This window comes from Pseudonocardia acidicola (assembly GCF_012911935.1).
Lineage (GTDB): Bacteria > Actinomycetota > Actinomycetes > Mycobacteriales > Pseudonocardiaceae > Pseudonocardia > Pseudonocardia acidicola.
This window is the reverse complement of sequence record NZ_JAAXLA010000002.1, coordinates 112786-170012: the sequence shown is the minus strand read 5'-3', so window position 1 is coordinate 170012 and position 57227 is coordinate 112786. Positions and strand designations below refer to the sequence as shown.

The 57227-nt window shown below is 73.6% G+C and carries 54 protein-coding genes and 1 pseudogene (1 of these 55 running past the window's edge); 39 read left to right on the top strand and 16 right to left on the bottom strand.

The features are described from left to right. Positions 1-478, top strand: partial view of a lysophospholipid acyltransferase family protein gene (locus tag HF526_RS01895; protein WP_239028164.1) — the 3' portion only. Its footprint begins 377 nt before the window's first position; 478 of the gene's 855 nt are visible here — the last part of the coding sequence; the start codon falls outside the window, past its left edge; its stop codon occupies positions 476-478. Positions 479-588: 110 nt separating this feature from the next. Here the strand turns inward: HF526_RS01895 and HF526_RS01890 are convergent, their stop codons facing one another. Both HF526_RS01890 and HF526_RS01885 read right to left on the bottom strand, forming a co-directional pair. After that, positions 589-1545 carry an acyl-CoA desaturase gene (locus HF526_RS01890; RefSeq protein WP_169379442.1) on the bottom strand — a complete coding sequence of 319 codons (957 nt, stop codon included), beginning with the start codon at positions 1543-1545 and terminating at the stop codon, positions 589-591. Positions 1546-1681: 136 nt separating this feature from the next. Continuing rightward, positions 1682-3058, bottom strand: coding sequence for a mycothione reductase (locus HF526_RS01885; RefSeq protein ID WP_169379441.1), 1377 nt, complete (start codon positions 3056-3058; stop codon positions 1682-1684). 82 nt (positions 3059-3140) lie between these two features. On the opposite strand from HF526_RS01885, the gene HF526_RS01880 reads away from it, so the two are divergent. From HF526_RS01880 to HF526_RS01870, 3 genes are all read left to right on the top strand, one after another. Next, a complete protein-coding gene (locus HF526_RS01880) occupies positions 3141-3611 on the top strand; it encodes a GNAT family N-acetyltransferase (RefSeq protein ID WP_420821573.1) in 471 nt (156 codons plus the stop codon). Between the two features lie 379 nt (positions 3612-3990). Next, entirely contained in the window at positions 3991-4470 is a 480-nt protein-coding gene (locus HF526_RS01875) for a lipopolysaccharide assembly protein LapA domain-containing protein (protein ID WP_169379440.1), read from the top strand. A gap of 2 nt (positions 4471-4472) precedes the next feature. Continuing rightward, positions 4473-5576: a cysteine--tRNA ligase gene (locus HF526_RS01870; protein WP_169379439.1), complete on the top strand. Its 1104-nt coding sequence runs from the start codon at positions 4473-4475 to the stop codon at positions 5574-5576. Positions 5577-5671: 95 nt separating this feature from the next. Here the strand turns inward: HF526_RS01870 and HF526_RS01865 are convergent, their stop codons facing one another. Next, positions 5672-7168, bottom strand: a complete 1497-nt coding sequence (locus HF526_RS01865; RefSeq protein ID WP_169379438.1) for a DEAD/DEAH box helicase — start codon at positions 7166-7168, stop codon at positions 5672-5674. 255 nt (positions 7169-7423) lie between these two features. Next, the gene (gene yaaA / locus HF526_RS01860) at positions 7424-8173 is read right to left on the bottom strand and encodes a peroxide stress protein YaaA (RefSeq protein ID WP_169379437.1); all 750 of its coding nucleotides are present in this window, start codon (positions 8171-8173) and stop codon (positions 7424-7426) included. A gap of 146 nt (positions 8174-8319) precedes the next feature. On the opposite strand from yaaA, the gene HF526_RS01855 reads away from it, so the two are divergent. From HF526_RS01855 to HF526_RS01835, 5 genes are all read left to right on the top strand, one after another. Beyond that, positions 8320-8889 (top strand): HdeD family acid-resistance protein, encoded by a 570-nt coding sequence (locus tag HF526_RS01855; RefSeq protein ID WP_169379436.1) that lies wholly within the window; start codon positions 8320-8322, stop codon positions 8887-8889. Positions 8890-8893: 4 nt separating this feature from the next. Further along, positions 8894-9481: a hypothetical protein gene (locus HF526_RS01850; RefSeq protein ID WP_169379435.1), complete on the top strand. Its 588-nt coding sequence runs from the start codon at positions 8894-8896 to the stop codon at positions 9479-9481. Between the two features lie 295 nt (positions 9482-9776). Further along, positions 9777-11090 (top strand): bifunctional o-acetylhomoserine/o-acetylserine sulfhydrylase, encoded by a 1314-nt coding sequence (locus HF526_RS01845; RefSeq protein ID WP_338051227.1) that lies wholly within the window; start codon positions 9777-9779, stop codon positions 11088-11090. A gap of 43 nt (positions 11091-11133) precedes the next feature. Continuing rightward, complete coding sequence (metX, locus tag HF526_RS01840) at positions 11134-12273, top strand: homoserine O-acetyltransferase MetX (protein WP_169379433.1); 1140 nt, start codon at positions 11134-11136, stop codon at positions 12271-12273. Positions 12274-12408: 135 nt separating this feature from the next. Further along, positions 12409-14160 carry a proline--tRNA ligase gene (locus HF526_RS01835; protein WP_169379432.1) on the top strand — a complete coding sequence of 584 codons (1752 nt, stop codon included), beginning with the start codon at positions 12409-12411 and terminating at the stop codon, positions 14158-14160. Between the two features lie 5 nt (positions 14161-14165). Here HF526_RS01835 and HF526_RS34970 read toward each other — a convergent pair whose 3' ends face one another. Continuing rightward, positions 14166-15896, bottom strand: a complete 1731-nt coding sequence (locus tag HF526_RS34970) for a serine/threonine-protein kinase (RefSeq protein ID WP_239028162.1) — start codon at positions 15894-15896, stop codon at positions 14166-14168. Positions 15897-16116: 220 nt separating this feature from the next. Beyond that, entirely contained in the window at positions 16117-16527 is a 411-nt protein-coding gene (locus tag HF526_RS01825) for a secondary thiamine-phosphate synthase enzyme YjbQ (RefSeq protein WP_169379431.1), read from the bottom strand. 54 nt (positions 16528-16581) lie between these two features. On the opposite strand from HF526_RS01825, the gene HF526_RS01820 reads away from it, so the two are divergent. After that, complete coding sequence (locus HF526_RS01820) at positions 16582-17604, top strand: aminotransferase class V-fold PLP-dependent enzyme (protein WP_169379430.1); 1023 nt, start codon at positions 16582-16584, stop codon at positions 17602-17604. 69 nt (positions 17605-17673) lie between these two features. On the opposite strand, the gene HF526_RS01815 is transcribed toward HF526_RS01820, so the two are convergent. Together HF526_RS01815 and HF526_RS01810 are read right to left on the bottom strand one after the other, a co-directional pair. Beyond that, positions 17674-18147: a ferritin-like domain-containing protein gene (locus HF526_RS01815; protein ID WP_169379429.1), complete on the bottom strand. Its 474-nt coding sequence runs from the start codon at positions 18145-18147 to the stop codon at positions 17674-17676. Then, positions 18144-18677: a hypothetical protein gene (locus HF526_RS01810; protein WP_169379428.1), complete on the bottom strand. Its 534-nt coding sequence runs from the start codon at positions 18675-18677 to the stop codon at positions 18144-18146. The genes HF526_RS01815 and HF526_RS01810 overlap by 4 nt, the downstream gene beginning before the upstream one ends. A 147-nt stretch (positions 18678-18824) precedes the next feature. On the opposite strand from HF526_RS01810, the gene rimP reads away from it, so the two are divergent. The 9 genes from rimP (at position 18825) to HF526_RS01765 (ending at position 27973) form a co-directional block, all read left to right on the top strand. Next, positions 18825-19397, top strand: a complete 573-nt coding sequence (gene rimP, locus HF526_RS01805; RefSeq protein WP_169379427.1) for a ribosome maturation factor RimP — start codon at positions 18825-18827, stop codon at positions 19395-19397. Then, positions 19394-20449 carry a transcription termination factor NusA gene (gene nusA, locus HF526_RS01800; RefSeq protein WP_169379426.1) on the top strand — a complete coding sequence of 352 codons (1056 nt, stop codon included), beginning with the start codon at positions 19394-19396 and terminating at the stop codon, positions 20447-20449. Before rimP ends, nusA begins: the two co-directional genes overlap by 4 nt. A gap of 107 nt (positions 20450-20556) precedes the next feature. Continuing rightward, positions 20557-20862, top strand: coding sequence for a YlxR family protein (locus HF526_RS36740; protein ID WP_338051226.1), 306 nt, complete (start codon positions 20557-20559; stop codon positions 20860-20862). 94 nt (positions 20863-20956) lie between these two features. After that, positions 20957-24010 (top strand): translation initiation factor IF-2, encoded by a 3054-nt coding sequence (infB, locus tag HF526_RS01790; protein ID WP_169379425.1) that lies wholly within the window; start codon positions 20957-20959, stop codon positions 24008-24010. Between the two features lie 74 nt (positions 24011-24084). Then, positions 24085-24381, top strand: coding sequence for a DUF503 domain-containing protein (locus HF526_RS01785; protein WP_169379424.1), 297 nt, complete (start codon positions 24085-24087; stop codon positions 24379-24381). A 64-nt stretch (positions 24382-24445) separates the two neighbouring features. Continuing rightward, positions 24446-24904: a 30S ribosome-binding factor RbfA gene (gene rbfA, locus HF526_RS01780; protein WP_169379423.1), complete on the top strand. Its 459-nt coding sequence runs from the start codon at positions 24446-24448 to the stop codon at positions 24902-24904. Continuing rightward, a complete protein-coding gene (locus HF526_RS01775; protein WP_169379422.1) occupies positions 24901-25926 on the top strand; it encodes a DHH family phosphoesterase in 1026 nt (341 codons plus the stop codon). The genes rbfA and HF526_RS01775 overlap by 4 nt, the downstream gene beginning before the upstream one ends. A 119-nt stretch (positions 25927-26045) precedes the next feature. Next, positions 26046-26615: a class I SAM-dependent methyltransferase gene (locus tag HF526_RS01770; protein WP_169379492.1), complete on the top strand. Its 570-nt coding sequence runs from the start codon at positions 26046-26048 to the stop codon at positions 26613-26615. Beyond that, complete coding sequence (locus HF526_RS01765; protein ID WP_169379421.1) at positions 26612-27973, top strand: MATE family efflux transporter; 1362 nt, start codon at positions 26612-26614, stop codon at positions 27971-27973. The genes HF526_RS01770 and HF526_RS01765 overlap by 4 nt, the downstream gene beginning before the upstream one ends. A 42-nt stretch (positions 27974-28015) precedes the next feature. Here HF526_RS01765 and HF526_RS01760 read toward each other — a convergent pair whose 3' ends face one another. Further along, complete coding sequence (locus HF526_RS01760) at positions 28016-29644, bottom strand: ATP-binding protein (protein ID WP_169379420.1); 1629 nt, start codon at positions 29642-29644, stop codon at positions 28016-28018. A 12-nt stretch (positions 29645-29656) separates the two neighbouring features. Further along, a complete protein-coding gene (locus tag HF526_RS01755) occupies positions 29657-31135 on the bottom strand; it encodes a cation:dicarboxylate symporter family transporter (RefSeq protein WP_169379419.1) in 1479 nt (492 codons plus the stop codon). A 127-nt stretch (positions 31136-31262) separates the two neighbouring features. Between HF526_RS01755 and HF526_RS01750 the strand changes: the two genes are divergently transcribed. The 9 genes from HF526_RS01750 (at position 31263) to HF526_RS01710 (ending at position 40037) form a co-directional block, all read left to right on the top strand. After that, entirely contained in the window at positions 31263-31922 is a 660-nt protein-coding gene (locus HF526_RS01750) for a response regulator transcription factor (protein ID WP_169379418.1), read from the top strand. A 140-nt stretch (positions 31923-32062) separates the two neighbouring features. After that, positions 32063-32944 carry a tRNA pseudouridine(55) synthase TruB gene (gene truB / locus HF526_RS01745; RefSeq protein ID WP_338051225.1) on the top strand — a complete coding sequence of 294 codons (882 nt, stop codon included), beginning with the start codon at positions 32063-32065 and terminating at the stop codon, positions 32942-32944. A gap of 70 nt (positions 32945-33014) precedes the next feature. Continuing rightward, a complete protein-coding gene (locus tag HF526_RS01740; RefSeq protein WP_169379417.1) occupies positions 33015-33938 on the top strand; it encodes a bifunctional riboflavin kinase/FAD synthetase in 924 nt (307 codons plus the stop codon). Positions 33939-34000: 62 nt separating this feature from the next. After that, positions 34001-34618, top strand: a complete 618-nt coding sequence (locus tag HF526_RS01735) for a helix-turn-helix transcriptional regulator (protein ID WP_169379416.1) — start codon at positions 34001-34003, stop codon at positions 34616-34618. A 19-nt stretch (positions 34619-34637) separates the two neighbouring features. Beyond that, positions 34638-35195 carry a 2'-5' RNA ligase family protein gene (locus HF526_RS01730; protein WP_169379415.1) on the top strand — a complete coding sequence of 186 codons (558 nt, stop codon included), beginning with the start codon at positions 34638-34640 and terminating at the stop codon, positions 35193-35195. A gap of 175 nt (positions 35196-35370) precedes the next feature. Next, positions 35371-35640, top strand: a complete 270-nt coding sequence (gene rpsO, locus HF526_RS01725) for a 30S ribosomal protein S15 (protein ID WP_169379414.1) — start codon at positions 35371-35373, stop codon at positions 35638-35640. Between the two features lie 283 nt (positions 35641-35923). Next, on the top strand, positions 35924-38200 hold the full coding sequence (locus HF526_RS01720) for a polyribonucleotide nucleotidyltransferase (protein ID WP_169379413.1): 2277 nt from the start codon (positions 35924-35926) through the stop codon (positions 38198-38200). Positions 38201-38205: 5 nt separating this feature from the next. Beyond that, positions 38206-39546, top strand: coding sequence for a M16 family metallopeptidase (locus tag HF526_RS01715; protein WP_239028184.1), 1341 nt, complete (start codon positions 38206-38208; stop codon positions 39544-39546). A 20-nt stretch (positions 39547-39566) separates the two neighbouring features. Next, the gene (locus HF526_RS01710; RefSeq protein WP_169379411.1) at positions 39567-40037 is read left to right on the top strand and encodes a DUF456 domain-containing protein; all 471 of its coding nucleotides are present in this window, start codon (positions 39567-39569) and stop codon (positions 40035-40037) included. A gap of 123 nt (positions 40038-40160) precedes the next feature. Here HF526_RS01710 and HF526_RS36095 read toward each other — a convergent pair. Further along, positions 40161-40406, bottom strand: a pseudogene (locus HF526_RS36095) (ArsR/SmtB family transcription factor); the annotation flags it as partial. A gap of 191 nt (positions 40407-40597) precedes the next feature. Between HF526_RS36095 and dapB the strand changes: the two are divergent. Next, entirely contained in the window at positions 40598-41308 is a 711-nt protein-coding gene (dapB, locus tag HF526_RS01700) for a 4-hydroxy-tetrahydrodipicolinate reductase (RefSeq protein ID WP_211176647.1), read from the top strand. Here dapB and HF526_RS01695 read toward each other — a convergent pair. Then, positions 41305-41844 carry a GNAT family N-acetyltransferase gene (locus HF526_RS01695; protein ID WP_169379409.1) on the bottom strand — a complete coding sequence of 180 codons (540 nt, stop codon included), beginning with the start codon at positions 41842-41844 and terminating at the stop codon, positions 41305-41307. The genes dapB and HF526_RS01695 overlap by 4 nt on opposite strands. Positions 41845-41988: 144 nt before the next feature. Between HF526_RS01695 and HF526_RS01690 the strand changes: the two genes are divergently transcribed. Further along, complete coding sequence (locus HF526_RS01690) at positions 41989-42951, top strand: EamA family transporter (protein WP_338051223.1); 963 nt, start codon at positions 41989-41991, stop codon at positions 42949-42951. A 32-nt stretch (positions 42952-42983) separates the two neighbouring features. Next, entirely contained in the window at positions 42984-44216 is a 1233-nt protein-coding gene (locus HF526_RS01685; RefSeq protein WP_169379408.1) for a DNA glycosylase AlkZ-like family protein, read from the top strand. 13 nt (positions 44217-44229) lie between these two features. Here HF526_RS01685 and HF526_RS01680 read toward each other — a convergent pair whose 3' ends face one another. Both HF526_RS01680 and HF526_RS01675 read right to left on the bottom strand, forming a co-directional pair. Beyond that, a complete protein-coding gene (locus HF526_RS01680; protein ID WP_169379407.1) occupies positions 44230-45189 on the bottom strand; it encodes a DUF4097 family beta strand repeat-containing protein in 960 nt (319 codons plus the stop codon). Positions 45190-45194: 5 nt separating this feature from the next. Beyond that, positions 45195-45710, bottom strand: a complete 516-nt coding sequence (locus HF526_RS01675) for a toxin-antitoxin system HicB family antitoxin (RefSeq protein ID WP_169379406.1) — start codon at positions 45708-45710, stop codon at positions 45195-45197. An 88-nt stretch (positions 45711-45798) separates the two neighbouring features. On the opposite strand from HF526_RS01675, the gene thyX reads away from it, so the two are divergent. The 6 genes from thyX to HF526_RS01645 all read left to right on the top strand — a co-directional run bounded on the left by thyX (position 45799) and on the right by HF526_RS01645 (position 53956). Then, a complete protein-coding gene (thyX, locus tag HF526_RS01670) occupies positions 45799-46551 on the top strand; it encodes an FAD-dependent thymidylate synthase (RefSeq protein WP_169379405.1) in 753 nt (250 codons plus the stop codon). Between the two features lie 62 nt (positions 46552-46613). After that, a complete protein-coding gene (locus HF526_RS01665) occupies positions 46614-47240 on the top strand; it encodes a TIGR03085 family metal-binding protein (protein WP_169379404.1) in 627 nt (208 codons plus the stop codon). A 145-nt stretch (positions 47241-47385) separates the two neighbouring features. Continuing rightward, entirely contained in the window at positions 47386-48387 is a 1002-nt protein-coding gene (dapA, locus tag HF526_RS01660) for a 4-hydroxy-tetrahydrodipicolinate synthase (protein ID WP_169379403.1), read from the top strand. 116 nt (positions 48388-48503) lie between these two features. Beyond that, complete coding sequence (locus HF526_RS01655; protein ID WP_169379489.1) at positions 48504-50177, top strand: ribonuclease J; 1674 nt, start codon at positions 48504-48506, stop codon at positions 50175-50177. A gap of 112 nt (positions 50178-50289) precedes the next feature. Continuing rightward, complete coding sequence (locus HF526_RS01650) at positions 50290-52866, top strand: DNA translocase FtsK (protein ID WP_169379402.1); 2577 nt, start codon at positions 50290-50292, stop codon at positions 52864-52866. A gap of 190 nt (positions 52867-53056) precedes the next feature. Continuing rightward, on the top strand, positions 53057-53956 hold the full coding sequence (locus HF526_RS01645) for a YceI family protein (RefSeq protein ID WP_239028160.1): 900 nt from the start codon (positions 53057-53059) through the stop codon (positions 53954-53956). A gap of 68 nt (positions 53957-54024) precedes the next feature. Here HF526_RS01645 and HF526_RS01640 read toward each other — a convergent pair whose 3' ends face one another. Continuing rightward, positions 54025-54495: a TrmH family RNA methyltransferase gene (locus tag HF526_RS01640; RefSeq protein ID WP_169379487.1), complete on the bottom strand. Its 471-nt coding sequence runs from the start codon at positions 54493-54495 to the stop codon at positions 54025-54027. Positions 54496-54559: 64 nt separating this feature from the next. Beyond that, entirely contained in the window at positions 54560-55057 is a 498-nt protein-coding gene (locus HF526_RS01635) for an amino-acid N-acetyltransferase (protein ID WP_338051222.1), read from the bottom strand. A gap of 44 nt (positions 55058-55101) precedes the next feature. On the opposite strand from HF526_RS01635, the gene rimO reads away from it, so the two are divergent. Together rimO and pgsA are read left to right on the top strand one after the other, a co-directional pair. Beyond that, complete coding sequence (gene rimO, locus HF526_RS01630) at positions 55102-56589, top strand: 30S ribosomal protein S12 methylthiotransferase RimO (RefSeq protein WP_338051221.1); 1488 nt, start codon at positions 55102-55104, stop codon at positions 56587-56589. Then, positions 56586-57218, top strand: coding sequence for a CDP-diacylglycerol--glycerol-3-phosphate 3-phosphatidyltransferase (gene pgsA, locus HF526_RS01625; RefSeq protein ID WP_169379401.1), 633 nt, complete (start codon positions 56586-56588; stop codon positions 57216-57218). Before rimO ends, pgsA begins: the two co-directional genes overlap by 4 nt. The last annotated feature ends 9 nt before the right edge of the window (positions 57219-57227 follow it).

Here is a 57227-nt window from a genome sequence, read left to right as displayed (position 1 = left end):
GTCCGCGCGGGCCGGTGACGCCTACCGCGAGGCGATCGCCGCTCTCGAACGCGGCGAGGTGGTGGCCTTCTACCCGGAGGCGACCTACACCAGCGACCCCGACGGATGGCCGATGAAGGCCAAGAACGGGATCGGCCGGATCGCGATGGTCACCGGGGTGCCGGTGATCCCGGTCGCGAACTGGGGCACCCAGGACGTGCTGCCACCGCACGGCAAGCCGCGGTTGTGGCCGCGGCGCCGGGTCACGCTGGTCGCCGGGCCGCCGGTGGACCTCTCGGAGTTCGCCGGCAAGCCGCGCACCCGGACCAACCTCGACGGTGCCACCGCGAAGATCATGGACGAGGTCACCGCCCTGGTCGCCGGGATCCGGGGGCAGCAGCCGCCGGCGCAGCCGTACGACCCGGCCGCCGCGCGGCCCACGCCGTCCGGCCCGCCCGCGCCGGCGGCCGATCAGGTCCAGGAGCGCCCGGCCGGCTGAGCCCGTGATGCGTGCCCGCCGCCGCGGCATGATCGACGCGTGCGGGACCCTCCGGCCACCGATGGCCGCATGGTCCCGATTCCGCTGATCATGCACAGACGACGGCGCGCCTACTTCTCCTTGGCCAGCCGGTCCAGCCGGCGCTGCGTGGGCCAGCGCACCGAGGTCGCCCAGCCGAGCTTCTCGAAGGCCCAGATGACCCGGGCGGAGATGTCGATCTGGCCGCGCTTGACACCGTGCCGCGCGCAGGTCGGGTCGGCGTGATGCAGGTTGTGCCACGACTCGCCGAACGAGGCAATCGCCAGCGGCCACACGTTGGCCGAGCGGTCGCGCGCCGCGAACGGGCGGTCGCCCCACATGTGGCAGATCGAGTTGATCGACCAGGTCACGTGGTGCAGCAGCGCGACCCGGACCAGCCCGGCCCAGAACAACGCCGTCAGCGCACCCCACCACGACCAGCTCAGCAGCCCGCCCAGCAGCGCCGGGACCAGCAGCGTCAGCACGCTCCACAGGCCGAACAGGTTGTCGACCCGGCGGATGTCGGGGTCGGCGAGCAGATCGGGGGTGAACCGCTTCTCGTTGGTCTGGTCGCGGTCGAACAGCCAGCCCATGTGTGAGTGCCAGAAGCCCTTGACCAGCGCGCCCGGGCCGGTGCCGAACAGCCACGGCGAGTGCGGGTCGCCCTCCTTGTCCGAGAACGCGTGATGGCGCCGGTGGTCGGCCACCCAGTCGATCACCGGCCCCTGCATGGCGAGGCTGCCCGCGAGTGCCAGCGCGATGCGCAGCGGCCGGTTGGCCTTGAACGAGCCGTGCGTGAAATAGCGGTGGTATCCGACCGTGATGCCGAGTCCACTGACCACATAGAACACCGCGGCGATCGCGACATCGGTCCAGGTCAGACCCCAGCCCCAGGCGAACGGGACGGCCGCGATCAGGGCCAGCAGCGGGACGACGACGAAGACGTAGACGCCGATCTGCTGCGGCAGCGCGCGCGTCCCGTCCAGGATCGGCTTGGCCGGCGAGGGCGCTGCGGGAGCGTTCCGCGTTGGACTGTCGGCAACGGTCATGGGCGAGCACCTCACGGGTCGGGCGGGCAGGGATCCTCTGTCACGACGACGCGGCACCGCGGCGTTCGGTGCCCGAGCCTGCCCGGATCGGTCACCCAAGGGTAAGGGCAACCTTGGTCACACGGGAGCCGGCGTATCAGATCTCGAGCCCGAGCAGCGCGTTCTCCACGACCTCCGGCAGCGCCGGGTGGATCCAGTACTGCCCGGTCGCCATCTCGTGGGCGCCCAGCCCGAACGACATGGCCTGGATCAGCGGCTGGATGATCGACGACGCCTGCGGGCCCATCAGGTGCGCGCCGAGCAGCCGCCCGGTGCCGCGCTCGGCGATCACCTTGCAGATCCCCGTCGTGTCCTCCATCGCCCAGCCGAAGGCGACGTCGCCGTAGTTCTGCACCGTGACCGTGTAGTCGAGGCCGTCGGCGCGGCACTGCGCCTCGGTGCGCCCGACGGAGGCGATCTGCGGGTCGGTGAACACCGCGGACGGGACGAACCGGTGGTCGGTCTCCTGCGGGGCGTCGGGGTGCAGCAGGTTGTGCGTGACGACCCTTCTTTCGTGGTTGGCCACGTGCTTGAGCTGGTGCGGCGAGCTGACGTCGCCGAGCGCGTAGATGCCGTCGACCGGGGTGCGCTGCTGGGCGTCGACCACGATCCGGCCGTCGGGGTGGGTCGGGATGCCGGCGTTGTCGAGGTCCATCCGGTCGCCGTTGGGGATCCGTCCCGCCGCCACCAGCAGGGTGTCGCCGGAGACGGTGCCGCCGCCGGCCAGGTGCAGCGTGATGTCCCCGGCGGCGCCGGTGACCCGCTCGACGGTCTTGCCCAGGTGCAGATCCCAGCGGTCGCGGGCGAGCGCGGTGAACCTGTGGGAGATCGTCTCGTCCTGCGAGCGGAGCATCAGGTCGCTGCGGCCGACCAGCGAGACCCGGCTGCCCAGCGCCGAGAACACGTGTGCGAACTCCGCGGCGATATAGCCGGCGCCCAGGACGACCAGCCGCTCGGGCAGCGAGTCCAGGCGCATCACGGTGTCGGAGGTCTCGTACGGCACCCCGGACGCCGCGACGGGCTCCGGGATCACCGGGCGGCCGCCCGCGGCGATCACGATGCGGTCGGCGGTGATCTCGTCGACGCCGCTGCCGTCGGTGCGCTCGATGCGCAGTGCCTTGGGGCCGCTGAACCGTGCGTGCCCGAGGTACACGGTGACGTTGGGGCAGCGCTCGACGCGGTACTCCCGGCCGCCGTCCGAGATCGGGTCGATCCGGGCGAACACGCGGTCGCGGATGTCGGCCCAGCGGACCTTGTCGATGCTCGCGTCGATTCCGTAGCGGCTCGCATGCCGGACGATCTCGGCGACATCGGCGGCGTAGACGTACATCTTCGTCGGGATGCAGCCGACATTGAGACAGGTACCACCGAAGACACCGTGCTCGACGATCGCGACGTCCAGGTCGTCGAAGCGGCTGTCGATGATCGAGTTGCCGGAACCGGTGCCGATGACGACGAGATCGTGGTGGCGCACCCGCTGAGGCTAACCGCAGGTCGCATTCGCCGCCGCCGAACCAGCGCCTGCGCTCCGCCGCCCGATCTGGTAGGCAGAGCCCGTGACCAGCGAGACGATGACCGCGACCGTCCGCCGGTCCTGGGCCCTGGATCTGGACGCGCCGATGCTCTACGAGCTGCTGCGGCTCCGCGTCGACGTCTTCGTCGTGGAACAGGCGTGTGCCTACGGCGAGCTCGACGGCCGCGACCTCGAGCCGCGTGCCCGGCACTACTGGCTGGCCGGCGCCGGGCAGCCGGAGCCGATCCTGGGCTGTGTGCGGCTGCTCAAGGAGCCCGACGGGGACTACCGGATCGGGCGGCTGTGCACCGCGCGATCGGTCCGGGGCCGCGGGCTCGGCAAACGGCTGATGGAGGCGGCGCTGGCCGAGGTCGGGGACGGCGCCTGCGTGCTCGACGCCCAGGAGCACCTGGCCGACTTCTACCGCGGCTTCGGCTTCGAGGCCACCGGCCCGGCCTACGACTGGGACGGCGTCGCGCACCTGCCGATGCGCCGTCGCGGCCGCGCGGGCTGACCCGCACCGCCACGATCGTGCGCCGCGGTCGGCCCGCGGCGCGCTTGCGGACGTCCGGCGGGAACGTGCGGGCCTCGACGCAGCGCTGCGACCAGGCGCCGAGCTGCGTGGCCGGCGGGTCGAGCTCGGCGCCCAGCGCCGCCACGACCCCGGCCGCCGGCGGCGGGGATGGTGCCGCCGGCGAGCAGCCCGTCTCCCGGTCCCGGATCTCGATCAGCTCGGTGAGACCCCGGACGCCGCCCGGGGTCTCACCGGAGAAGGTGTCCGGCACGGCCTGGTAGTCCAGGCCGGGACGCCAGTCCACCGTGCTCTCGGTCACGCCTGGTGTTGCGGGATACTCCGCGCCGACGGGGATGTCTTTGCGAGAGGGGGCGCACCGATGAGCGATGACCGGAGCCGACCGGTGGACACCGGGCCGGCCGGAGGCCGGCCCGGTAACCTCGGCCCGGCGGATCCGCGCGCCGACCCGGCGACAGATCCGGCGCTGCGGCCCGCGATCGTCACCGACGGCGGCCCGACCAGGCCGTTGCCTTCCGACGGGACCGGCTCCGCCGGAGGTGGCACCGCTCCCGACGAGGCCGTGACGCGGCCGGTGCCCGTGGTCGAGCGGACCCGGATCAGCGGGCTGTGGGTGGGGCTGATCCTCTCCGCGCTGGTGCTGCTCCTCCTGCTGATCTTCATCCTGCAGAACCTCGGCCCGGTACAGATCAACTTCCTGGGCGCGTCCGGGACCCTGCCGACGGGTGTCGCGCTGCTGCTGGCCGCGATCGCGGGCGTGCTGCTGGTGGCCATCCCGGGGACCGGACGGATCATCCAGTTGCGCCGGGCGGCCCGGCGTCGAGCCGAGAGGACGCGCTGACGATGCTGCGGATCGGCGGGCGGCCGCTGCCGGTGGTGGGCCGGGCGCGGATGTACGTCTGCGGGATCACCCCGTACGACACCACCCACCTCGGGCACGCGGCCACGTTCGTGTGGGCCGACGTCGCCGCGCGGGTGCTGCGCCACCTCGGCGTCGAGGTCGACGTGTGCCGCAACGTGACCGACGTCGACGACGTGCTCGACGCCGCCGCGGCACGGGCCGGGGCGCGCTTCGACAGCTTCGCCGCCGTGCAGCAGTTCCGGTTCGACCGGGACATGGCCGCGCTGGGGGTGCGCCGGCCGACGTACGAGCCGCGGGCCCACGTGCACGTCCCGCAGGTGGTGACGCTGGCCGCGGCACTGCTCGAGACCGGCGCGGCCTACCGGCGCGGTCGCACCGTCTTCTTCCGCGGAGCGGGGGTGGCCGAGCGGGCCGGGCTCGACCCGGCCACGGCCCGGGCGCTCGCCGCCGAGTTCGGTGACGGGCCCGGCCCCGCCGTCGCCGAGCGCGAGGACCCGGCCGACGTCGTGCTGTGGCGGGCCGCGACGCCCGGCGAACCGGCCTGGCCCAGTCCGTGGGGGGAGGGCCGGCCGGGTTGGCACGCGGAGTGTGCGGCGATGTCGCTGACCACGCTGGGGCCGGCGCTCGACCTGCACGCCGGCGGCGCCGACCTGCGCTTCCCGCACCACGCCTACGAGGCCGCGATGGCCGAGGCGGTGACCGGGGTGACCCCGTTCGCCCGGTCCTGGCTGCATGTCGGGACCGTGCTGGTGGACGGCGAGAAGATGGCGAAGTCGGCGGGAAACCTCGTGCTGGTCTCCGAGGTACTGGAGCACCGGCCGGCCGCGGCGCTGCGGCTGCTGCTCATCGACCGGGTGTGGAGCCGGCCGTGGGACTTCCGGCTGGCCGCGCTGGACGCCGCCGCCGCCCGCCTGGAGCGGCTCTACGCCGCCGCGGCGCGCGGCGGCGAGGGCGGCTCCGCCGCCGCAGCGGCCGTGACCGCCGCGCTGCTCGACGACCTCGACGTCCCCACGGCGCTCGCGGTGGCGGAGGAGTCCGGCGGCCCGGCCGCGCGGCTCGCGCTGTCGGTGCTCGGGCTGGCCTGAGTCCCGCACCGCGCCCGCGCTCGGCACGGTCGGGGCCCGGGAACGCGAACGGCGCGGCACCCCGGACCCGGGGTGCCGCGCCGTTCGATCCCGGTTCAGGCCGCGGTGTCGCGCTGCCGCGGGCGGGCGCCGGAACGTCCGCCCCCGCGCTGACCGCCGGCGCCGCGCTGGCCACGCCCGCCCTGCTGCCCGCGGGAGCGGCGGCCGCTGCCACGCGGGTTCTGGACGGGCCGCTCCGGCTCCGGGACCGGCACACCGCTCGGCGTGCGCGCCCCGGTGATCCGGGTCAGGTCGGCGTCGCCGGGGGCCACCTCGGTCAGCGTCGGGCGGACGCCGGCCTGCCGGGTCAGCCGGTCGACGTCGCGCCGCTCGGGCGGGGTGACCAGGGTGACCACGGTGCCGGAGTCGCCACCGCGCGCGGTGCGCCCGGCCCGGTGCAGGTAGTCCTTCGGGTCGGCCGGCGGGTCGACGTGCACGACCAGGCTCACGTCGTCGACGTGGATGCCGCGCGCGGCCACGTCCGTGGCCACCAGGACGGGCGTGCTCCCGTCCTTGAACTCCGCGATCGCCCGGTTGCGCGCGTTCTGGGCCTTGCCGCCGTGCAGCGCGCCGGCCGCGACGCCCTCCCGGCGCAGGTTCTTCACCAGCCGGTCGACGCCGTGCTTGGTCCGCACGAACAGGATGGTCCGGCCCTCACGGGCGGCCACCTCCGTGATCACCCGCGGCTTGTGGGCGTTCTCGACCAGCAGCACGTGGTGGTCCATCGTCTCCACCGGAGCCGCGGCCGAGGCGACCGCGCGGGTCACCGGGTCGTGCAGGTACCGGGCGACCAGCCCGGCGACGTCACCGTCGAGGGTCGCGGAGAACAGCAGCCGCTGCCCGTCGGTGGGGGTGAGGTCGAGGATCGCGCGAACCTGGGGCAGGAAGCCCATGTCGGCCATCCGGTCGGCCTCGTCGATCGCGGTGATGCTCACCTCGGACAGGTCGCAGGTGCCCTGGTTGGTGTGGTCGGTCAACCGGCCGGGCGTCGCGACCAGCAGGTCCACCCCGCGCTGCAGCGCGTCGACCTGGCGGTTGAACGACATCCCGCCGACGACCGCGGCGGTCCGCAGGTTCAGCGCGCGGGCGAACGGGGTCAGCGCGTCGACGACCTGCTGGGCCAGCTCCCGGGTGGGCACCAGCACCAGCCCGCGCGGGCGGCGGGCCTGCGCCCGGCCCCCGGCGAGCCGGGACAACAGCGCCAGGCCGAAGGCCAGCGTCTTGCCGGAGCCGGTCTGGCCGCGGCCGAGCAGGTCACGCCCGGTGAGCGTCTCGGGCAGCGTCGCGGCCTGGATGGGGAACGGTTCGGTGAAGCCCTCGGCGTCCAGGGCCCGCACCACCGGCTCGGGCAGCTTGAGCTCGGCGAACGACGGCATGCCCGTCTCCGGGACGGTCCACAACACCTCCGGCGGCATCGCGGTGGCGGCGGAGACGGGGCGGGGGGAGCGGTTCGTGCGCGGGCGACCGCGGCCGGAGCGGCCGTCGCCGGATCGGCCGCCGGATCGGCGGGAGTCGGACGGGTTCGCCGCACGCTGGGCACGACGAGGGGACATGGATGTCAAAGAGACCTCCGGGACGTGGCACGTCTCGCGGAGTGCCCGCGCCGGCACGAGAGAAGACCGGCGGGATCACGGGGGACGGGCCCGGGCGCAGGGTGCGCCCTGGTGGGTGGAGCTTCGGGTGTGCGCCTGCAGCATGCGACGACGTGGTCGGACCGGGCGCTCGTGATCTAGTCTACCCGATTACCCCGCCCGGTCCCGGCGCGCCCGATCCACGGTGACTGTGACGTTGCCGGCCCCACCACAGGATCAGGCGGGCAGCACGATCTCCAGCTCGTTCGGCCCCGGGCGCTCCACCGTCATCCCGGCCCGCCGGGCGATCGCCGCCACCGCCGCGGCGTCCGACGGCTCTGCACGCGTTCCGGCGAGCAGCCGCGCGAGCCGGCCCTTGTGCGACTTGTTGTGGTGGCTGACCACGGTGCGCTTCCCGTCCGCTCGCTCGGCGAGCACGTTCACCGTGACGGCGCCGGGCAACCGGCCGAGCCCGGCGTAGGACCCGGAGCGCAGGTCGACGACCAGCTCGTCAGCAGCCAGCGCGGCCAGCACCGGTTCGAGCACCGGACGCCAGCGGGCTGCCAGCGTGGGCCGGCCGGGCAGCGCCGAGCCGGCGGAGAGCCGGTAGGCCGGCACCGGGTCGCCTGCCCGCAGCAGCCCGAACAGCGCTGAGCCGACCGCCAGCCGGGCGGACGCGCGCGCCGCCGCCGCCCCGGTCAGCGAGGTCACGTCGAGCGCGTCGTAGAGCACGCCGGTGTAGCGGTGCAGTGCCGGCATCGTGCCCGCCCGCCACAGCTCCGCGTTGCGGGCGATCTCCTCGTCCTGCCGCGGTGACAGCCCCAGGGCGGCCCGGCTGGCCTCGACGTCACCGGCCAGCTCGACGAGCTCGTCGACCAGTTCCTTGCGCACCGGGTCGAGCTCGGGGTGCGACAGCGCATCCAGGGTCAGCGGTGGCCCGTCGCCGCCGGCGCGCTTGGTCTCCGAGGGCGGCAGCAGCACGAGCACCGGACCACGCTAGCGCGGCCCGCCGCGGTCCCTGGCCTGGCGGGGCGAGCGACGGCGTGGACCTCACCCCGGCAGGCCGTCGCCGGTGCGGAATCGGACGCGCACGATTCGCACTTCAGGCCGACCCCGCGACCTCGGAGGCCGTCATGACAACGCATCCGTCGAGTGCCCCACTGGGCGGCGAGGGCGGCGCGGCGCTACTCCTCGCGCCTGCCCGGCCGGCGATCCTGGTCCGGGCGATACTCGCCGTCGCGTTCGGGTTGATCGCACTGCTGCGACCCGACTTCACCGTGCTCGCGCTGGCCGTGGCCTTCGGCGCCTATGCCCTCGTCGACGGCACCGCCCGCGTGGTCGACGCGGTGCGCCACCGGGACCGGGCCCGCTGGTGGTTCGGTGTGGCGTACGGAGTGCTCGGCATCGCGGCGGGCATCGTCGCCCTGGTGTGGCCCCAGATCACCGTGGTCGTGCTCACCGTCGTGGTGGGCATCTGGGCACTGGTCACCGGCATCGTCGAGATCATCGCGGCGTTCCGGTTGCGCGGCACCCCCGGAGTGTGGCTGCTCGGGCTGGCCGGGCTGCTCGCGGTGGTGGCCGGGGTGTTGCTGGTGTTGCAGCCGGTGGCCGGGGCGATCGGGCTGGCCGTGCTGATGGGCGCGTTCTTCGTGGTCTACGGCGCCGTGCTGGCCGGCATCGCGGTCCGGCTGAGTCGGGGGTAACCCGGTGCTCGACGAACCGGTGCCGGGTTTCCGGCTCGATCTGCCGCTGGTGGACGCCTTCGTCGACGGTCGGCTCGACGAGGCGGGAGAGGCCGGACTGGCCGACCAGGTCGCGCTGGTGATGCCGTTCCACGCGCAGCTGCCGATCCCGATCGCCGCCGCCCTGGAGCGCGTCGAGCGACGGCTCGGCGGGGACGCGGAGCTGTTCGCCTGGCTGGACCGCCACCCGGGACGGCCCCGGATGACCGCCCGTTGTTACGCCGTCATCGCGCTGCTCGACGAGGTCGGCGCGATGCCCCCCGTGGTCACGGCACTGCGCGAGCTCCGGGAGCGCGAGCCGGACCCGGAGCCGCTGCGGCCGTTCCTCGTCCCGGCCACCACGGACGAGACCCTGCCCAGCGTCTCGTACGGCATCGAGGAGACGCTGGGTGACGGCCGCCCGGCCGACGCGGTGACCGCCGCCGTCGCGGCGGCGCAGTGGCTCCGGCGGCTGACCCCGCGGGCCGCCGAGCTGGACCCGAAGCTGCAGGAACTCGGTGATCGCGCCGCGCTGGTGGCGCAGGAGGCGCGCGCGGCGATCGGCGACGGCTGAGCGAGGGCCGGGCGCCGGCGGGAGGCCGGCCTGCCTCCGGACGTCAACCGGTCGAGGGGCCGTTCGGGCGTGCTGTTGTGCGGCGGGTGATGGCCCGGTTACGGTCGCCGGGTGATCTGCCTCGTGGCGCGCCTGCATGTCGACACCATGCGGGTCACGAGCGCGGCCTGTCCGGGCCGCTGACTCGTATCCCGACGGCCCGTCCGCCCCGCGCGGGCACCGTGCCGGAGCAGACCCGTGGTCGTCGGCCTCGCCCATCCCCGCTTCAAGGCCCACCTTCGCTCAGGGAGAGCACGTGACCGAGACCCCCGACCCGACCGCTTCCTGGTCCTTCGAGACCAAGCAGGTGCACGCCGGTGCCACCTCCGACCCGACCACCGGCGCCCGGGCCACCCCGATCTACCAGACGACGTCGTACACCTTCCGCGACACCGACCACGCCGCCGCGCTGTTCGGGCTGGCCGAGACCGGCAACATCTACACGCGGATCATGAACCCGACCCAGGACGTGCTCGAGCAGCGCGTCGCGGCGCTCGAGGGTGGCCTCGGGGCCGTCGCGTTCGCCTCCGGGCAGGCCGCCCAGACGATGGCGATCCTCAACATCGCCGAGTCCGGCGACCACTTCGTCTCCAGCGCCTCGCTGTACGGCGGCACCTACAACCTGTTCCACTACACGCTGCCGAAGCTGGGCATCGAGGTCACGTTCGTCGAGGACCCCGACAACCTCGATGAGTGGCGGGCCGCGGTCCGGCCGAACACCAAGCTCTTCTACGCCGAGACGCTGGGCAACCCGCGCGGCAACGTCCTGGATCTGCGCGCCGTCGCCGACGTGGCGCACGAGGCCGGTGTCCCGCTCGTCGTGGACAACACCATCCCGACCCCGTACCTGCTCCGCCCGATCGAGCACGGCGCCGACATCGTCGTGCACTCCGCCACGAAGTTCCTCGGCGGGCACGGCACCGCCATCGGCGGCGTCGTGATCGACAGCGGCAACTTCGACTGGGGCGCGCACGCCGACCGCTACCCCGGCCTCACCACCGCGGACCCGAGCTACCACGGGCTGAACTACTGGGAGGCCCTCGGCCCGCTGTCCTACCTCATCAAGCTGCGTGTGCAGCTGCTGCGCGACATCGGCCCGGCCATCGCCCCGCAGAACAGCTTCCTGCTGATCCAGGGCATCGAGACGCTGTCGCTGCGCATCGAGCGTCACGTGCAGAACGCGCAGGCGGTGGCCGAATGGCTCGAGCAGCGCGACGAGGTCGAGAAGGTGCACTACGCGGGTCTGGGGTCGAGCCCGTGGCACGCGCTGCAGCAGAAGTACCTGCCCCGGGGCGCCGGCGCGATCGTGGCCTTCGAGATCCGCGGCGGGGTGGAGGCGGGCAAGAAGTTCGTCGACGCGCTGGAGCTGCACAGCCACCTGGCCAACATCGGTGACGTGCGCAGCCTGGTGATCCACCCGGCCAGCACCACGCACAGCCAGCTCTCCGGCGAGGAGCAGCTGGCCAGCGGGGTCACCCCGGGGCTGATCCGGCTGTCGGTCGGCCTCGAGGGCATCGAGGACATCAAGGCCGACCTGGACGCGGGGTTCCGCGCGGCCAAGGGCGCATGAGGCCTGCCACCCGGGCCGAACCGTCGGGCCGCAGGCCCGCCCGATGAGCACGGCGCTCGAGCTCCCTCCCGCCAGCGGTGCCTGGCGGGAGGGGGACGACGTCGGGTGCCGGCGGTTCGTGACGCTCCCGGCGCCGTTGCGCCTGGAGGCCGGCGGTGAGCTGCCGGGCGTCCGGATCGCCTACGAGACCTGGGGATCGCTGAACGCGGACCGGACGAACGCGGTGCTGATCCTGCATGCGCTCACCGGCGACAGCCACGTCGCCGGACCGGCCGGGCCGGGGCACCCGACAGCCGGCTGGTGGGACGCGCTGATCGGCCCCGGCCGGGGACTCGACCCGGAGCGCTGGTTCGTCGTCGCGCCGAACGTCGTCGGCGGTTGCCAGGGCTCGACCGGGCCGTCGTCGCCCGCGCCGGACGGGCGGGCCTGGGGCAGCCGGTTCCCGCTGGTCACCGCCCGCGACTCGGTGGCCGCCGAGGTCGTCCTGGCCGACGCGCTCGGGATCGACCGGTGGGCGTGTGTGGTCGGCGGCTCGATGGGCGGGATGCGCGCGCTGGAGTGGGCGGCCACCGAACCCGACCGGGTGGAGCGGCTGTTCCTGCTGGCCAGCCCGGCCGCGGCGTCGGCCGACCAGATCGGCTGGGCCGCGCCGCAGCTCGCCGCGATCCGCAGCGATCCCGGCTGGAACGGCGGCGACTACCACGACGCCGCGCCGGGGGAGGGCCCGTACCGCGGTCTCGGCATCGCCCGCCGGATGGCCCACCTGAGCTACCGCAGCGGTTACGAGCTCGCCACCCGGTTCGGCCGGGACGCCCAGGACGGCGAGGACCCCTTCCGCGGCGGGCGCTACGCCGTGGAGTCCTACCTCGACCATCACGCCGCGAAGCTGGTCCGCCGCTTCGACGCCGGCTCCTACGTGCGGCTCACCGAGCTGATGAACGCGCACGACGTGGGCCGGGACCGCGGCGGGATCGCCGCCGGGCTGCGCCGGGTCAGCGCCCGGACGCTGGTGGCCGGGGTCAGCTCCGACCGGCTCTACCCGACCGAGCAGCAGGCCGAGCTGGCCGCGGGGATCCCGAACGCCGCCGAACTGAAGGTGATCGACTCGCCCTACGGGCACGACGGCTTCCTCATCGAGTCCGCGACGGTCGGTTCGCTGCTCGCGGAGCTGCTCGCGCACTGAGCCGGGGCCGGTCCCGGGAGCTCCGCCCCGGGCGGCGCCGGCTGTCCGGCGGTGCCCGGCCGGGGACGGGGGTGCGCCTGCCCCGGGGGGTGACCGCCGCGACCGCGGTCGGGGCGCGTCGCTACCCTTCACCAGGTGTTGACCCGGATGTCGTCGCTGTTCCTTCGCACCCTGCGCGAGGACCCGGCCGACGCGGAGGTGCCCAGCCACAAGCTGCTGGTCCGCGCCGGCTACGTCCGCCGTATCGCGCCGGGGGTCTACTCCTGGCTGCCGCTGGGGCTGAAGGTGCTGCGCAACATCGAGCAGGTCGTGCGCGAGGAGATGGACGCCATCGGCGCCCAGGAGATCCAGTTCCCCGCGCTGCTGCCCCGTGAGCCCTACGAGGCGACGAACCGGTGGACCGAGTACGGGCCCAACCTGTTCCGGCTCAAGGACCGCAAGGGTGGGGACTACCTGCTCGGGCCGACGCACGAGGAGCTGTTCACCCTCGCGGTGAAGGGCGAGTACTCCTCGTACAAGGACTACCCGGTGATCCTCTACCAGATCCAGGCCAAGTACCGCGACGAGGAGCGCCCGCGCGCGGGCATCCTGCGCGGCCGGGAGTTCCTGATGAAGGACTCCTACTCCTTCGACCTGTCCGACGAGGGCTTGAGCGAGTCCTACCGCAAGCACCGCGAGGCCTACGTCAAGATCTTCGACCGGCTCGGGCTGCGCTACGTGATCGTCTCGGCGACGTCCGGGGCGATGGGCGGATCGGCGTCGGAGGAGTTCCTGGCCGAGTCCGACACCGGGGAGGACACCTTCGTCCGCTCGCTGGAGTCGGGCTACGCGGCCAACGTGGAGGCGGTCACCACGCCCGCGCCGCCGGCGCAGCCGATCGACGACAAGCCGGCCGCGCAGGTGCACCACACCCCCGACACCCCGACGATCGAGTCGCTGGTCGACTTCCTGAACGCAGCCGACCTCGGGCGGACGTTCACCGCCGCCGACACGCTCAAGAACGTGCTGGTCAAGACCCGGCTGCCGGGTGCAAAGGACTGGGAGCTGCTCGGCGTCGGCGTCCCCGGCGACCGCGAGGTCGACATGAAGCGGCTGGAGGCGTCGCTGGCGCCCGCGGAGGTCGCGCTGCTCGACGACGCCGACTTCGCCGCCCGCCCGTTCCTGGTCAAGGGCTACATCGGCCCGGGCGCGCTGGCGGCGAACGGCGTGAAGTACCTGGTGGACCCGCGGATCGTGACCGGGACGGCCTGGGTCACCGGCGCCGACAAGGCCGACCACCACGTCGTCGACCTGGTCGCCGGCCGCGACTTCACCCCGGACGGCACGATCGAGGCCGCGGAGGTGCGCGCCGGGGACCCGTCCCCGGACGGCGCCGGCGCGCTCGTCGCCGCCCGCGGGATCGAGATCGGGCACATCTTCCAGCTCGGCCGCAAGTACACCGACGCGTTCACCCTCGACGCCCTGGGCCCGGACGGCAAGCCGGTGCGGATCACCATGGGGTCCTACGGGATCGGTGTCTCCCGGCTGGTCGCGGCCATCGCCGAGCAGAGCCACGACGAGTCCGGCCTGATCTGGCCGCGCAGCGTCGCCCCGGCCGACGTGCACGTGGTGGTCGCGGGTAAGAGCGCCGAGCTCATCGAGGGTGGCGAGCAGTTGGCCGGCGAGCTCGAGGCCGCGGGTCTGCGGGTGCTGCTGGACGACCGCAAGGCCTCGCCGGGCGTCAAGTTCGCCGACGCCGAGCTGATCGGGGTGCCGACGATCGTGGTCGTCGGCCGCGGCCTGGCGTCCGGTCTCGTCGAGGTCAAGGACCGGCGGACCGGTGAACGCACCGAGATCGCCCGGGACACCGTCGTCGAGCACCTGGTCGAGGTCGCCGGGAAGCGGTAGCCGGATCAGTGCTGGATGGTGAACCCGGTCGATTGCCACCAGTCGAAGAGCTTGGCCAGGTCACCGTCCTCGGCGCGCACGTAGCCGAAGGCGAGGGCGGCGTCGTCGGTCCAGAACAGGTAGCCGGCACCGCCGGGTGACTCCCGGAAGCAGCCCACCGCCCCGCGCTGTCCTGCGCCGCGGTCGTAGCCGGCGCGCACCCTCGTCCCGGCCCGGCAGTCCTCGGCCTTCCCGGGCACGCCCGGGATGCCCTCGCTGATGGCCGCCTGCTCGAAGGTCTGGTCCATCTGGTCGCGCGTCGTGTACCGGGTGAACGTCGCGCTGGTCGGCCCACCGGGTGGGCCGGAGTCGCAGACCACGTACGCGGTCGCGCCGGGCTGCCCGCCCATCGAGCCGTCGGGGCTGCAGTCGGCGGGGCCGAAGCCGTCGGGGAGTTGGCCGAGCAGCAGCCGGGTCTGCGGCGTGAGTGTTCCGCTGGTCAGGGTCGTGGGCGTCGGGCTCGGCGCCCGGGTGCCGCTCCGCCCGCCGCCGGTGGTCCCCCCGGCTGCGTGCACCAGCACGGCGCCGCCGGTGACCACCAGCACCGTGGCCACCACGATCGTGGTCCATCCGGTCAGCCGCCGGAACCGGGGTGCCGGTGGGCCGGGATCGCTGCCGGTGGGCGGGTGGCTCGGTCCGCCGCCGGCCCCGGCGCCCCCGGAACCGTCCGAGGCGGCCGCATCACCGGGTCCTCCGGGGCCGCCGGGGCCGCCGTGGCCGCCGGGCGCCCCGGCGGCGACCGGAGGGGCCTCGACCTGCTCCCCGGGCCGCCCGTTCGGGCCCTGTTCGCCCACCCCGGGCAGCGAGGTCCGAGGGGCGCTGTCGTGGGCGGCCGGCGCAGCCGCGCCGAGGGCGGCGCGCGTGGCGGCGGCCAGGGAGCCGGCCGTCGGGTAGCGCTGCTCCGGGTCCTTCGCCATTCCCCGGGCGACCACCGCATCGAGCGCCGACGGGATCGTCGGGTTGGTGTCGCTGGGCCGCGGCGGGGGCAGGTGCAGGTGTGCGTGCAGGAGCGTCGGCAGGTCGCCCTGGTAGGGCTGGTGGCCGGTCAGGGCCTGGTGCAGCACGCAGGTCAGGGCGTACACGTCGACGCGCGGGTCGGCCCCCGCCCCGCAGAAGCGCTCCGGCGCGATGTAGGCGATCGAACCCGGCATGGTGCCGGCCTTGGTCAGCGCAGGTGCATCGGCGCCACCCGCGGTGTCGCGGGACCAGGCGATGCCGAAGTCGAAGAGGTAGGCGAACACCGACGCCGCGTCGAGCGGCGGCATCTCCGCTCCCGAGAGCAGCACGTTGGAGGGTTTGACGTCGCGGTGCACCAGCCCCTCCGCGTGCGCGGCGTCCAGCGCGCTGGCGATCTGCGAGATCACCGCCACCGCCGCCTCGGGTGGCAGTGGCCCGTACAGGGTCAGCCAGGTGCCGAGGTCGGTGCCCTCGACCAGTCGCATGTCCAGATAGAGCCGGCCGTCGATCTCACCGAAACGGTGGATCGGGACGACGTGCGGTTCGCGCAGCCGGGCCGCCGCCCGGCACTCCCGGCGGAAGCGCTCCAGGTACTCGGCGTCTCCGGCCAGGTGCCCGGGCAGCAACTTCAACGCGACCACACGGTCGGTCTCGGTGTCGTAGGCACGGTGGACCTCGCCCATTCCTCCCCGGCCGAGGAGACCTTCGATGGTGTAAGGCCCGAACGTCGATTCGGTCATGGACGTCCCCTGGTGCTCGTCCTGCCGGCCCGCCCCCGCACCGACGGCGTCGTCCCACCCCAACGGGGATGCGCGGTGCCGCCGTCGCCGACCATAGCCGCGACATCCGTGCGCGTGGGCCTACCGAGGCCGGTCGGCCCCGGGCGCTCGGACAAGCGTCGGCAGCGGTCCCCCCTTCTGCCCGTTGCGCTCCCCGGCATCGGGCCGATGTGACGGGGTTCTAACCCGCCAGGAAGGACAGGCGCACCCCGCGGACCGGGTTGTCGGTGTTGGTGTCGACCAGGCACACCGACTGCCAGGTGCCCAGCGCCGGGCGTCCGCCCAGCACCGGGACCGACATCGACGGCGCGATCAGCGCGGGCAACACGTGGTCGCGCCCGTGACCGCGGCTGCCGTGCCGGTGCCCCCAGCGGTCGTCGGCGGGCAGCAGGTCGCGCAGCGCGGCGAGCAGGTCGGTGTCGCTGCCGGCGCCGGTCTCGATCACCGCCAGCCCGGCGGTCGCATGCGGCACCCAGACGTTGAGCAGTCCGTCGGCGGCGTCGATCCGGCGCAGGAAGGTGTCGATGTCGGGGGTCAGGTCGACGACGGTCTCGGCGGAGCCGGTGCGGATCTCGATGAGCTCGCTGTGCACACCGTGACCCTAGAGCGCGACGAGATCCCCGGCGCGGATCTAGGGTCTCGACCCATGCGCGCGGCGTTCGGTCAGCAGTTCGACGTCCCGGCCGGGTACCTGAACACGGCGAGCATCGGAATGCCACCGATCATGGTGGCCGAGGTGCTCGTCGACGCCGTCCGGCACTGGCGGACCGGTTCCGGCCGCGCGGAGGAGTTCGACGAGCCGGTGGCGATCGCCCGGGCCGGCTTCGCCGACCTCGTCGGCGTCGACGTGGGGCGGGTGGCGATCGGGTCGGCGGTGTCCCCGTTGGTCGGGCTCGTCGCCGCGAGCGTGCCCGACGGCACCCGGGTGCTGGTCGCGGCCGGGGAGTTCACCAGTGTCAGCCACCCGTTCACCGCGCAGGCCGGGCGCGGGGTGACGGTCGCCGAGACCGAACTCGCCGAGCTGCCGGAGCGGGCCGCCGAGTTCGACCTGGTGGCGGTGAGCGTGGCGCAGTCCGCGGACGGGCGGCTGGTCGACCTCGACGCGTTGCGGGAGGTCCGCGCCGCCGCCGGCACCCGGGTGCTGCTCGACGTCACCCAGGCCGCCGGCTGGCTGCCGTTGCAGCTCGACTGGGCCGACGCCGTCGTCGGCGCCGGGTACAAGTGGCTGCTCAGCCCGCGGGGCGCGGCGTGGCTGGCGGTGCACCCGGACTTCGAGCTCCAGCCGCAGGCGGCCGGCTGGTACGCCGGGCAGGACCGGTGGGCGAGCGTCTACGGGCTGCCGCCGCGGCTGGCCACCGGCGCCCGCGCGCTGGACACGTCCCCGGCCTGGTTCTCCCACGTGGGCGCCGCGGTCGCGGTGCCGTGGCTCGCCGGGCTGGACCGGGCCGCGGTGCACGCGCACTGCGTCGGGCTCGCCGACGCGTTCCGGGCCGGGATCGGGCTCGAACCGGCGGGCTCGGCCATCGTCACGGTCCAGCGGCCGGACGCACTGCAGCGGCTCACCGACGCCGGGGTGGTGGCCAGCGGACGGGCCGGCGGGGCACGGCTGTCGTTCCACCTCTACAACACCGACGCCGACGTGCAGCGGGCGCTGGACGTGCTGGCCTGACGCGGAGATACGGCGACTCGCGCGCCGGAAACGGGCGACTCGCGCGCCGGAATGGGGCGACTCGCGGGGTCAGGAGCGGCCGGGGAAGACCGGGATCGCGGGGGTCTGGCCGGTGGCGACCCGCCAGCGGGCGCAGCGCAGGGTGCCCTGGGTCATCGCGTCGAGCGCGGCCGTGCGCAGCGGGCCGTCGGAGGTGCGCTCGACGACCGAACGCCAGGCCGCCAGCGCGTCGGTCTCGGCGACCACGGCGAGGTTGCCGGCCGAACGGGCGTCGGTGACGGGCTGGGGGGTCGCGTAGGCCGGCAGCGCCGACACCGGCTTGGCGCCGATGTCGGTGAGCGTCTGCTCGACCAGGCCGCGCAGGGTGCGGTGCGCCGCTTCGTCCTCGCGGGCCTGCTTGGCCTGGTCGGCGGGCACGAACGCGATGATCAGCGAGTAGCACCACAGCGCGGCGTGTTCGGCGGCCAGCGCCGACTGCAGGGCGTTGGCGGCGACGGGGTCGATCGTCGACGACGGCGCCGACGAGGCCTCCGGTGAGCTCATCCGAGCACTGCCACGTAGGTCGCGCAGCAGGCCGCGACGGAGGCGACCAGCCCGACCCGCTCGGCCGGCAGGGTGGCGACGAGGGCCTGAGCACCCCGGGTCGACGTCGTGAGCGCGTCGCGCACCGCGGTGAGCGTGGGCCGCTGGGTGGTGTTCCCGGTGGCCTGCGCCGCGGCCGCGGGGCCGGCCCGGCTCGGGTCGAGCCGGGTGATCTCGGCCTCCAACGCGGCGGCGTGCTCGGCCCTGGCGGCGCGCAGCGGCTCCAGCCGGGTGGACAGCGACGGGGTGGCGGTGATCGCGGCGGCGGCCAGCTCGGTGTCGCGGTGTGCCTGGTCGGCCAGCGCGATCAGCGGATCGGGGCCGTCCGATCCGGTTGAGCTGCCGGAACACGCGGACAGGGCGGCGATCCCGGCCGGAGCGAGCAGCGCCAGGGCGAGCAGCCGGCGACGTGGCAGCAGGGAGCCCGATCGGCCCGCCGTCGGCGATGCGGGTTGCCGATCGCCGTCCGATATCAGGCTCCGGGGGATCACGGCGCCCCATCCTGCCAGGCCGGTACCCGGCCCCGGCGCGATACCCTGGGCGACCCCACCCGCTGGTCGTCGATCCCCGCGGTCTCCGGCCGCCGGGTGGTCGCCCTGCGGCCCTGCCGACCCGCCTACGCCCTCAGGAGTTCCCAAATGCCCAGCCCAGGCCCCGAGCAGCTCACCGGGCAGCTGCACGGCGTGCTGGAACCGATCGTCGCCGCCGCCGGTTTCGAGCTCGACGGGCTCGACGTCAAGACGGCCGGTCGCCGGCACACCGTCAAGGTGGTGGTGGACTCCGACAGCGGGGTCGGGCTGGACGACATCGCCCGCCTGAGCCGCACGGCGTCGGCCGAGCTCGACCAGCACGAGCACCTCATCGGCGGCTCCTACACCCTCGAGGTCACCTCGCCCGGCGTCGACCGGCCGCTGACCCGGCCGCGGCACTGGCGCCGCGCGAAGCTGCGGCTCGTCGAGGTCCGTACGCACGACGGAACCCGGTTCCGCGGCCGGGTGGGGGCCGCCGGCGAGGAGTCCGTCACCGTGCTGGTCGACGGCGCGCTGCGCGAGCTGCCGTACTCCGATGTGGCCCACGCCACGGTGCAGGTGGAGTTCAACCCCCCGCCGGAGGGCGAGGTGCGCCTGCTGGTGCCGGGCAGCGCCGACCCCGCCGACCAGCCGACGGAGGACGCCGAGCCCTCCCCGCCCTCCTCTCGGGAGCAGAGATGAACGTCGACATCGCCGCGCTGCGCGCCATCGAGCGCGACAAGGAGATCCCCTTCGAGATGGTGATCGAGGCCATCGAGACGGCGCTGCTCACCGCCTACAAGCACACCGAGGGCCACCAGCCGCACGCACGGATCGACATCGACCGCAAGACCGGTCTGGTCCGGGTGATGGCCCAGGAGCTCGCCGACGACGGCACGGTCGCCCAGGAATGGGACGACACCCCGGAGGGCTTCGGCCGGATCGCGGCCACCACGGCCCGCCAGGTGATCGTGCAGCGGCTGCGCGACGCCGAGCACGAGCGCACCTTCGGCGAGTTCTCCGCGAAGGAGGGCGAGATCGTCACGGGCGAGGTGCAGCGCGACGCCCGCGCCAACGCCCGCGGCGTGGTGATCGTCTCGCTGAGCGGCGGCCAGACCGAGGGCGTGCTGCCGCAGGCCGAACAGGTTCCCGGCGAGCGCTACCAGCACGGCGACCGGATCAAGTGCTACGTGGTCGGGGTGACCCGGGGAATGCGCGGCACCCAGATCACGTTGTCCCGTACGCATCCCAATCTCGTGCGCAAGCTGTTCGCACTCGAGGTTCCGGAGATCGCCGACGGCTCGGTGGAGATCGTCGCCGTGGCCCGCGAGGCCGGGCACCGATCCAAGATCGCCGTCCGCTCGACGGTGTCGGGGGTCAACCCGAAGGGTGCGTGCATCGGCCCGGTCGGGGCCCGGGTGCGCAACGTGATGAGCGAGTTGGCCGGAGAGAAGATCGACATCATCGACTGGGCCGAGGACCCCGCGACGTTCGTGGGCAACGCGCTCTCCCCGTCGAAAGTGGTGTCGGTCACCGTGCTCGACGCCAAGACCAAGACCGCGCGTGTCGTGGTGCCGGACTTCCAGCTCTCCCTTGCCATCGGCAAGGAGGGGCAGAACGCCCGGCTGGCGGCCCGGCTGACCGGCTGGCGGATCGACATCCGCAGCGATGCCGACCCACGCAACGCCGCCGGGGAACCCGGCGGCGCGGCGTCGGAGATCGCCGGAGCGTCCGGTACGGAGTCGGTCGGCTGAGTTACGACGCGCTACACTCAAGCCCGGCCCGTCGCCAGGGCTCGGTACCTGAACGCCCGTCCGCCGGAACCGGTGCTCGCACCCGTTCCGTACCGGTTCGGACTTGTGTGGGATGCCGGACCAGGGCGGCGGCCGACGGTCTGTTGCGTGTCGTCGCGGTGGACGGGGTACTCATCCCGGACCCGCGGCGGCGGCTCCCCGGCCGAGGTGCGTGGTTGCACCCCGACCCGGAGTGCCTCGGCCGTGCCGAGCGTCGCTCGGCGTTCCCGCGGGCGCTCCGCGTCCCGGGGCCGCTGGACGTCACCGAGGTACGGTCCCACCTGCAGCCCGGCTGCAGCACGAGTGGGACCGAGAGCGGGACCCGGGAGACACCCGAGTCCGTCAACCATGGAAGCAAGGTCGACCCGTCATGAGCCAGCCGTGAAGATCGCACCATGAACGTGCTTCGACACTAGGTTCGAGGTCGAGCGGGACATGCCGCCCGGCCTCCGAGAAACAAGGAGAGCAGTGGCAGGCAAGGCCCGCGTACACGAGCTCGCGAAGGAGCTCGGCGTCAGCAGTAAGCAGGTCCTCAGCAAGCTGCAGGACCTGGGTGAGTATGTGAAGTCCCCGTCCTCCACCGTCGAGGCCCCCGTCGCCCGGAAGCTCCGTGAGGCGATGGCCGGCGGCGACTCCGGCAACGGATCGCGCCGCGGTGGCCCCGGTGGCGGCAACCGTCCGCGCCCCGGTGGTGGCCCGTCGGCCGCCTCGACCCCCGGCCCGTCCGTCGTGCCGGGCCCGCCGCGGTCCAGTGGCGGCCCGGTTCCCGGCCCGCGCCCGGGCCCGCGCCCCTCGGCGCCCGGCCCGGAGCAGCCGGCCGCTCCGGCGGCGGAGGCGACCCCGGCCGCTCCGGCGGCGGCGGCCGCCCCGGCCCCGGCCGAGCGTCAGGAGCGGCCGCGCCCGAGCGGCCCGCGTCCCGGCCCCCGTCCGGGCCCGCCGCAGCGCCAGCAGCCCGCGGCTGCACAGCAGCCGGCCGCCCCGGCCCAGCCGGCACGCTCCGGGCCGCGCCAGCAGGCGCCCGCGCAGCAGCAGCCGGCCGCCGCGGCGGCCAGCGGTGGCGCCGACGGGGCCGTGGTCCCGCCGCGCCCGCAGGCGCCCAAGCCCGGCCCGCGTACCCCGCGGGTGGGCAACAACCCGTTCGGTGTCGGTTCCGGTGCCCCGCCGCGTCCGGCCGCTCCGCGTCCCGGCCCGCCGCCCCAGCAGGGTGGTGGCCAGGGCGGACAGAGCGCGCCCGGTCAGGGTGGCCCGCGCCCGGGCCCCGGTGCAGGTGGTCCTCGTCCCGCCGGCCCGCGCGGCGGTGGTGAGGCCGGTCGTGGTGGACCGCGCCCCAACCCCGGCAACATGCCGCCGCGGCCGAACCCTGGCATGATGCCCGCCCGTCCGGCCGGCGGCCGTCCGGGTGGTCCCGGCGGTGCCGGTGGCCGTGGTGGCCCCGGTGGTCGTCCGGGTGGTCCCGGTGGTCGTCCCGGTGGCGGCGGTCGTCCCGGTGGCGGCGGTTTCCGCCCCGGTGGCGGTGGCCCCGGTGGCGGTGGCGGTGGCGCCCCGGCCGGTGGTGGCTTCCGCGGTCGTCCCGGTGGCGGCGGTGGTCGCGGCCGTGGTGGTGCCGCGGGTGCTTTCGGTCGTCCCGGCGGTCCGGCCCGCAAGGGCCGCAAGTCGAAGCGGCAGAAGCGCCAGGAGTTCGACTCGATGCAGGCCCCCTCGGTCGGCGGCGTTCGCCTGCCGAAGGGCCGCGGGGAGACCGTCCGGCTGCCGCGTGGTGCCTCGCTGACCGACTTCGCCGAGAAGATCGGCGCCAACCCGGCCTCGCTGGTGCAGGTGCTGTTCCACCTCGGTGAGATGGTGACGGCGACGGCGTCGGTGGCCGACGAGGTGCTCGAGCTGCTCGGCACCGAGATGAACTACAACGTCCAGGTCGTCAGCCCGGAGGAGGAGGACCGCGAGCTCCTCGACTCCTTCGACATCTCCTTCGGCGAGAACGCCGGTGGCGATGAGGACCTCGAGGTGCGTCCGCCGGTCGTGACCGTCATGGGTCACGTCGACCACGGTAAGACGCGCCTGCTCGACACGATCCGCAAGACGAACGTGATCGACACCGAGGCCGGCGGCATCACCCAGCACATCGGCGCCTACCAGGTCGCCACCGAGCTGGACGGCCAGGAGCGGCTGATCACCTTCATCGACACCCCGGGTCACGAGGCGTTCACCGCCATGCGTGCCCGCGGTGCGAAGTCGACCGACATCGCGGTGATCGTGGTCGCGGCCGACGACGGCGTGATGCCGCAGACGGTGGAGGCGATCAACCACGCTCAGGCGGCCGCCGTGCCGATCGTGGTCGCGGTGAACAAGATCGACAAGGAGGGGGCCAACCCCGCCAAGATCCGCCAGCAGCTCACCGAGTACGGGCTGGTCGCCGAGGAGTACGGCGGCGACACGATGTTCGTCGACATCTCCGCTCGGGAGAACATCAACATCGACCAGCTGCTCGAGGCGATCCTGCTGACCGCCGACGCCGCGCTCGACCTGCGGGCCAACCCGAACATGGAGGCCCAGGGCGTCGCGATCGAGGCGCACCTCGACCGCGGTCGCGGTCCGGTGGCGACCGTGCTGGTGCAGCGCGGAACGCTGCGGGTCGGCGACTCGGTGGTGGCCGGTGACGCGTCCGGTCGCGTCCGGCGGATGCTGGACGAGTACGGCGAGGACGTCGTCGAGGCGCTGCCGTCGCGTCCGGTCCAGGTCATCGGGTTCACCTCGGTGCCCGGCGCGGGCGACACCTTCCTCGTCGTCGACGAGGACCGGGTGGCCCGGCAGATCGCCGACCGGCGGCGCGCCCGCGAGCGCAACGCCGAGCTGGCCAGCCGCCGCAAGCGCGTCAGCCTGGAGGACCTGGACGCCGCGCTCAAGGAGACCAGCCAGCTCAACCTGATCATCAAGGGCGACAACTCGGGTACCGTCGAGGCCCTCGAGGACGCGCTCATGAAGATCGACGTCGGCGACGACGTGGAGCTGCGGGTCATCCACCGCGGCGTCGGTGGCATCACCGAGGGCGACATCAACCTCGCCATCGCGGACAACGTCATCGTCATGGGCTTCAACGTCCGTGCCGAGGGCAAGGCCACCGAACTGGCCAACCGCGAGGGTGTGGAGATCCGCTACTACTCGGTGATCTACCAGGCCATCGAGGAGATCGAGCAGGCGCTCAAGGGCATGCTCAAGCCGGAGTACGAGGAGGTCGAGCTGGGCCGCGCCGAGGTCCGCGAGGTCTTCAAGTCCTCCCGGTTCGGCACGATCGCCGGTTGCCTCGTGATGTCCGGGGAGATCCGCCGCAACGCGCGTGGCCGGTTGCTGCGCGACAGCGTCGTGATCGCCGACAACCTGCCGATCAGCTCGCTGCGGCGGTTCAAGGACGACGTGGTCGAGGTCCGCGAGGGCTTCGAGTGCGGTTTGACCCTCGGCAACTACAGCGACATCAAGGTCGGCGACGTCGTCGAGACCTTCGAGATGCGGGAGAAGCCCCGGGCCTGACGGCCCTCGTGGGTGGGGGACGGTCGCGCTGGTGACCGTCCCCCACTTTCCGGCGACGTCGTTCGAGGGAACGTATGTACGTGGGGGCACTGGAGCTGGACGTCCTGCTCGGGGATGTGCACTCGCTCAAGGAGAAGCGGTCGGTGGTCCGGCCTGTGCTGGCCGAGCTGCGCCGCAAGTTCGAGGTCGCGGTGGCCGAAGCGGGCCATCTCGACCTGCATCGCCGCACGCTGCTGGGGATCAGTTGCGTCGCGGCGGATGCCGGGCACGTCGTCGAGGTGCTCGAGCGGTGCGAGCGTTTGGTCGCGGGACGCCCGGAGTTCGAACTGCTGTCGGCCCGGCACCGGATGCTCGGACCGGAGGACGAATAGGGTCGTGCGCGGCAAGTGGTGCCCTCGCACCACTTGCCGCGCACGGGCGACGAAGGAGCGCACAATGGTGGACCAGGCCCGCGCGCGGCGGTTGGCCAAGCGGATCTCACAGATCGTGGCCGCTGCGCTGGAGCACGAGGTCAAGGACCCGCGGCTGTCGATGGTGACCATCACCGACGCCCGTGTCACCGGGGACCTGCGGGAGGCCACTGTGTACTACACGGTCCTCGGCAAGTCCGTCGACGAGGCGCCGGACACCGTCGGCGCGGCCGCCGCATTGGCCAGCGCCACCGGGGTGCTGCGTTCGCTCGTCGGCGCCGGCACCGGAATCCGGCACACCCCCAGCCTCGCCTTCGTACCGGACCAGGTGCCGGACGAGGCGCGGCGGATGGAGGAGTTGCTGGCCCGGACCCGCGAGTCCGACGCCGAGGTGGCCCGGCTCGCCGCCGGCGCCCGGCCGGCCGGGGACGCCGACCCGTACCGCGCGCCGCGCATCGTCGACGACACCGACGTCGAGGGGTGACCGCCGTCGCCGACGCGCTCACCGCCGACATCGACACGGCGGCGGCGCTGCTCGCCTCGGCCCACGACGTCACGCTGCTCGCGCACGTCCAGCCCGACGCCGATGCCCTCGGCAGCGCGCTGGCACTGGGTATCGCGCTGCGCCGCCGCGGCGCGAGCGTCCGGGTCTCGTTCGCCGAGCCGGACCGGATGCCCGAGTCCCTGCGCCCGCTCGACGTGCTCGGGCTCGTCGTGCCCGCGGACGAGGTTCCCGCGGAACCCGAGGTGCTCGTCGCGTGCGACACCGCGAGCATCGGGCGGCTGGGGGCGCTGGCCGGCCGGGTGTCCACCGCCGGCGCCACCGTGCTGATCGACCATCACGCGTCGAACACCGGGTTCGGCACCCACCGCATCGTGGACGCCTCCGTCGAGGCCACCGCCGTCCTGGCGCACCGGGTGCTGGAAGCCATGGGGGAGCCGCTCGACGCGGCGATCGCGACGTGCCTCTATGCCGGCCTGGTCACCGACACCGTCGGGTTCCGTACCGCCGGCCCGGCCGCGTACCGGCTGGCGGCCACGTTGGTCGAGGCCGGGGTGCAGGTCGAGCCGCTGGTCCGGCGGATCATGGATACCCATCCCTTCGAATGGTTCGCCGCGCTCGCCGGCGTGCTCGGCGACACCGCGCTCGACCCGGACGCTGCGGCCGGGCTCGGGCTCGTACACGCCGTCGTCCCGGCGGCCCTCGTCGAGCGCTTCCGCTCCGAGGAGATCGACGGCGTCATCGACGAGATCCGTGGCACGGCGGAGGCCGAGGTCGCGGCCGTGCTCAAACAGGTCGGGCCGCGGCGCTGGTCGGTGTCGATGCGGGCGAAGGGTCGCATCGACCTCGCCGCCGCCGCGGTCGCGCTCGGTGGCGGTGGTCACCGCAACGCAGCGGGTTTCACCCGGGAGGGCACCCCCGACGAGGTGCTGGCCGACCTGCGGTCAGCACTGACACCCGATCGGGTCTCCGATCACAATCCGATCTCGGCTGCCGGCGGCTAGCTTGTGCGGTGAGTGAAGGAGGATCAGTGACGTCCGAACCCGGACCGCACAGCCCACCGACCGTGCCGCCCGCGGACGGCGCCGGCCACTCGGCCCGGCGAGCGTTCCTCGCCGCGGCGATGCGCCGCCCGGCCCAGGTCGGGGCGGTGGCGCCCAGCTCGGCGCGGCTGGCCGCGGTGCTGGCCTCGGTGGTCCCGCGCGAGGGCTGCCCGGTGGTCGTGGAGCTCGGCCCGGGCACCGGTGCGGTCAGCTCGGTGATCGCGCAGCGGTTGCCGGCAGGATCACGGCACATCGCCGTCGAGCTCGACCCCGCGATGGCCGACTACCTGCGGTACAGCCGGCCCGGGCTCGAGGTGATCAACGGCGACGCGTGCGAGCTCGCCGCCCTGCTGGCCGAACGCGGGGTGCCGCGGGTCGACGCGGTGATCAGCGGGCTGCCGTGGGCGTTGTTCGGCCGGGAGACGCAGGCGTCGATCCTCGCCCAGGTCACGGACGTGATCGGCACGGCCGGCGCGTTCACCACCTTCGCCTACCTGCACGGGATGCCGCTCAGCACGGCCCGCCGGTTCCGCCGGACCTTGCGCGAGACCTTCGACGAGGTCCTGGTCAGTCACACCGTGTGGCGCAACCTGCCGCCCGCGTTCGGCTACATCTGCCGCCGGCCGGCCGCGACCCTGCCGGGCAGGTGAGCACGCCCGATCGCGCCGCGGACGGCCCGCTGCCGGCCCGCGCGGTCCTGCGGCTCGCCGCGCCCGCGCTGCCGGTGCTGGCCGCAGAGCCGCTCTACGTGCTCGTCGACACCGCGGTCGTCGGCCGCCTCGGCGCGGTGCCGCTGGCCGGGCTCGCGGTGGCCGGGGTGCTGTTCGCGCAGGTCACCAACCAGCTGACCTTCCTGTCCTACGGCACCACGTCGCGGGCCGCCCGGCTGCACGGCGCGGGCCGGCGCTCCGACGCGGTCACCGAGGGCGTGCAGGCCACCTGGCTGGCGCTGGCCGTCGGCCTGGTCGTGCTGGCTGTCGGGCAGCTCGTCGCGCCTCCGGTGGCCCGGGCGCTCGGTGACGGCGGCGCGGTGGCCGACGGCGCCGTGTCGTGGTTGCGGATCGCGCTGTTCGGGGCCCCGATGGTGCTCGTGACGCTGGCGGGGAACGGCTGGATGCGCGGTGTGCAGGACACCGTCCGCCCGATGCGCTATGTGCTGGCCGGCAACGGGCTCTCGGCGCTGGCCTGCCCGTTCCTGGTGCACGGATGGGGGGCCTGGGACGGCTGGGGACTCGAGGGCTCGGCGGTGGCCAACGTGCTCGCCCAGACCGTGGTCGCGGCCCTGTTCCTCGCCGCGTTGTTCCGGGAGCGGGCCGCGGCCCCGGCCGAGGCTCCGGTGCGGTTGCGCCCGAAGCCCGCCGTGATCCGCGCCCAGCTCGGCCTGGGCCGGGACCTGGTGCTGCGCAGCCTCGCGTTCCAGGCCTGTTTCCTGTCCGCGACCGCGGTCGCCGCCCGGTTCGGCGCGGCATCGGTCGCCGCGCACCAGATCGTGCTGCAGCTGTGGGTGTTCCAGTCCCTCGTGCTCGACGCCGTCGCCATCGCCGCACAGGCGCTGGTCGGGGCCGCGTTGGGTGGCGGCGGAGCGGAGCGGGCGCGGGCGGTGGCCCGGCAGGTCACCCGCTACGGGCTGGTGCTGGGCAGCGGGTTCGCCGCGGTGTTCGCGGCGCTGTTCATCGTGCTGCCGAAGCTCTTCACCGCGGATCCCGTCGTCCTCGCCACGGTGCCGGTGGCCTGGTGGTTCTTCGTGGCGATGCAACCGGTGGCGGGTGTGGTGTTCGCACTCGACGGGGTGCTGCTCGGGGCCGGTGACGCCGCGTTCCTGCGCACCTCGACGCTGCTCGCCGCGGCCGCCGGGTTCCTGCCGCTGATCTGGGCGTCGCTGCTGTTCGACTGGGGGTTGGCCGGGATCTGGACCGGGCTGACGGCGTTCATGCTGATCCGCCTGATCGCGGTGACGCTACGGGCCCGCTCAGGCCACTGGGCGATCCCCGGCGTAGTCCGCGCCTGACCCGCCCCGCCCCGTTGTCACGAACGGCACTCTCGTTCAAACCTATTGATCGAAAGTGCCGTTCGTGACAGCGCCGGGGGAGGCCGCGGTGACGGGGCGGGGGAGGCGGACGGTGAAGACCGTGCCGGGATCGGCAGCGGCGACGCTCACCGAGCCGCCCAGCCGCCGAGCCACCCGGGATACCAGCGCCAGCCCGATCCCGCGCGGGCGGTCCGGGGCCGCGGGCTTCGTCGACCAGCCGTAGGCGAACACGTCGTCCATCGCGTCGGCCGGGATCCCAGGGCCGGTGTCGCGGACCTCGATGACCAGTTCCGGGCCGTCGGCGAGCCGGACCACCACCTCGCCGCGATCCCGGGTCGAGGTCACCGCATCCAGCGCGTTGTCGACGAGGTTGCCCAGCAGGGTCACCAGGTCGTCGGGGTCCCACGGCCCGTCGGGCTCGGTGCCCTCGTCGACCACCCGTAGCTCGACGCCGCGTTCGGACGCCGCCCACGCCTTGTCCGCGAGCACAGCGGCCAGCACCGGGTTGCCGACCGCTTCGATCAGCTCCTCGGCCGGCCCGCGGGCCCGCCGGACGGCGGCCGAGCCGGCCCGCAGCGCGTCGTCGGTACTGCCGAGCTGGACCAGGGTGAGCACGGTCTGCATGCGGTTGGCGAACTCGTGGGCCTGCCCGGCCATCGCCTGGGCCCGGCCGCGGGCGTCGTCGCGCTGGCGGACCACGTCGGCCAGCTCGGTGCGGTCGCGCAGGGTGACGACCCGGGTGCCCGCCCCGGCGGCCCGGCCGGCCGCGGTCCGGCTGACCAGCAGGACCCGCTCCCCGGCCAGCGCGAGCGCGTCGCGGACCTCGGCCGGTTCCCGGACGACGGCCTGCAGACCCGGATCGACACCGAGCCCGGACAGCGTCCGCCCCTCGACGGGGACGTCCCCCTCCAGCCCGAGCAGCCGCCGGGCCTCGGCATTGACGACGACCACCCGCCCGTCGGCGTCGACCACCAGCAGACCCTCGCGCACGGCGTGCAGGACGGCGTCGTGGTGGGCGTAGGCGGCCGCGATCTGCTCGGGCTCCAGGCCCAGGGTCTGGCGACGGACTCGCCGGGCGAGCAACCAGGCCAGCACATCGCCGAGGGCGATCGCCGCGGCCGCGGTCCCGAGGATCGCGGGCAGCTGGTGCAGCACCTGGTCGCTGATCCGGGCCTCGAGCTGGCCGACCGAGACCAGCCCGACCACTCGGCCGTCGGCGAGCACCGGCACCACCGAGCGCACGGACGGTCCGAGGGTGCCGACGTAGCCCTCGGTGACGGTGCCGCCAGCCGCCGCCGGGGCGATCGTGCCGAGGTAGTGCTCGCCGATCCGGGCCGGGTCGGCGTGGCTGTACCGGATCCCGTCCGGGCTCATGATCACCACGAAGGCGGTGCCGGTGTTGAGCTGCACCCGCTGCGCGAGCGGCTGCAGCACCGCCGACGGGTCGTGGCTCTGCAGGGCGGCGGCGACGTCCGGATTGGCCGCCATCGCCTGCGCGGTGGCCAGGGTGAGTGCGCCGGCGCCGTTGCGGGCCGCCTGCTGGGCGCCGTACACCCCCAACGCGGCGACCCCGCCGACGGTGACCAGCACCGTCACGATCTGCAGCACGAGCAGCTGCCGGACGAGTCTGGATCCGCGTCGGCGGGGCACTACGGGATCGTCTCAGGAGCGGGAAGCGACCCCGGCGGGCTCGGGTGCCCGGTCGTGCACGGGCACCGGGGGCAGCGTGTCGTTCTCCGGTGCCGCGACCGCGGCGGCGCCACCGCCGTGGTGCAGCTCCATGTCCGCCTTGACCAGGGACGGGTCGTCGAGCACGGCCTTGAGCCGCTCGCGGTCGAGCTCGCCGTTCCAGCGTGCGATGACCAGGGTGGCCACCGCGTTGCCGATGCAGTTGGTCAGCGCCCGGCCCTCGCTCATCATCCGATCGATGCCGATGATCAGCGCGATACCGACGGCGATGGCCTCGGGGGAGAAGAACTCCCCGCCGAAGGCCTGCAGCGATGCGGCCAGGGTGACCAGACCGGCGCCGGTGATGCCGGCTGCGCCCTTCGACGTGAGCACCATCAGCAGCGCGAGCCCGATCTGCGCCCCGATCGGCAGTTGCTCGTTGCCGGCCTGGATGATGAACAGCGCGCCCAGGGTCAGGTAGATGCAGGTGCCGTCGAGGTTGAACGAGTAGCCGGTCGGGATGACCATGCCGACGGTCTGCCGGGACGCGCCGGCCGACTCCAGCTTGGTCAGCAGCCGGGGCAGCACCGACTCCGACGACGAGGTGCCGAGGATGATCAGCAGCTCGTCCTTGATCAGCCGGATGAGCTTCAACACGCTGAACCCGGCCCAGGCCGACACGGCGCCGAGCACGACGACGACGAAGATCGCGCAGGTGACCCAGAAGGTCAGCATCAGCAGACCGAGGTTGCGCAGCGACGACGATCCGAACACCGCGACGGTGTAGGCCATGCCGCCGAACGCGGCGACCGGGGCCGCCCACATGATCAGCTTGATGATGCCGAAGATGACCTTGGAGATGGACTCGATCGAGCCGACGATCCGGGTGCGGATCGGCGCGGCCAGCGAGCTGACCGCGCACGCGGTGAGGATGGCCAGGACGAGGACCTGCAGCACCTTGTTGTCGACGAACGGGCCCAGGAAGCTCTTGGGGAACAGGTCGTTCTGCAGGAACGCGACCAGGCCGGAGTCCTGCGCGCCCTGCTGGACCTGCTTGGCGGCGGCGTCGAGCTGGGACTGGGTCGGCTGGCCCTCGAAACCGGCGCCGGGCCGCACGACGTTGGCCGCCAGCAGGCCCAGCGACAGCGCGACCACCGTAGCGACCAGGAAGTACCCCAGGGCGCGGGCGGCGAGCCCGCCGGCGCGGGCCAGGTTGCCCAGCGACGCGATGCCCACGACCACGGTGCAGAAGATCACCGGCCCGACGATGACCTTGATCATCTGGACGAAGGTGTCGGCCAGCCACTTGGTGTCCCGGGCGAAGCCGGGGGCGACCAGGCCGACCACGATGCCTGCGGCGATGCCGACCAGGACCCAGAACCAGAGTTGTGTGTAGACCCTCGTGCGCTTGGTTCCGGGTGGTTGCGCCGTAGCGGCAGTACCGGGAGCCCCGGTGTTCACGGCCTCGGCCATGGTCGTCCTCCTTGACGTGTGGTGGCAGGACCGTAGGAACGTGATCTGCATCCGGGCCAGAGCGGACGGGACATAATTGAGCAGCTCTTGAGGGTTCGCCCGAGGCGACGGATGGACGAGGGGTGGCATGCGCGCGCTGCTCGTGGAGGACGACGAGTCGCTGGGCGACGCGTTGCGCCGCGCCCTGGTCGCCGGTGGCTTCCGGGTACAGCACGTGACCAGCGGCGGGGCCGCGCTCGCCGCCGTCGCGGAGGCCGAACCCGACGTCGTGCTGCTCGACATGGGCCTGCCGGACCGCGACGGGCTGGGTGTGTGCCGGGGCATCCGGGAGATCTCCCGGGTGCCGATCCTGGCCGTGACCGGCCGCGGAGCGGTGTCGGCGCGGGTCAGCGGGCTGCGTAGTGGGGCCGACGACTACATCGTCAAGCCGTTTCTCGTCGAGGAGTTGCTGGCCCGCATCGACGCCGTGCTGCGGCGCACCCGCGGGCTCGGCGTCGCCCCGTCGGTCACGGTGGGTGACGTCGAAGTGGACCTCGCCCGGCGCGCGGTGTCGGTGGCCGGTGAGCCGGTGACGCTGGCGCGCAAGGAGTTCGACCTGCTGGCCGCGCTGGCCCGCCGGGAGGGGGCGGTGGCCAGCAGGCGCGAGTTGCTCGACGAGGTGTGGGGCGTCGCCGACCCGGGCGGGGAACGCACGCTCGAGGCGCACGTCGGGTCGCTGCGGTCCAAGCTGGGCCGCCCGGCGGCCGTGGTGACGGTGCGCGGGGTGGGATACCGCCTGGCGCGCTGAGCGTGCGGAGCGAGCATCGGCGCCGAGCGGAGCGTGCGGAGCGAGCATCGGCGCCGAGCGGAGCGTGCGGAGCGAGCATCGGCGCTGAGCGGAGCGTGCGGACGTCGGCGCTGCGCGGGCGTTTGGCAGGATCGGGGGTCGTGCCCCCTCCTGGACTCGTGATCGTGGACAAACCGGGCGGGTTCACCTCGCACGACGTGGTGGCCCGGCTGCGCCGGATCCTGCGCACCCGCAAGATCGGTCACGCCGGGACGCTCGACCCGATGGCCACCGGCGTGCTGGTCTGCGGGGTCGAGCGCGGCACCAAGCTGCTCGGGCACCTCGCACTCGACACCAAGGCCTACACCGCGACCATCCGGCTGGGCGCCGTGACCAGCACCGACGACGCCGAGGGCGAGATCGTCTCCACGGCCGACGCCTCCGGGATCGACGAGGCCGCGATCCGCGCCGGGATGGCCGCGTTGACCGGGGCCATCGACCAGATACCCAGCTCGGTGAGCGCGATCAAGATCGACGGCAAGCGGGCCTACGCCCGGGTCCGGGCCGGCGAGGACGTGGTGCTCCCTGCCCGCCCGGTGACGGTGTCGGCGTTCATCCTGGACGCCGTGCGCCGCGGGGACGGGGTGACCGACCTGGCCGTCGCGGTGGAGTGCTCGTCGGGCACCTACGTCCGGGCCCTGGCCCGCGACCTCGGCGCTGCGCTCGGCGTGGGTGGCCACCTGACCGCGCTGCGGCGGACCCGGGTCGGGCCGTTCACCCTCGACCACGCGCGCACCCTCGAGGACCTGGAGGCGGCGCCGGAGCTGTCGCTGCCGCTGGACGCGGCGGTGGCGGTGGCGTTCCCGCGCCGCGACGTCGATCCCGCGCTGGCCACCGATCTGTCCCACGGCAAGCCGCTGCCGCCCGCCGGGGTGCCGGGCACCTACGGTGTGTTCTCTCCCGAGGGACATGTGATCGGCCTCGTCGGCGAGCGGGACGGGGCCGCGCGGCCGGTTGTCGTGCTGGCCCCGGCGGGGGGCTGAGATGGCGGCGCAGACGTCCCCGGCGGGCTCGCCCGGCGCGCCTGCACTGCTATTCCGTAGGCTCCGGGGCGTGCAGCGCTGGCGTGGACTGGAGGCCGTGCCGACCGGCTGGGGCCGCAGCGTGGTGACCGTCGGAGTGTTCGACGGGGTGCACCGCGGCCACCAACAGCTGATCGACCGGGCGGTGGCTCGGGGGAAGGAACGGGGCCTGCCGACGGTCGTCGTGACCTTCGACCCGCATCCCGCGGAGCTGGTCCGCCCCGGCAGTCACCCGGCCCGGCTGACCAGCCTCAGCCGGCGTGCCGACCTCGTGGCCGAGCGGGGCATCGACGCGTTCTGCGTGCTGCCCTTCACCGTCGAGCTGTCCCGGATGGATCCGGCCGAGTTCGCCCACGAGGTGCTCGTGGACCGGCTGCACGCGGCCGCCGTCGTGGTCGGGGACAACTTCCGGTTCGGCCACCGCGCCGCCGGTGACCTCAAGACCCTGACCCGGCTGGGGCAGCGTTTCGGCTTCGAGGTCGAGGGGCTGGATCTGATCACCAACGACGGTGTCACGTTCTCCTCGACCTACATCCGCGCCTGCATCGACGCCGGTGACGTGGAGGCGGCGTCCGCGGCGCTGGGCCGCCCGCACCGGATCGACGGGGTCGTCGTGCACGGCGACCGGCGCGGCCGCGAGCTCGGCTTCCCGACCGCCAACGTCGCCTGCTCGCCGTACAGTGCGCTGCCCTCCGACGGCATCTACGCCGGCCGGTTCGTGCACAGCGGGCGGCTGCTCCCGGCGGCCATCTCGATCGGTACCAACCCGACGTTCTCCGGGCGGGAGCGCACGGTCGAGGCATACGTGCTCGACGTCGACGAGGACTTCTACGGCCACGAGGTGTCCGTGGACTTCGAGTACCGGCTGCGCGGGCAGGAGACCTTCGACGGCGTCGAGCCGCTGATCGAGCAGATGCACCGGGACGTCGCGCGCTGCCGGGAGCTGTTGGGCTGAGGGTTTCCCCCGGTTTCGCGATTCCGCCCCGCGGCGGGAGTCCCGGCTGCGAGCATGCCGTCATGGGCACGGACCGACCGGCGGCACAGATCGCGGTCAACCGCGAGCGTCAGCGCACGCTCTACGGCGCGCCGCTGGGCGACCGCGTCCACCGGCTGATCGGCATCCTCGGCATCACCCAGGCCCGGCTCGCGGGCGCGCTCGGGCTCAGCCCGGCGATGCTCAGCCAGCTGGTCAGCGGACGCCGCATCAAGATCGGTGACCCGGCGGTGCTGGCCCGGCTGATGCTGCTCGACGAGCGCTGTCCGCCCGCGGGCGGTCCGCCTGCTCCTGCTGCCGTGACCGCGCTGCTCGACGAGGTCCGCACCGCGCAGTTGCAGTGGTCGGTCCCGCCCCCGCGGTCCGGGCGCCGGGTGCCCGGACCGCACCGCGGTGGCCCGGACGGGGCCGCCGCGGTGCGCAGCGGCGGGGCTGCGGCTGCGCACGGTCCCGGCGGCGGCGGACAGCTCCCGCGCCGCGGACACCGCACGGCAGCCGTGGCGCCCCGCACCGCGGCCGACGCGCTGCGTGCCGTCGCCGGCCCGGCGCAGCTCGTCGCCGCCGCCGCGGCCCTGGACCGGGGGTTCCCGGAGCTGGCGGAGGTGCTGCGGCAGGCGGCCGGGCGTCCGGTGCCGCGGTGACCCGGTTGTTCACGGCGCTGTGGCCGTCCCCCGAGGCGGTCGCCGCGCTGGCCGCCGACCTGGGCGCCGCGCCCGGCCCGGAACCGGAGGGCTGGGGCCCGGCCCGGAACCGGAGGGCTGGGGCCCGGTCCGGCGCGAGGGCTGGCACCTCACCCTGGCCTTCCACGGCGAGGCCGACCCCGGTGTGCTCGCCCGCCGGCTGGAGGCGGCCGCGGCCGGGGCGGCGGCACCGCGGTTGCGGCTGGCCGGCAGCGGCACGTTCAGCAGCGGCACGTTCAGCAGCGGCACGTTCAGCAGCGTCGCCTGGGTCGCGGTCGAGACCGCGGGACCGGGCGACGCGGCCGCGCTGCGCGCGCTCGTCGGGTACGCCGGCGGCGACCCCGACCGTTTCGTGCCGCACGTGACCGTGCTGCGCGGGCAGCGACGCCGCGGCCGGGCGGCGCCGCCGGCCGCGGGCTGGGTGGAGCACCACGGCCCGTGGTGGTCGCCGGCCGAGGTGCTCCTGATGGCGAGCGTCCCCTCGCGCGGCGGATCCCGGTACACCCCGGTACACCGGGTGGCGTTGCGCCGCACATGATCACTCGGCCGGGCGGGGCGGGGGCGGTGGGCCGCTGAGCACTGGTAACCTGACGTACTGGGTTCGGCTGCAGTCCGTGGTGGCCGGCCCGTTGCACCCGCCCTGCGGGGTCCTGGGAGAGATCACGGGCCGCGGGCGCGGACCACACGGCACAGACGAACGAGGAGCACCACCCGTGGCATTGGACGCCGCTCAGAAGAAGACCATCCTGGACACCTACGGGGTCCACGAGGGCGACACCGGGTCGCCCGAGGCGCAGGTCGCGCTGCTGACCAAGCGGATCAGCGACCTGACCGAGCACCTCAAGCAGCACAAGCACGACCACCACTCCCGCCGCGGCCTGCTGCTCATGGTCGGTCGCCGCCGGCGGCTGCTCAAGTACCTGGCCCAGGTCGACATCGCGCGCTACCGGTCCCTGATCGAGCGCCTCGGCCTGCGCCGCTGATCGCCCCCGGTGCCGGGGCGGAGTGACCATGTGATCGATCACGTGATCGCCGTCCCGGCCCCGGAGCACAACTGAACCAGCGATTTCACCGCACCCGCGCCACCGCGGGGGAGGACGATCCGCCGGTCCTCGGTAGTGGCTCCCGGGCCCGTCCGCTCGCCGGGACGTCTCCGAGACGTCCCCGGGAGCGGCCGCCCGAGGGCTTCGATCGAAGACCGGCTCCGCCGAGGATCGCACCCGCAGTGGTGGCCCCGTGCTCACTCCACGAGGAGACACCCACTTCATGACCGATCCCATCCAGACCGAGGTGCACGAGACCACTGCCGTGATCGACAACGGCAGCTTCGGTACCCGCACCATCCGGTTCGAGACCGGCCGGCTGGCCCGTCAGGCCGCCGGCTCCGTCGTCGCCTACCTCGACGACGAGACCATGCTGCTGTCCGCCACCACGGCGTCGAAGCAGCCCAAGGAGCACTTCGACTTCTTCCCGCTCACGGTCGACGTCGAGGAGCGGATGTACGCCGCGGGCCGCATCCCCGGCTCGTTCTTCCGTCGCGAGGGACGGCCCGGCACCGACGCGATCCTGACCTGTCGGCTCATCGACCGGCCGCTGCGCCCCTCGTTCGTCGACGGCCTGCGCAACGAGATCCAGATCGTCGTCACGGTCATGTCGCTGCACCCGCAGGACCCGTACGACGCGCTGGCCATCAACGCCGCTTCGGCGTCCACCCAGCTCGCCGGGCTGCCGTTCTCCGGCCCGATCGGCGGCGTCCGCGTCGCCCTGGTCGACGGCCAGTGGGTCGCGTTCCCGACTCACGAGCTGCTCGAGCGCGCCGTGTTCGACATGGTCGTCGCCGGCCGCATCGTCGGTGACGACGTCGCGATCATGATGGTCGAGGCCGAGGCCACCACGCACACGATCGGCCTCGTCTCCGACGGCGCGCAGGCGCCGACCGAGCAGATCGTCGCGGAGGGCCTGGAGGCGGCGAAGCCGTTCATCCGCACCCTGGCCGTCGCGCAGCAGCAGCTGGCCGACGCGGCCGCCAAGCCGACCGGCGACTTCCCGGTGTTCCCGGCCTACCAGTCCGACGTGTTCGAGCTGGTCTCGGAGCTGGTCTCGGACGACCTGGCCCAGGCCCTCACCATCGCGGCCAAGCAGGAGCGCGAGACCCGGCTCGACGAGCTCAAGGCGAAGGTCGTCGGGGAGCTCGCGCCGCGGTTCGAGGGGCGCGAGAAGGAGCTCGGCGCCGCGTTCCGGTCACTGACCAAGAAGCTGGTCCGCCAGCGGATCCTGCGCGACAAGGTGCGCATCGACGGCCGCGGGCTCACCGACATCCGGCCGCTCTCGGCCGAGGTCGAGGTCGTCCCGCGGGCGCACGGCTCGGCGCTGTTCGAGCGCGGCGAGACCCAGATCCTGGGTGTCACCACGCTGAACATGCTGCGCATGGAGCAGCAGATCGACTCGCTCGGTCCGGAGACGCACAAGCGCTACATGCACCACTACAACTTCCCGCCGTTCTCGACCGGTGAGACCGGCCGGGTGGGTTCGCCGAAGCGCCGCGAGATCGGCCACGGTGCGCTGGCCGAGCGGGCGCTGCTGCCGGTGCTGCCCACGCGCGAGGAGTTCCCCTACGCGATCCGCCAGGTCTCCGAGGCGCTGGGCTCCAACGGCTCGACGTCGATGGGCTCGGTCTGCGCCTCGACCATGTCGCTGTTCAACGCCGGTGTGCCGCTGAAGGCGCCGGTCGCGGGCATCGCGATGGGCCTGGTCTCCGACGAGGTCGAGAACGCTGCCGGCGCGCTCGAAACGCAGTACGTCGCGCTGACCGACATCCTGGGCGCCGAGGACGCGTTCGGCGACATGGACTTCAAGGTCGCCGGCACCGCGGACTTCGTGACCGCGCTGCAGCTGGACACCAAGCTCGACGGCATCCCGTCCGCGGTGCTCGCGGCCGCGCTGTCGCAGGCCAAGGACGCGCGGCTGACGATCCTGGAGGTGATCGGCGAGGCGATCGACCGCCCCGACGAGATGAGCACCTACGCGCCGCGGGTCACCGCGATCAAGGTCCCGGTCGACAAGATCGGCGAGGTCATCGGCCCGAAGGGCAAGATGATCAACTCGATCACCGAGCAGACCGGCGCGGACATCTCGATCGAGGACGACGGCACGATCTACGTCGGTGCCGCCGACGGCCCGTCCGCGGAGCAGGCGATCGGCCTGATCAACGCGATCGCCAACCCGCAGCTGCCGAAGATCGGCGAGCGGTTCCTGGGCACCGTGGTCAAGACCGCGGCGTTCGGTGCGTTCGTCTCGCTGGTGCCGGGCAAGGACGGCCTGGTGCACATCTCGAAGCTGGGCAACGGCAAGCGCATCGGCAAGGTCGAGGACGTCGTCAAGGTCGGCGACAAGATCCGTGTCGAGGTCTCCGACATCGACAACCGCGGCAAGATCAGCCTGCTGCCGGTGTCCGACGACAACGAGAAGGCCGCCGAGAACGCCGCCGAGGCCCCCGCCGAGGGCGAGGCTCCGGCCGAGTCCGCCGAGGTCACGTCGAGTTGACATCGCTGGTGACGCCGGGGGCGGGAGCCCGCTCGATCGACGGGTCTCCCACCCCCGGCGTTTCCCGCACCGATCTGCCCGGTGGGGTCCGCGTCCTGACCGAGGCGGTGCAGGGCGTCCGCTCGGTCTCGCTCGGCATCTGGATCGCGATCGGGTCCCGCGACGAGACCGCCGAGCAGGCGGGTGCCGCGCACTACCTGGAGCACCTGCTGTTCAAGGGCACCGGCCGGCGCACGGCGGCGGCCATCGCGGAGGAGATCGACGCGGTCGGCGGTGAGCTCAACGCGTTCACCGCGAAGGAGCACACCTGCTACTACGCGCAGGTGCTCGACACCGATCTGCCGCTGGCCGTCGACGTGCTCGCCGACGTCGTCACCGACGCGCAGCTCGCACACACCGACGTCGAACTCGAGCGCGGGGTCGTGCTCGAGGAGATCGCGATGCGCGACGACGACCCCGAGGACCTGCTCGGGGAGCTGTTCGACGAGGTGCTGTTCGCCGATCATCCCCTCGGCCGGCCGGTGATCGGCTCCGAGGAGTCGATCCGCGGGATGAGCCGGGAGACCCTGCACGACTTCTGGCGGGGCGAGTACACGACCCCGCGGATGATCGTCGCAGCGGCCGGGAACCTGGTGCACAACCAGGTGGTGGACCTCGTCGGGGCGGCGCTGGCCGCCGCCGCGGCCCGGCACGGGGTCGACGCCTCCCCGGTGCCGCCCCGGATCCTGACCTCCCGTTTCACCCTCGGCGCGGGACCGCGGATCGCGCTGCGGACCGAGGACACCGAGCAGGCGCACCTGATGCTCGGCGTCCCCGGGCTGGACCGGTACGATCCGCGGCGTCCGGTGCTGAACGTGCTCAACACCGCGCTCGGCGGCGGGCTCAGCTCGCGGCTGTTCCAGCAGGTCCGCGAGCAGCGCGGGCTCGCGTACTCGGTCTACTCGGCGACCACGGCCTACGCCGACGCCGGCAGCCTCGCGGTCTATGCCGGGTGCGCGCCGGAGCGCCTCGGCGAGGTCGTCGGCGTCGTGCGCGACGTGCTCGGCGGTCTCGCCGCCGACGGGCTGACCGCGGCCGAGCTGGCCAGGGCGCAGGGCTCGTTGCGCGGCGGGCTCGTGCTGGGGCTGGAGGACACCTCGTCGCGGATGAACCGGCTGGGCCGCTCCGAGCTGGACCACGGCCGGCAGCGCAGCATCACCGAGAGCCTCGACCGGATCTCCGCGGTGACCGGCGACGACGTCGCCGAGGTCGCCGCCGAACTGCTCTCCGCGCCGCTCACCGCGGCCGTCGTCGGCCCCTACGACGACCTCGACGAGCTCCCCGCCGCGCTGCGCGACCTGGCCTGAGGCGAGGCCGTACTCCGCGCATGACGGTCCTCGCCGCGGTACTGATCCTCATCGGCCTGGCCGGGATCGTCGTGCCGGTCCTGCCAGGGCCGGTGCTGGTGCTGGCCGGTGTCGCGGTGTGGGCGGTCCCTCGCGCCGACGCGGTCGGCTGGACGGTGCTGGGCGTGTGCGCCGTGATCCTCGCGACCGGCACCGTCGCGAAGTACCTGGTGCCCGGGCGCCGGTTACGGGAGTCCGGCGTGCCGGGGCGCACCGTCGCGGCCGGCGTGGTGCTCGGCACGATCGGGTTCTTCGTGGTCCCGGTGATCGGACTCTTCCTCGGCTTCGTGCTCGGTGTCTATCTCGCCGAGCTGGCCCGGCTCGACGACCGCGGTGCCGCCTGGCCGTCGGCCCGCCGTGCACTGGGCGCGGTGGGCTGGAGCATCCTCATCGAGCTGGCCGCGGCGCTGCTGGCCGCCGGTGTGTGGATCGCCGGACTGGTGGCCGGCTGACTCAGGGCGCCTTCTCGGTGCCGGGCCCGGTGGCGGCGGTACGAACAGCGCATCGAGGGAGTCGAGCCGGTCGGACCAGAACCGTTCGTAGCAGCGGATCCATTCGTGGGCCGCGGCCAGCGGCGCGGGGTCCAGCCGGCACCTGTGGGTGCGGCCGTCGACGGTGCGCCGGACGAGACCGGCGCCCTCCAGGGCGTGCACGTGCTTGGACGCCGCGGCCAGCGACATGCTGTACGGCGCGGCGAGCTCGCCGACCGATCGGGGTGCCTGGGCGAGCCGGGCGAGCATGTCGCGCCGGGCGGGGTGGGCGAGCGCCCGGAACACGCGATCGAGGTGGTCGGGTTCCGGCGCCGCCGCTTGCTCAACCATGTCATTGAACGTAACCGTGCGTCCGAACAAGGTCAACTATCTGGTTGAATGTTTGTCCGCCGGGCCGGCGTGGCCGGCGTCGGGCTCCTCTAGGCTTCACCGGTCGTTGTGAAGGTGGAGGTGTGCGGGTGAGCGAGGCGGTCGACGAGACTGGTCCGATCCGGGTGGCCGTGCTGGGTGCGCGGGGCCGGATGGGCGTCGAGGTGTGCAAGACGGTGCAGGACGCCGAGGATCTCGATCTCGTCGCGATGGTCGACGAGCGCGACTGGCTGTTCAACGTCGCCGACGCCGGGGCGCAGGTGGTCGTCGACTTCACCCGCCCGGACGTGGTGATGGACAACATCCGGTTCTGCATCGACCACGACATCGCGGCCGTGGTCGGGACCAGCGGGTTCGACGAGACCAAGCTGGCCACCGTGCGCGGCTGGCTCGAGCACAAGCCCGAACTGGGCGTGCTGGTGGTGCCGAACTTCGGCATCGGCGCGGTGCTGTCGATGCACTTCGCGCGCCAGGCCGCGCGGTTCTTCGACTCCGCCGAGGTGATCGAACTGCACCACGCGGGCAAGGTCGACGCCCCGTCGGGCACCGCGGCGCACACCGCGTCGCTGCTGGCCGCCGCCCGCGCCGAGGCCGGCGCCGGGCCGGTGCCCGACGCCACCACCCAAGAGCTGGCCGGGGCCCGTGGCGCCGACGTCGACGGCATCCGGGTGCACTCGGTGCGGATGCCCGGCCTGGTCGCCCACCAGGAGGTCATCCTCGGCAGCGAGGGCGAGGTGCTCACCATCCGGCACGACTCGATGAACCGGTCCTCGTTCATGCCCGGCGTGCTCATGGCCGTCCGGTCGGTACTGGACCGGCCCGGGCTGACCGTCGGCCTCGAGCCGCTGCTCGGGCTCGACTAAGGGCGGCGCAACCGCAGGTCGAGCGGCCCGGAGACCCGCACCTCGCGCAGCGGCCGGTCGCCGGTGTCGAGGATCCGGACGGCGCCGTCGGCCTCCCAGCCGGCGTGGGCGTAGAACCGTTGCGACGCGGTGTCCGCCGCCGGCACCCATGCCTGGCCGTGCTCGGGGCCGCCGCCGGCCCGCAGCGCCGCGGCGGCGGCCGCGAGCAGCCGTCCGCCGTGCCCGCGGCGGCCCCAGCGCGGTTCGACCAGCAGGGTGCTGATCTCGGCGAGCCCGGCACTGTCGACGGCGCCCGGGTAGGACGCGGCCGCGCAGAAGCCGACCGTCCAGTCGCCCTCGGTGGCCACCAGCACGTGGTAGCCCTCGCCGGCGTCGACCGCGGCCGCCCATGCCCGGCGCGCCTGCGGCCCGGTCAGCTGGTCGAGCGCGTCCGCCGGGACGATCTCGGCGTAGGCGGTCCGCCAGGTGCCGGCCTGGATCCGGACGATCTCGTCGACGTCCTGGGCGACTGCGGGTCGGACCGCGGCGATGGCCATGCCGGCATGCATACCGGACGCGGCCGGGCGGGGCAGCGGCCGGGCGTGCGGGGTGACGCGGCGGCGACCGGCCCGCCTGCCGGCGCCGGAGAGTGACCGGGCCAACCCTCGCGCGCCGGTCGTTCGCCATGACAACGTGTTTCCGTGACGCACACCGGCAGCGCCGCCCAGGCCACCTCACCCGCTGCCCGCGCGACCGGCGACGGCGTGGCCTGGGCGGCGCTCGGTGTCGTCTACGTGCTGTGGGGCTCGACCTACCTGGCCAACCGCCTGATCATCACCAGCGTCCCGCCGCTGATGTCGGGTGGGTTCCGGTTCCTGGTCGGCGGCCTGCTGCTCGCGGTGATCGTGCTACTGGTCGGTGGCGCGAAGGCGTTCCGGATGACCCGCGCCCAGTTCGGGACGGTGCTGCTGTCCGGGCTGCTGCTGCCGGCCTGGGGCAACGGGCTGGTCACGCTGGCCCAGCAGAAGGTCGCGTCCGGGCTGGCCGCGCTGCTCATCGCGTCGGTCCCGCTCTACATCGTGCTGCTGCGCGCGCTGACCAGGGACCGGCCGCGGCGGGCCACGCTGCTCGGGGTCGGCGTCGGCATGATCGGGCTCGCGGTGCTTCTGCTGGCCGCCCCGTCCGGGGGGTCCGGTGGCGTCCTCGGCAGCGCCTGGTGGGGGCCGTGGCTGGTGCTGCTGGCCGGGCTGGGCTGGGCCAGCGGCACGTTCGCCACCACCCGGCTGCCGGTGCCGCCCAGCCCGTTCGCGCTGGCCGCGGTGCAGATGCTGGCCGGCGGCGCCATCCTGCTCACGGTGAGCCTGGCCAAGGGCGACCGGCTCGACGTCGGCGCGGTGTCGGCCGTGTCCTGGTGGGCCTGGGTCTACATGGCGGTGGTCGTCTCGTGCGGGGCGTTCAGTGCGTACGCCTACGCGCTGTCCGCGCTGCCGGTCTCCACGGTGGCGACCTACGCCTACGTCAACCCGGTGATCGCCGTGCTGCTCGGGGTGCTGGTGGTGGGGGAGCGGTTCTCGCCGGTGCAGTTGCTGGGCGGCGCGATCGTGCTGCTCGCCGTGGTGCTGGTGGTCGCCGCGGAGCGCCGGCCACCGGCAGTGCCCGGCTGAGATCGTCGGGGGTACCTGGCACCATCCCCGGCGTGACGACGACGCCCGTGGTGATCGGTCCGGCCGCGGCGCGGCGTACGGCGCTGGCGGCGCAGGGCTTCGCCGACCCGCGCCCGGCGGGGACGCTCACCCGGCGGCACCTGGCGAAGACGCTGGCCCGCACCCGGCTGCTCCAGCTCGACTCGGTCAACGTCGCGGTCCGGGCGCACTACATGCCGCTGTTCAGCCGGCTCGGCGCCTACGATCCGGCGCTGGTCGACGACGCCGCCTGGAAGCACGCGCCGCGGCGGCCCCGGCTGCTCGTCGAGTACTGGGCGCACGAGGCCAGCCTGCTTCCGGTGGAGGACTGGCCGCTGCTGCTCTCCGGGGCGAAGCGCGCCGGATGGTGGCGCAACTACCGCGCTCTCGCCGAGCGTGAGCCCGGGCTCGTCGACGACGTGCTGGCGGCGGTGAAGGAGCTCGGCCCGGTCGGTGCCGGCGCGCTCGAGACCGTCCTGGGCGGACCAGGCCGGCCGCGCCCGCCCGGGGTGTCGTGGTGGCAGCGCTCCGACGTGAAGCGGATCTGTGAGTGGCTGTTCGGGATGGGGGCGCTCACCACCGGCACCCGGGTGAACTTCCAGCGGCTCTACGACCTGCCCGAGCGGGTGCTCCCGCCCGAGGTGCTGGCCGCGCACCCCGCCGACCCGGACGAGGCGGCGCGCGGGCTGATCGCACGGGCGGCGTCGGCGCTGGGCATCGCGACCGAGCCCGACCTGCGCGACTACTACCGGCTCGCCCCCGACCGCAGCCGGCAGGCGGTCGCCGAACTGGTCGAGGCGGGGGAACTGGAACCGGTCGCGGTCCGCGGCTGGCGGCATCGCGCCTACCGGCATCCGGCGGCGCGGACTCCCCGGCGGATCGGCGCCCGGGCGCTGCTGTGCCCGTTCGACCCGCTGATCTGGGAACGGGCGCGCACCGAGCGGATCTTCGATTTCCGGTACCGCATCGAGATCTACGTACCGGAGCCGCGGCGCGAGTACGGCTACTACGTGTTCCCGTTCCTGCTCGACGACGCGCTGGTCGCCCGGGTCGACCTCAAGGCCGACCGCGCGGCCGGGGTCCTGCGGGTGCCGGGGGCGTTCGCCGAACCCGGCGCCGACACGTCGCGGGTGGTCGCCGAGCTGGCCGCGGAGCTGCGGCTGATGGCCGGCTGGCTGGGGTTGGACGGCGTCGTGGCGGGCGAGCGGGGCGACCTCGCCGCCCCACTCGCCGCTGCGCTCGGCTGATGGCCGGCCGGCCTCAGACCATCACCGCGGCCCGGGTGACCAGCACGTCCCCGGTCCCGGTCCGGCCACGGATGTGCAGCGCCGGCGTCTGCTCCGGCGCCATACCGCCGACATCGAGGTCGCTGCGGGCCCGGCCGGAGCCCGACGACAGGTCCAGCTCGGCGGCCACCCCGGAGTGCACCCCGATCCGCAGGCCCCCGGACCCGGTGGTCAGGTCGAAGTCACCGGACACCGCATCGGCCACCGTGACCTCGCCCGACCCGGTGCGCACCCCCAGGTCGGCCGCGACCTCGCCGAGGCGGACGTCGCCGCTGCCCGCCCTGATCTCGGTCCGTCCGCCCAGTGCGGCCACCGTGATGCGGCCCGAGCCGGTGCGTATCCGCGCCCGGCCGCTGACCGGTCCGAGGTCCACCTCGCCGGAGCCGGTGGTGACCTCCAGGTCGCCGTCGACCTCCTCGAGCCGTGCATCGCCCGACCCGGTACGCACGGCGGCCCAGCCGGCCCGGCCGGTCACGCTCACGTCCCCGGCCCCGGTGCGCACCGCGACCCGGGAACGGGACGGCGCGCTGACCGTCACGGCCAGCGGCACCATGCGCAGCGGCAGCTCGGTGGCCGAGCGGACCACCAGCCGCCGGCCCAGCTCCGACCAGCTGATCTCCGCCGCGCGGACCGCGTCGGTGGCCACGTCGGTCTCCGGCGCGCGGAACGGTCCGCCCGAGCCGAACGGGCCGCCCGGCGCGGACGTGGCGGAGCCCAGCCAGTTGAACAGGCCGCTGAGGCCCTGGGTCCAGGTGCTGCCCGCGGCCGGATCGTGCCGGACCTCGACCCGGACCTCGTCGGTGTCGGACAACGTCACCTGCACCCGGCCGACGTCGATGGACACCTCCAGCTCGGCCGGCTCGGTGGCCGGCCAGCTCTGCTGACGGACCAGCTCGGGGCCGGTGTCGTCGCCGGTTCCGGTCGGTTCGCTCATCGCGCTCACCCCTGCACCCAGCCGCGGACGCGGCGTCCGTCATCTCCGCGGCCCCAGTCGCCGCGCGGGCCGCGCCGGCTCTGCTTGCCCGACAGTGCGCCCTGTACCGCCTGGGCGACCCACGAGTTGAGCGAGACGCCCTGTGCGGCCGCGGCCTGCTCGGCCTGGCTCTTGATCTGCTCGACCAGCCGTAGCGTGATGCGGCTGATGTCCCCCGCGTCCGGGCCGCCCGCCGGCGCGGTGAAACTCGGCTGCGGTTCGGGGGCCTCGTGCTCGGACGTGTCCGGGCTGACCGCGACCCGCACGTCGCGGCCGTCCAGGCGCACCTCGACGACCCGGTCGCCGAGGGCCGCCGTGACTTCGGCCGCGAGGTCGGAGAGCGCGTTCATGACGGCCAGCCGCGCGGCCGGCTCGATCGCCGCGCCGAGCAGCGCGGCGGTCCGCCGGGTCTGATCGTCGCCGGCGGCCGCAGCCGAGGACAGGTCCTCGCGGAGCTGCGTGACGTACTGACTGACATCCATGACGCCACTATGGCGTCATATGTGACGTCACGCAAGGGCGGATGGCGCCATCGCCGGAGGTGTCGGGGATCCCGGTTACGCTGCCCGCATGCCGGAGACCGTGCCCCTGACCGTGCAGCTGGTCGCCAAGACCGAGTTCTTCCCGCCCGCCGACGTGCCGTGGAGCACCGACGCCGACGGCGGCCAGGCGCTCGCCGAGTTCGCCGGCCGGGCCTGCTACCAGTCGTGGGGGAAGCCGAACCCGGCCACCGCGACCAACGCCGGCTACCTGCGGCACATCCTCGAGGTCGGCCACCTGTCGGTGCTCGAGCACGGCACCGTCAGCTTCTACCTGACCGGGATCTCCCGCTCGCTCACCCACGAGCTGATCCGGCACCGGCACTTCTCCTACTCGCAGCTGTCCCAGCGCTACGTCCCCGAGCGCAACGCCGCGATGGTCGAGCCCGACGTGATCGCCGCCGACCCGGAGCTGCACGCGCTGTTCCTCGAGGCCGCGGACGCGTCGGTGAAGGCGTACGAGGAGCTGCTGGCCGGGCTGGAGAAGCGCTTCGCCGACGTGCCGAACGCGACGTTGCGCCGCAAGCAGGCCCGGCAGGCGGCGCGGGCGATCCTGCCGAACGCCACCGAGACCCGGATCGTCGTCACCGGCAACTACCGGGCCTGGCGGCACTTCATCGCGATGCGCGCCACCGAGCACGCCGACGTGGAGATCCGGGCCCTGGCCATCGAGTGCCTGCGCCAGCTGCAGCGCGAGGTGCCGAACGTGTTCAACGACTTCGAGATCGCGGCCCTCGAGGACGGCACGGAGATCGCTTCCAGCCCGTTCGTGACCGAGGGGTAGCGGTACCGGGTCAGGTGGTTTCTCCGGCAGCGCCGTGGCGGATGCGCCGCTAGGTTGGCCCCATGAGCCTGGCAGTGTCCGAACGCGCGGCGATCTGCGACGAGTTCGAGCGGTCCGGCCCCGACCGGCCGACGCTCTGTACGGGCTGGACCACCCGGGACCTGCTCGCCCATCTGCTGGTGCGCGAGCGCCAGCCGTGGGCGGCGCCGGGGATCGTGGTGCCCGTGCTCGCCCCGGTCACCGAGCGCGCCATGCACGGCTACGCCGACACGCCGTGGCAGGAGATGATCGGCGAGCTGCGCGGTGGTCCGCCGCCGTGGTCGCCGTACCGGGTGGGCAAGGTCGACGAGTTCGCCAACGGCGCGGAGTTCTTCGTCCACCACGAGGACGTCCGGCGCGGCGAGCCCGGCTGGAAGCCCCGTGACCCGGATCCCGAGCGCGACGCCGAGCTGTGGGCGTTGCTCGGCCGCATGGGCCGGGTGCTGTTCCGGCGGGTCCCGGTCGGGCTCGCGCTACGCCGCCCGGACGGTGCCCAGCAGGTGGTGCGGACCGGCCCGGGCCTGGTCACCCTCGTCGGGGAGCCGTCGGAGCTGGTGCTGCACGCCTTCGGCCGGGACGCGACGCAGGTCGAGATCGAAGGCGCCCCGGCCGACGTCGAGGCCTACCGGGGTGCCGACCGCGGGCTGTAGCCGCCGACCTCTGCGCCACGGCGGTGGTGCACCGGCGCCGACAGCCGTAGCGCAGCACTCGGCCGCGGTCCGTTCCGCTCGCGATGGCGGAACGCGGGGTGGAGCGCACGGCCGGATGGACGGTCGTGGGCGGTACCGTCTACTCATGAGCCCGCCCCCTCCTCTGACGCGGCCGCCAGGCCGTCCGTTCGGCCAGGTGCTGACCGCGATGGTCACCCCCTTCGATGCCGACGGAGCTCTCGACCTGGCGAAAGCGGAGGAGCTCGCCACTCATCTGGTCGATCTCGGCAACGACGGACTCGTCGTCAACGGGACCACCGGAGAGGGCCCGACGACCACCGACGCCGAGAAGTCCGAACTGGTGCGCGCGGTCGTCAGCGCCGTCGGCGACCGGGCGACGATCGTCGCCGGGGCCGGCACCTACGACACCGCGCACAGCATCCATCTGGCGCGCGAGGCGGAGAAGGCCGGCGCGCACGGCCTGCTCGTGGTGACGCCCTACTACTCACGGCCCCCGCAGTCCGGGCTGATCCTGCACTTCACCGCGATCGCCGACGCCACCGAGCTGCCGGTGATGCTCTACGACATCCCCCCGCGCAGCGTCATCCCGATCGAGGTCGAGACGCTGCAGCGGCTCGCCGAGCACCCGCGCATCGTCGCGGTCAAGGACGCGCGCAACGACCTGCGGGTCGGCACCGAGGTCCTGGCCACGACGACGCTGGCCTACTACTCCGGGGACGACCCGGTGAACCTGCCGTGGCTGTCGGTCGGCGCGGTCGGCTTCGTCAGCGTGATCGGCCACGTGGTGGCCGATCGGCTGCGCGCGCTGCTGGACGCCTACGAGGCCGGTGAGATCGATCGGGCCCGGGCGCTGCACTTCGCCTACCTGCCGGTGATCCGGGCGATGGGCCGGGTCGGCGGCGCGGTGTTCGCCAAGACGGCGATGCGGTTGCGCGGCCTCGACGTCGGCGACCCGCGGCTGCCGCTGCCGCCCGCCACCGAGGAGCAGGTCGCGGCGATCGCCGCCGATCTGGCCGCGGCCGGCGTCGCGCTGGACGCGGACGCCCGTGGCGCCGCCGCTCAGGGTCGCGGGGCGCTGGGTGCCCGCGCGGCCGTCGACCTCGGGGCGGAGGTCGCTTACCGGTGAGCAGGCCACCCGCCCGGTCCGACCGAGCCCGGTCCGACCGTCGATCCCGACCGTCCCGGCGCGGCTCCGGCCGTCCCGAACCGCACGGGACTCCCGACGCCGTCAATCCCGCCGAACTGCCCACCGCCTTGCCGCCACCGCTGCAGGAGGGGGCGCTGCGCGTCTTCGCTCTCGGCGGGATCGGCGAGATCGGCCGCAACATGACGGTCTTCGAGTTCGACGGGCGGCTGCTCGTCGTCGACTGCGGAGTGCTGTTCCCGGAGGACGACGCGCCGGGCGTCGACCTGATCCTGCCGGACTTCCGGGCCATCGAGGACCGGCTCGACGACATCGACGCCCTGGTGCTCACCCACGGGCACGAGGACCACATCGGCGCGGTGCCGTTCCTGCTGCGCCAGCGCCCCGACCTGCTCGTCGTCGGCTCGCGGTTCACTCTCGCGCTGGTCGCGGCCAAGTGCAAGGAGCACCGGCTGACCCCGCACCTGCTGGAGGTGGCCGAGGGCGACCGGATCCACCACGGGCCGTGGGACTGCGAGTACTTCGCGGTGAACCACTCCATCCCGGACGCGCTGGCCGTCGCGGTCCGCACCCCGGCGGGCCTGATCCTGCACACCGGCGACATCAAGCTCGACCAGCTTCCGCTGGACGGCCGGCTGACCGACCTGGCCGGGTTCTCCCGGCTCGGTGACGAGGGCGTGGACCTGTTCCTCGTCGACTCGACCAACGCCGACGTGCCGGGCTTCGTGACCCCCGAACGGGAGATCGGCCCGGTCATCGAGGACGTGTTCCGCCGGGCCCCGTCACGGATCATCGTGGCCTGCTTCGCCAGCCACGTGCACCGCGTGCAGCAGGTCATCGACGCGGCCGCGAAGTTCAACCGCCGGGTCTGCTTCGTGGGCCGGTCGATGGTGCGGAACATGACCCTGGCCATGGAGCTGGGGTTGTTGCACGTGCCCGACGGCCTGCTCGTCGACCTCGACGAGGCGATGACGCTGCCCGACGACGAACTGGTGCTCGTCTCCACCGGGTCGCAGGGCGAGCCGTTGTCGGCGCTGTCCCGGATGGCGCGCGGCGACCACCGCTCGGTGCGGATCCGGCCGGAGGACACGATCATCCTGGCCAGCTCGCTCATCCCGGGCAACGAGACCGCGGTCTTCCGTGTGATCAACGCGCTGATCCGGCTCGGTGCCACCGTGGTGCACCAGGGCAACGCCAAGGTGCACGTGTCCGGGCATGCCCCGGCCGGTGAGCTGCTGTTCCTGTTCAACGCGGTGCGCCCCAGCAACGTGATGCCGGTGCACGGTGAGTGGCGGCACCTGCGGGCCAACGCGGAGCTGGCGGTCAAGACGGGGGTGCCCGAGGAATCGGTCGTGCTGGCCGAGGACGGCGTCGTCGTCGACCTGATCGACGGCAAGGCGGAGATCACCGGCCGGGTCGAGGTGGGCCGGGTGTACGTCGACGGCCTCGCGGTCGGCGACATCGGTGAGACCACGCTGGGCGACCGGCTGGTGCTCGGCGAGGGCGGTTTCATCGCGATCACCGTCGCGGTGGAGGCGACGACCGGTCGTGCGGTGTCCCGCCCGACCCTGTCCGGCCGCGGGTTCTCCGACGACCCCAAGGCGCTCGACGGGGTGCTGCAGCTGGTCGAGGACGAGCTGTCGCGCACCGAGAACGAGGGCATCACCGACACCCACCGGATCGCGCAGTCGGTCCGCCGGGTGGTCGGCAAGTGGGTCGGGGAGACCTACCGGCGCCGCCCGATGATCGTCCCGACGGTCATCGCGGTCTGACCGCCGCCCGGGGCGCGGGCGGCGCCGTGGGGCGGTGGTGAATACCGCATCCCCGGCCCCGCAGGTGCGTCGGAACCGGGCAGATTCGCCCGTCCCGGCTACCGTGTCCGCCATGGCAGGACGCTCGACGACTGGTAGCGGCACCGCGAACAAGGGTGCGGCGGCCCGGTCGGCGCGCGCGTCGGCATCGGGCCGCTCCGGTGCCGCGCGCCGGTCGGGTTCCGCGGCGCGCCGTCCGGCCGCCACCACGCGGCGCCGGCCGGCCCCCCGCAAGCCCCCGCCCCAGCGGGGCCCCGACCTGATCGACAAGGGGATCGACGCGGTCGGCCGCGGCGTCGTCAAGCTCGGGCGCTCCGCGGGCCGGGCGGCGGGCCGGACCCGGGAGATCGACCCCGCGCACCGCCGCGACGGCTTCGGTGTCGCCTTCATCGTGCTCGCCGTGATCGCCGCGGCCGGGGTGTGGTGGGGTGCCGGGGGACCGGTGGGCCGCGGATTCTCCACGGCCGTCGGCGCCGTCCTGGGCGTCCCCGGGGTGCTGCTCCCGGTGGTGCTGCTCGGCATCGGCGTGGTGCTGATGACCACTGAGGCGCACCCGGAGGCGCGGCCGCGGATCGCCGTCGGCACGCTGCTGCTCACCCTGGGTCTGCTGGGCCTGGTGCATCTGTTCTCCGGTTCGCCCAACGATCCCGCGCAGTGGTCGGAGGGCGGCGGCGCGATCGGCTACCTGGCCGGGACCCCGCTGGCCAGCGGGCTGACCGCGTGGGTCGCGGTGCCGGTGCTCGTGCTGCTGTCCGGCTACGCGTTCCTGGTGCTCACCGGAACCCCGGTGCGCGCGGTGCCCGACCGGGTCCGCCGGTTGCTCGGCCGCCCCGGCCTCGACGGTGATGAGTTCGCCGACGGCGGCGACGAGGACGACGGGGCCGCCGACCCGGTCACCGAGACCCCACCGGTGGCGCTGCGGCGCCCGTCGCGGCGCCGGCAGTCCGCCCGGGCCGCCGACGCCTACCGCGACGGCGAGCACTCCGACAGCCCGGACGCCGAGGCCGAGCCGGCCGCCGAGCAGTCGCCGCCGGCCCGTCCGCCGCGGGCGAAGCGCCCGCCGGCCGCCGCCGCGGCGCCGGTCTCCGAGCCGGGCCCGGGGCCCGAGGCCGCCGGCGAGCAGTTGCGGATGGCGATCCGGGAGCCGGCGTCGGAGACCGAGTACGTGCTCCCGCCGTCGGACCTGCTGCCCACCGGCCCGGTGCCCAAGACCCGCAGCAGCGCCAACGACGCCATGATCGAGGCGATCACCGGCGTGCTCGAGCAGTTCAACGTCGACGCGCAGGTCACCGGCTTCACCCGGGGCCCGACGGTGACCCGCTACGAGATCGAGCTCGGCGCGGGCGTGAAGGTCGAGAAGATCACCCAGCTGACCCGCAACATCGCCTACGCCGTGGCCACCGACAACGTGCGGCTGCTGGCGCCGATCCCGGGCAAGTCGGCGGTGGGCATCGAGGTGCCCAACACCGACCGGGAGATGGTCCGGCTGGGCGATGTGCTGCGCAGCAGCACCGCGCGCAACGAGCAGCACCCGCTGGTGATCGGGCTCGGCAAGGACATCGAGGGCCACTTCCTGGTGGCCAACCTGGCGAAGATGCCGCACCTGCTGGTGGCCGGCTCCACCGGTTCCGGTAAGTCCAGCTTCGTCAACTCGATGCTGGTGTCGCTGCTGTCGCGGGCCACCCCGGACGAGGTCCGGATGATCCTCATCGACCCGAAGATGGTCGAGCTCACCCCGTACGAGGGCATCCCGCACCTGATCACGCCCATCATCACCCAGCCCAAGAAGGCGGCGTCGGCGCTGTCCTGGCTGGTCGAGGAGATGGAGCAGCGCTACCAGGACATGCAGGTCAACAAGGTTCGTCACGTCGACGACTTCAACCGCAAGGTGCGGTCCGGGGAGATCACGGCACCACCGGGCAGCGAGCGTGAGTACCGGCCCTACCCGTACATCCTGTGCATCGTCGACGAGCTCGCCGACCTGATGATGACCGCGCCGCGCGACGTCGAGGACGCGGTCGTGCGGATCACCCAGAAGGCCCGGGCCGCCGGCATCCACCTCGTGCTGGCCACCCAGCGGCCCTCGGTCGACGTGGTCACCGGTCTGATCAAGACCAACGTGCCGTCCCGGCTCGCGTTCGCGACGTCGTCGCTGACCGACAGCCGCGTCATCCTCGACCAGCCGGGCGCGGAGAAGCTGATCGGCATGGGCGACGGGCTCTACCTGCCGATGGGCGCGGGCAAGCCCACCCGGATGCAGGGCGCGTTCGTCGGCGACGACGAGATCTCCGCGGTCGTCCAGTTCACCAAGGAGCAGGCCGAGCCGACCTACACCGAGGGTGTCACCGCGGCCAAGGCCGGCGAGGCCAAGGAGATCGACCCGGACATTGGTGACGATCTCGACCTGCTGCTGCAGGCCGCGGAGCTCGTCGTCACCTCGCAGTTCGGGTCGACGTCGATGCTGCAGCGCAAGCTGCGCGTCGGGTTCGCGAAGGCCGGCCGGCTGATGGATCTGCTGGAGTCGCGCGGCGTGGTCGGTCCGTCCGAGGGTTCGAAGGCGCGGGACGTGCTCATCAAGCCCGACGAGCTCGAGGGTGTGCTGTGGCTGATGCGGGGCGGTGCGGGCCCCGCGCCTGGCGACGGAGAGTAATCAGTGCAGGTCGCTGGAGCGTGTTACACCGAGCGAGAGATCGGATACTCGCGGTAGACCGAGCCCGGGTGATTTGTGGTTCTTCCCACCGACCTGACTGAGGCCGTAACCACCTCCCGTGTCAGAGTGTTGATTCGATCGGGTCCGACCGACGGAGCCGGCTGATTACTGAACGGAGATGGTTCGGCGGATGTTGCGCTTCCTGCGGCGGAGTGAACGGACCGGTCGAGGCACGGAGACCGGGCGCCACGCCATGATGCCGATCCCGCTGACCGGTGGGCTGCTGAGTGGTCAGGTCCGTGACGCCGAGGGGCGGCCGCTCCCCGGTGCCGAGATCTCGGTGTTCGACCGGTCCAGTCGCCGGGTGGCCCACTCCGACAGCGACCCCTTCGGTTTCTTCGCCGCCGCCGTGGTGCCGGGGGAGTACCGGGTGCGCGCCGAGGCCGGTGGCTACCAGACCGTTCACGAAGCGGTGGAGGTCGAATGGGGCAAGCACGCCCAGATCGGCCAGCTCACGTTGCAGCCCGACGAGACCGCGCAGCCGCCGACGCCCGGGATCTACGACATCGACGAGGACCACACGACGATCAGCTTCGTGGCCCGGCACATCGCGATGTCCCGGGTCTACGGCCAGTTCAACGTGTTCCAGGGGCAGATCCAGGTCGCCGAGCCCTTCGAGGACTCGTACGTCCAGGTCGTCATCGATGCGGCCAGCGTCGACACGAACGTCGAGGTGCGTGACAACCACCTGCGCTCGCCGGACTTCCTGGACGTCGAGCGCTTCCCGCAGATCCGCTTCTCCAGCACCCGGTTCTCCCGGCGGGGCGGCAACAGGTGGGTCGTCGACGGGGAGCTCACCCTGCACGGGCTGACCAGCGACGTGCAGCTGGAGACGACCTTCCTCGGCATGCAGGAGTGGGCCGGCATCCGGACCGGCGCCGTGGCCACCACCGAACTGCACCGCGAGCACTTCACGCTGAACTGGCAGCAGATGCTCGCCCGGGGGCTGCCGGTGGTGGGCTCGACGATCGACATCAGGCTGGACGTGCAGGCGATCCTGAAGGGATCCGGAACCCACCGGACGCAGTGACGGTCTCGGATGGTCTCGAGGTCAGGCGGGCGTCCGCATCGACCGGCGGGTGAGGGCCGACAGCCTGCTCACGGCCCGTCCGGCCCTCGGAAGCCGTGCTGGCGCCAGGCCTCGTACACCGCGACGGCGGCGGCGTTGGCCAGGTTGAGCGAGCGGGAGGTCGCCAGCATCGGCAGCCGCACCCGGTCGGTGACCTGCGGGGCGTGCTCGACCTCGGCCGGCAGCCCCGCCGACTCGCAACCGAACAGCAGCACGTCGCCGGGTGCGTAGGCCACGTCGGTGTAGCACCGGGTCGCGGTCGTCGAGAACGCGTACACCGAGGCCGGCAGCAGCGCCCGCCAGGCCGCGTCGAGGTCGGCGTGCACCCGCACGTGGGCCAGGTCGTGGTAGTCCAGGCCGGCCCGGCGCACGTGCCGGGCGTCGAGGGAGAATCCGAGCGGCTCGACGAGGTGCAGCTCGACCCCGGTGTTGGCGGCCAGCCGGATCGCGTTGCCCGTGTTGGGCGGGATCTCGGGGGCGCAGAACACGATCCGGAACACGCCCCCGATCATGGCGGCTTCGCGGCTCGTGCGCGTCACGTAGTGCGCCGGCACCACTCACCGCTCACAGGCGGAGCATCATGCGGACGTTGCCCAGGGTGTTCGGCTTGACGTGCGCGAGGTCGAGGAACTCGGCGACGCCGGCGTCGTAGGAGCGCAGCATCGCCGCGAACACGTCGGGGGAGACCGGCGTCCCGTCGATCTCGGAGAACCCGTGCCGGCCGAAGAAGTGCTTCTCGAAGGTCAGCACGAACAACCGCTCCAGCCCCAGTTCCCGGGCGTTGTCGATGAGCGCGCCGACGATCGCGTGCCCGACGCCCTGGCCGAGCACCCGCGAGTGCACCGCCACGGTGCGGATCTCGCCCAGGTCCTCCCAGAGCACGTGCAGCGCGCCGCACCCCACGACCTCGCCGTCGATCTCGGCGACCAGGAACTCCTGCACCGACTCGTACAGCGTGATGATCTCTTTCGCCAGCAGGACCCGGCCGGCGTAAGCGTCCACCAGAGACTTGATCGACGTCACGTCGGCGGTCCTGGCCCGCCGCACGGCCACCACTGCCACGACGGGTCAGAGTAGATCACCGGGCGGCGTCTACCCTTAGGCCCGTGTCGACACCCCGCAGAGCCGCCCTGCTGACCCTGGGTTGCGCGCGCAACGAGGTCGACTCCGAGGAACTGGCCGGCCGCTTGGTCGGGAGTGGCTGGGAACTGGTGGAGGCCGATCCGGGGGCGGACCCGGACGCGGGCCCCCCGCCGGACGTGATCGTGGTCAACACCTGCGGCTTCGTCGAGCAGGCCAAGAAGGACTCGATCGACACCCTGCTGGCCGCCTCGGACGTCGCGAAGGTCAGTGGTGCCAAGGTGGTCGCGGTGGGCTGCCTGGCCGAGCGTTACGGCGCGGAGCTGGCCGCGAGCCTCCCCGAGGCCGATGCCGTGCTCGGCTTCGATGCCTACCCCGAGCTCGCCGAGCGCCTCGGTGACGTCCTCGGCGGCCACGCTCCCGCGCCACACGTCCCGGTGGACCGCCGCACGCTGCTGCCCATCGCGCCCGTCCAGCGCCCGGCAGCCGCCGCCGACGTCGCGGTCCCGGGGCACGCCTGGGTGCCCGACCTGTCGCGCCGCCGCCTCGACGACCGCCCGGTCGCCCCGCTCAAGCTGGCCTCGGGCTGCGACCGGCGGTGCGCGTTCTGCGCGATCCCGTCGTTCCGCGGCGCGTTCGTGTCCCGGCCGCCGGCCGACGTGCTGGCCGAGGCGACGTGGCTGGCCGGGCAGGGTGTCCGGGAGATCGTGCTGGTCAGCGAGAACTCCACGTCCTACGGCAAGGACCTGCCCGGCGGCACCCGCGCGCTGGTCGACCTGCTGCCGAAGCTCGGCGCGGTGCCCGGCATCGATCGGGTCCGGGTCAGCTACCTGCAGCCCGCCGAGGTCCGCCCCGACCTGCTGCGCGTCATCGCGACCACTCCCGGCGTCGCGCCGTACTTCGACCTGTCGTTCCAGCACGCCAGCCCGTCGGTGCTGCGCCGGATGCGCCGGTTCGGCTCACGGACCGACTTCCTCGACCTGTGCGAGCGGATCCGCGCGCTGGCCCCCGAGGCCGGGATCCGCAGCAACGTCATCGTCGGGTTCCCCGGCGAGACCGAGGACGACCTCGCCGAGCTGGAGGCGTTCCTGACCGGGGCGCGGCTCGACGCGGTCGGCGTGTTCGGCTACTCCGACGAGGACGGCACCGAGGCCGAGGGGTACGACGGCAAGCTGCCGGCCGAGGAGGTCGCGGCCCGGGTGTCGCGCATCTGCGAGCTGGTCGACGAGCTGATGGCCCAGCGCGCCGAGGACCGCGTCGGCACCGAGGTGACGGTGCTGATCGAGCGGTGCTCCGGTGACGCCGCCGAGTGCACCGGCCGGGCCGAGCACCAGGCCCCCGAGGTCGACGGCGAGTGCATCGTCGAGGACGGCTCCGGGCTCGAGGTGGGCGACCTGGTGCGGGCGGTCGTCGTCGGAGCCGAGGGCACCGACCTCGTGGTGTCCGCACGGGAGGTCCTCCCGCGCGCCGTGGCCGGGTCCGTGCCGGCCGCCGCAGCTCGGGGGTCCGGGTGAGCACGTCCCCGGCGGGCGCGTCCACCCCGCCGGGCGGCACGCCGCCGCTGCTCAACATCGCCAACGTCCTCACGGGCCTGCGGCTGCTGCTCGTCCCGGTGTTCGTCGCCGCGCTGCTCACCGAGCAGGGCCGCAGCGTCGACTGGCGGCTCACCGCGTTCGCCGTCTTCGCGGTGGCCGCCTTCACCGACCGGCTCGACGGCGAGCTGGCCCGCAAGCGCGGCCTGGTCACCGCGTTCGGGGCGATCGCCGATCCGATCGCCGACAAGGCGCTCACCGGATCGGCTCTGATCGGACTGTCGATCCTGGGGCAGGTCCCGTGGTGGGTCACCATCGTCATCATGGGCCGGGAGATCGGCATCACACTGCTGCGGTTCTGGGTGCTGCGGCACGGGGTGATCCCGGCCAGTCGCGGCGGCAAGGCCAAGACGTTCGTGCAGACCCTGGCCATCGGGCTCTACCTGCTGCCGCTCAGCGAACTGCTCAACGGAGCCGGCGCGGTCGACATCGTGCGCTGGATCGCCTTGGCCGCCGCGCTGGCGCTGACCGTCGTCACCGGGCTCGACTACGTGCTGCGCGCGCTGCGGCTGCGTGCGGCCGCGGCGGCGGCGCTGCACGACACCCCCTGAACCGCCGCG

Bases quoted from the DNA above. Each gene is read 5' to 3' on its own strand.
- HF526_RS01665 (WP_169379404.1), top strand. From the start codon at position 46,614: ATGAGCCTGGCAGTGTCCGAACGCGCGGCGATCTGCGACGAGTTCGAG.
- HF526_RS01695 (WP_169379409.1), bottom strand. From the start codon at position 41,844: ATGGCCATCGCCGCGGTCCGACCCGCAGTCGCCCAGGACGTCGACGAG.
- HF526_RS01785 (WP_169379424.1), top strand. From the start codon at position 24,085: ATGTACGTGGGGGCACTGGAGCTGGACGTCCTGCTCGGGGATGTGCAC.
- rimP (WP_169379427.1), top strand. From the start codon at position 18,825: ATGCCCAGCCCAGGCCCCGAGCAGCTCACCGGGCAGCTGCACGGCGTG.
- thyX (WP_169379405.1), top strand. From the start codon at position 45,799: ATGCCGGAGACCGTGCCCCTGACCGTGCAGCTGGTCGCCAAGACCGAG.
- HF526_RS34970 (WP_239028162.1), bottom strand. From the start codon at position 15,896: ATGACCGAATCGACGTTCGGGCCTTACACCATCGAAGGTCTCCTCGGC.
- HF526_RS01855 (WP_169379436.1), top strand. From the start codon at position 8,320: ATGACAACGCATCCGTCGAGTGCCCCACTGGGCGGCGAGGGCGGCGCG.
- rbfA (WP_169379423.1), top strand. From the start codon at position 24,446: ATGGTGGACCAGGCCCGCGCGCGGCGGTTGGCCAAGCGGATCTCACAG.
- dapB (WP_211176647.1), top strand. From the start codon at position 40,598: ATGGGCGTCGAGGTGTGCAAGACGGTGCAGGACGCCGAGGATCTCGAT.
- metX (WP_169379433.1), top strand. From the start codon at position 11,134: ATGAGCACGGCGCTCGAGCTCCCTCCCGCCAGCGGTGCCTGGCGGGAG.
- HF526_RS01720 (WP_169379413.1), top strand. From the start codon at position 35,924: ATGACCGATCCCATCCAGACCGAGGTGCACGAGACCACTGCCGTGATC.
- HF526_RS01675 (WP_169379406.1), bottom strand. From the start codon at position 45,710: ATGGATGTCAGTCAGTACGTCACGCAGCTCCGCGAGGACCTGTCCTCG.
- HF526_RS01865 (WP_169379438.1), bottom strand. From the start codon at position 7,168: ATGTCCCCTCGTCGTGCCCAGCGTGCGGCGAACCCGTCCGACTCCCGC.
- HF526_RS01750 (WP_169379418.1), top strand. From the start codon at position 31,263: ATGCGCGCGCTGCTCGTGGAGGACGACGAGTCGCTGGGCGACGCGTTG.
- HF526_RS01770 (WP_169379492.1), top strand. From the start codon at position 26,046: ATGCGCCGCCCGGCCCAGGTCGGGGCGGTGGCGCCCAGCTCGGCGCGG.
- HF526_RS01875 (WP_169379440.1), top strand. From the start codon at position 3,991: ATGAGCGATGACCGGAGCCGACCGGTGGACACCGGGCCGGCCGGAGGC.
- HF526_RS01870 (WP_169379439.1), top strand. From the start codon at position 4,473: ATGCTGCGGATCGGCGGGCGGCCGCTGCCGGTGGTGGGCCGGGCGCGG.
- HF526_RS01645 (WP_239028160.1), top strand. From the start codon at position 53,057: ATGTTGCGCTTCCTGCGGCGGAGTGAACGGACCGGTCGAGGCACGGAG.
- dapA (WP_169379403.1), top strand. From the start codon at position 47,386: ATGAGCCCGCCCCCTCCTCTGACGCGGCCGCCAGGCCGTCCGTTCGGC.
- HF526_RS01650 (WP_169379402.1), top strand. From the start codon at position 50,290: ATGGCAGGACGCTCGACGACTGGTAGCGGCACCGCGAACAAGGGTGCG.
- HF526_RS01755 (WP_169379419.1), bottom strand. From the start codon at position 31,135: ATGGCCGAGGCCGTGAACACCGGGGCTCCCGGTACTGCCGCTACGGCG.
- HF526_RS01680 (WP_169379407.1), bottom strand. From the start codon at position 45,189: ATGAGCGAACCGACCGGAACCGGCGACGACACCGGCCCCGAGCTGGTC.
- HF526_RS01710 (WP_169379411.1), top strand. From the start codon at position 39,567: ATGACGGTCCTCGCCGCGGTACTGATCCTCATCGGCCTGGCCGGGATC.
- HF526_RS01735 (WP_169379416.1), top strand. From the start codon at position 34,001: ATGGGCACGGACCGACCGGCGGCACAGATCGCGGTCAACCGCGAGCGT.
- HF526_RS01820 (WP_169379430.1), top strand. From the start codon at position 16,582: ATGCGCGCGGCGTTCGGTCAGCAGTTCGACGTCCCGGCCGGGTACCTG.
- HF526_RS01890 (WP_169379442.1), bottom strand. From the start codon at position 1,545: ATGACCGTTGCCGACAGTCCAACGCGGAACGCTCCCGCAGCGCCCTCG.
- HF526_RS01815 (WP_169379429.1), bottom strand. From the start codon at position 18,147: ATGAGCTCACCGGAGGCCTCGTCGGCGCCGTCGTCGACGATCGACCCC.
- nusA (WP_169379426.1), top strand. From the start codon at position 19,394: ATGAACGTCGACATCGCCGCGCTGCGCGCCATCGAGCGCGACAAGGAG.